Origin of the sequence: Loktanella salsilacus, assembly GCF_900114485.1 — a bacterium.
In the GTDB taxonomy this organism is placed as follows: Bacteria; Pseudomonadota; Alphaproteobacteria; order Rhodobacterales; family Rhodobacteraceae; genus Loktanella; species Loktanella salsilacus.
Genome location: NZ_FOTF01000005.1, coordinates 168,377 through 220,171, shown reverse-complemented (window position 1 = coordinate 220,171; position 51,795 = coordinate 168,377). Strand labels below are relative to the sequence as shown.

Sequence of the window (51,795 nt, the reverse complement as noted above, 5' to 3'; positions counted from 1 at the left end):
GGCCAAGCAAGGGCTTTGCCACAAAAACAGATGCTCAGGCTTGGGTAAAATCCTTCGCCAATTGGTATAACGGCGAGCATCTGCACAGCGCCATCCGCTTCGTCACTCCGGGCGCACGCCACGCTGGCCATGACCGCGCAACGCTGGCAAACCGCGCCATGCTCTATGCAAATGCGCGTGCGCAAAACCCAGAACGCTGGTCAGGCAAAACCCGCAACTGGCAACCCGCCGGACCCGTCTGGCTCAACCCAGAAACCGAAATCAGCGCCCCTGAAATCAGAGACGCCGCATGAAATCGGCGGACAACATGTTTGACAAACACCGCCTGCTCGCTCTCGTTCAATGGTCGAAAGCGGCCTGTCATGAGCCCGGGAGCATATACCGAGCTATTCTTTCTTGATGAGGCGACGGCTTTCGCAGCGGGGCACCGCCCTTGCGCGACCTGTCGACGTGATCGTTATCTCGAATTTATCCGCATATGGAAGGCTGTGCATGGAGGCCCAAAAGAGGGTCGCACGGTTCCACAGACCGTTGATTGGATGTTGCACAAGTCGCGGATCGCCCGCCGCGAAAAGGTAACATACCAAGCGGATTGTATGTCGCTACCCGACGGGACAATCATTGCTGACGGAAAGGAAGCACGCCTAATCTGGAAAGGCCAAGGGCTGTTGTGGTCTTTCGACGGTTACAAGCAAAGCAGCCATCTAAAGTCGGGGTTGGTCGACGTTTTGACGCCCAAGCCGTTGGTCGCATTGATGCTCCAAGGATATCGTCCGGACATACATGGCAGCCACGGCGCCATGAGTTAGTGCAGCACTCCCCGCGTCAATTTTGTGAACAATTCCGGAATCCGTCAACTCCTTCGTTGACACTGTTGGAATTTGTTTTGATGAGGACTGTGCCGGCTGTCGATTCTAACTCCTCGCAACGCAAGTTTAGCCATCGGATTCTGTGGTAGGCCGAAGTGGCGGTCGGCGATTTCAGGTTATGCTAGACGTTTGTATTGACCCGTTTTTTGCCCAGCGCCCGCCTTAGAGGCCAGCACATGCATCGCGGTTAAGCCGTAGCCTGATCTTTGGGCCGAAAAAAATCATAAAACTAAATGCCAAGAATGACCTGTGGACGTCCTGAATTATAGGTCTGCTCCCAAGTGGTGAAGAAACTAGTCGCTAACAACGCAATTCGTTTCACCTGCGCCCCAAGGTTCGACGGCACCACCAGTGCCGTTTTTTGAAAGGAGAAGGTCGAGTAAGATTGTGGACCTCCACGATCCGCGCCCCTCGGGTGAGGGCGCGGCCGCGGCGACCACAAATGTAGATTAGAAAGGAAGAAAGGCGTCAACAACGCCATATCTCGGACCGGAAGCGCGGTCCGATCTTGACCGGGGCACTCAAGCTCCCGGATCTCAATGGAGACCCAAATGAAATACGCTACCAAAGATATGCGGACCGCGCTTCAGGCCGCAAACACCCGCCGCGAATTCGCAACCTGGTTATTGGCCGACGCCGATCAATTGGTCTCGGCAACCCAGCTGCTCGGCGGCGATCCCTGGGAACGCCGTGCCGCGAGGGTGGCCAATGCGATCGCCAATGCCGCTGAGCCCGAAGAGGTTGAGACCGACCTGCGCGCGCTTCACCGCCTGCTGACCCTCGAGTTCACGAATGATCTGAACAGTCCGGAGGCGGCTCTTTTCTTCGATGTCGATCCGGATGATCCCCGCGCTGATGATGCGCGAATTTGCGCAGAGGCGCTGGAACGGGGCCTCGCGGCGCTGAAGATGGTCCGCGCTTTTGCAATTCGGGAGGTAGCATGATGGAGATGGTTGTAGACCTCGTCGCCGACGCCCTTCGTCAAGCCCGCCTGGTTCGCAAGTGTCTGGATGCAAAGCTCATTTCGCTTCTCGAGCCGCGCCATCGCACCTTTGCGACCGATATCAGCCGCCGCCTTGCGCAGCAGGATATCCTCAATGAGGCGTTTCTGCGCGACCTCGAGGCATTTCTTGCTGTGTTAGATAAGGTGATCGAGGGCGGAACGACGCTGGTCTGGCGTGGCCACGAACACGATCCGGATTCCGGATACACCATGCCGGTCCGAAGCGACGACGCGAATGCTATCCTGTTCATGCAGGGTGAGATCGTCGACCTTGTTTCGGCAATCGAAGGAGGCCTCGACGGTGCCAAGGCCTATGTCATCGCGAACAGTTTCTTTGACGTCTGATCTATGCGGCGCATCCCTGGATGCGCCGTCTTGAGGGAGCGGTGCTCCCCGTTGTCGGGCTGGATCACCCGCAGCGCGCACGCTGGCTCCCATTCTTCTGCTGCTAACGCCGGCGTGCGATTGACGACTGACCGACGACACTTGTTACGTGAAATGATCGAGTGTTCGACCTTCTGCTGAATCTGAACAGGTCCTTGAACGAGATTGCATGGCTATAAGAATGCTGGATTGGTGCAAGCTTTGACGTTTGCCGCTGAACTTCAAGCGAGCGAGTAGAACGACCTTTAGGGTCATCGGTGTCAGGGGCTAAAATGGCAGGCCTATGAGTAACCGGAACAACGAAAACGCGCCAAACGGAGAGATAACTTCGGCAAACAAGGTTTCTTCTACGGCGGCTTCAAGAGCGGCGTTTTCTATCCCGGTATTAATGACGAGATCGGCCCCGATTAGGGAGGCAACCTCAGAAGTAACTGCAAATGCAGTCTCAGGGTCTTCCTGCATCGCAGCCGTCACATAGCTCACTGAATCTGATGCTTTCAACTGGATCTCTGTCACCCCATCGACGCCACCGAATACCATGACATCGGTGCCGGGATGATTGGTGGTCTCAAATAAGCTTGCACTGAAACCGCTTAATTCCAGAGCTTCGACATATTCCTGTTCGAAGAGGATACCCTTTATGTGGTTGGAATGCCCCAGCACGCTCGCCGTATCGATGGTCCCGAAATACGCCGTAATTTCTTCCTCGGAAACGAGTTTGAGATCATTGTATCCACGCCTGACGGCGTCGAAAACGTCCTCACGAACGATTTGCATTACCCACCACCGGCCTGTCGCAGAAACAACGTAGTTTCCGTAGCATTGCCCAGGGCGTTAAGTGAAAGACGTTCAGGAGTGCGTCCTTTCGCGTTCTCGCGATGAGGATCTGCTCCGTGCTCCAACAGAAGTTGCACTGTTTCGACGTGGTTTTCTTCGCACGCGAGCATCAAAGCCGTGTGTGATGAATCCCCTAACTGATCTACCGATGCACCAGCCTCGAGGAGAACTTGGCAAAGGTCGGTGCGACCATACCGCGCGGCGAGATGGATAGCTGCCCATTTTAGACCTTTGACATTCGCGGATGCGCCATGTTCGACAAGACGAATGGCACCCGGGTATTGTGCATTCGCAATGGCACTTACCAAAGCTGGATTGCCTGCGATGTCCCGAATATTGACGTCCGCTCCAGCCTTTAAGAGCAGGTCGAGCATCTCGAGGTCGCCACGCGCGAGGACCAAAATGAGCAGCGGCTGTCCTTCCGCTGTTCCGATGTTTACGCTGACACCATCAAAAATCAGCGACTTCACTATGTCTATGGAGCCGTGTTCGTAGGCTGAAAGTAGTGCCGCCTCGCGGTATTTTTCACCGAACTTCGCGCCGTGGTCGCTCAGAAACTTTACGATGGGCTTATGATTCTTGAAGAAGGCTCCGGTAATTGCATTCCAACCGTCATCACTGCAAACATGAATATCGGCCCCCCTTTTGATCAAAAATTCTACCACCTTCTGCCGACCCTTGATTGCGGCCCATATAAGCGGTGTCCAACCATTCTGATCTCGAATAGAGATTTCAGCGCCCTTGCTCAGCATGAGCTCTGCCAAGTCGAAATACTCGTTTTCCAGCGCCAGAACGATCGGGCATTTGCTCATTCCGGCCGCCGCGTTTGGATTGGCACCAGCGACAAGAAGTTGCGATGCTATCTCAACAAAGCCAAGTTCTATCGAGACCCGGAGTGGCAGACCGTCCCCTGCATCGGCATCGAAGTCGGTTTGTTCCAAGATCCGCAAAGCGTCGGTCTTGAGACCTTTCTTTAAGGCATCAACGAATTGATCGGAGTCAGCGGCTGGTTGCCCCGGTTCAACTCTATCCGTCATGCGCACATTCCTTTCTGTAGCAATGCATCGCCAAGTTTGCACCACATGCAATTTTCTTCACTCTGAAGGTAGTGAAAGGGCCACTTTTTTCTTCATAGCGACTTTGGAAGCGGTCGGCCCGCTGTCGTCATAGGTCATAGGTCATAGGTCATCGATTAGCTGTATGCCTGCAATAGAAAAACAAGCTTTTGTTCGGGTCGCTCGCATTAAGCGGTGTTCTTCGTGCGGTGAGAAAACAGTTCAGTAACATTGGCCGACTGCACGTCACCGAACGGAGGACGGATGATCGAAATGTCGATTGAAATCGAATTCACGTTTTCCAGCTGGATCGAATTCGAAAATCCGCCGGGGTTGTAATTCGTGATGCCGACGTCGTGCTCGACATGGCCCATCAGAGCACGTCGTTCCGTATCATTGCATCGCATTTCGATCAGCAAGGAGTTAAATGTCGTGCGAAAGCTATGGAAGTCACGCTGCGGGTCATAGATTTTGTTGTCCTTCCGATACTTCGTGAACCTCTTCGAGAAATTCTCGGTGTATGTCTTTTTTGACTCGCTCCTCTTAAGCCACGGAAACAGCCGTGGCTCTCCGGCGCGCTCCAGTGTGGCAACGAGATGCATGAAGCCGAGTTTGATCAGATTGTCGTGAATGGGAACGGTCCGGTGGGAGGCCTCGCTTTTTAGACTCTGCCCGGGGCCCTGGCGCAGCACGATGCACGGGATGTCATCAATCACCTGAATATCGCTCAGGTAAAGTTGAAGAATTTCTTCGCTCCGCAGCCCCATGTGAAGCGCAATCAGAGGTGCCCAGAAAAGCGGGTCGCCTTTGTCTTCCAGTTCGTCCTGAAAGATAAGTGAACGGAACAGCCCATTGAGTTTGCCGCACCACGTTAGTCGTTCGTTATGTTCCTCGAGAATAAGACGACGGGTGAGTTCACGGCTACTCCAGATATGATTTTCCATGATGCTCGATGACAGATGCCCACGCTTTTTGATGAATTCGCAGATTCTTTGGAAGTCCTGCATGTGACGGTAGATCGTATTCACCCGCAGGCGCGGGATACGGATCTTCAGAAGTTCATACTCGATCCTACCCGGGCTGGCGCAGTCTTTTTCCAACTGCGCGTGCTTGACCCGCGCATTGTGCTTCTCGGTGGCGTCAGCCTCGTCAGCGGCTTCTTTGGGTGTCTTCTTGCTTGTCTTGGCTTGGTATGAACGTGGAACCCGCGTAATAAGTTCAAACGCAGACATGAGTTCTCGGTCGGAAATCTGATCAAACTGTTTGTCCGCACACATTCGCGATAGTAGTCTAGCTGTCGAAAGGACGTTCGGTGCCGAATTTTTCGCCCAGCTTTCTCCCGACTTTGCATTGAACTGCTCGAAAGGGTTGAAGTCTATGTAACCAAGACTGCGCTGTTCGATATACTCATTGGCCCCCTCCATGATCCTCGGACATGTTGTTTTGATTTGGTCTTTTTCTGATGGGCACTCTGACGTTGTGCCGATCGGTTGGGGCGTGTTTGCCATTTCGACCGCTTTCGGCGGGACCGAAGTGTTTGTCGAGGTTTCCGCAAATGTCTCCGCAACGTATGGAGCACTGATTGTTTCGGTGAAAACCGTCGCCGGAGAGGAAGCCGTATCTGTCGTAGTGAGGACATGCTTCGCGACGGGCTTGATGAACACGTCGACAGTTTCGTCGATCAGCGAGCGCGCGGCTTTCAGGGCTGGGCAGGGGCCATCGAAATCGCCCTGATCCCGCCGGAAATTTTCCTGTTCGGCGTCAAGCATTACGCGCAGTGCACGGAATGCGAGCCGCTGCCAATCTGCATCTGCCTCGTCGAGCGCAATGCCAAGATGCTTGGCAACTTGCCGGAGCGGGTTGCGGGCAATGTCACGGTCACGTGTTGCAATTGCCTGTCTCAGCGTTTCGACAGCGGCATTCGCGCAGGCGAACTCATAGGCTGCGACATCCGCAGAACGCATAGGCGCCCGTTCACGCAATGCATCTGCTGCTTCGATGAGGAAGCGGCAAAGGCCCACGAGAAGCCGGTCGATGATGTCGGGCGCAATCGCCATCGTTCTCTCCGTCACTCCGGCGAAGGCGATGTCGCTCAGAAGCGTTAGCTTCTGAGCGAGGGCCTTCGCTTCGGGAAGGACGTGGGATCGCAAGGGAAAGATGAGTGAGAGTTTCGTTGATGGGGTCCAGATTTTCATAACCCGCGTGGGGCAGCGCCGACGCCAGTGATAACCCGATAACCGGTATTCAAGATGCGATTGTGCCGTGCTGCGCCTGCGCATGTCTCCGACTCCTGTGCCAGCATTTGTGCCAAGCGGGGTGACAGGAATCGTGCCATGTCTGGTGGTCTGCGATTCAAATCGCAAATTGCCAATAAACTCAATGCTTTAAGAGTGATTGGCTCCGACGGTAGGGATCGAACCTACGACCAATTGATTAACAGTCAACTGCTCTACCGCTGAGCTACGTCGGAAAACCTGAGGCGTCTATAACGGCCAGTTTTGGGCGCGTCCAGACCCAAATGTGACGATTCTTGCACAAAGTTCAGCAGACCAATTAACAGGCGATTTCTAGGCTTGAGTGGATAGAATGTTAGCGCTCTCAGGTTGTTTTTGTACGAATGATGCGCGGTTTTGGTAAAATGAATTGACCACCGTTCGCCTGTGTTATTAAGTTTGGCGTTAGGCAAAACCGATAAGTTGCGACTTTGCCCAACAGGAGGATAAAAATATGAAACGCAGACAATTTCTGACGTCCGCTGCCGTTGGCACCGCTGCCACCACGCTGGCGACACCGATGCTGGCGCAAAGCCGGATCGAAATGAACATCGTATCCACGTGGCCACGCGATTTCCCAGGTCTGGGAACGAGTGCGCAGCGTTTGGCCGCCCGTATCGAAGAACTGACAGAGGGCCGCATTGCGGTTCAGTACTTCGCAGCAGGCGAGCGCGTCGGCGCATTCGACAGCTTTGATGAGGTCGCTTCCGGCAACTCTCAGGCTTACATCGGCGCTGACTACTACTGGAAGGGCAAGCACGCTGGCTGGTCCCCGTTCACCGCGATTCCCATGGGTCTGACCTATACGGAAATCGACGCATGGATGAAGTTCGGCGGCGGCCAAGAGCTGTATGAGAAGCTGGGCGACGAATTTGGCGTCATCGGCTTCCCGGCTGGTAACACCGGCGTGCAGATGGGCGGTTGGTTCAACAAAGAAATCGAATCCGTTGACGACATCCGCGGCCTGAAGATGCGTATCCCCGGCCTTGGCGGCGACGTCATGGCGAAACTGGGCGCGTCCCCTGTGTCCGTCCCTGGCGGTCAGATCTACGAAAACCTGGTCTCCGGCGCGATCGACGCGACCGAATGGGTTGGTCCGTGGAACGACTACTTCCTGAAGCTTTATGAAGCCGCCAAGTACTACTACTGGCCCGGTTTCCACGAGCCAGGTTCGCAGCTGTGCATGGGCATGAACAAGACCTGGTGGTCGACCGTTCCTGCCATTGATCAGACCATGATCAAAATTGCCTGCGCCGAAGAGAACGCCCTGTCAATGGCAGAAAACAATGCCAACAACGGTACGTACCTGAATAAGCTGATCGACGAATACGGTGTCGAACTGCGTGAATTCAACGATGACGTCTACGAAGCCTTCGGGTCTGCGTCGGCTGAAGTCATCGAAGAGGCACGTGATCACAGCCCGCTGGCCGCCGAAATCTTCGACAGCCACCTGAAGGCACGCGCTGACATTGGTGCTTGGACTGCTCTGTCCGACGCCGCCTATGTCAACAAGCGGAACCGCGTGCTCGACATCTAATTGCCAACGCGGCATATCCGGGCCGAATGGTTCGGCGCGAACGGGGCGGGCAATGCTCGCCCCGTTCAGCGTTAATAAAAAACTAATAGCATCCGGGGGGAACGGGATGGAAACGCAAGTGGCGTCGCGCGCATTGTTGGCGCGCGGATTTGGCTGGACGGTGCTCGCCGTATTAGCTGCCTACATGATCAATGTCGTCCTGCAATTCTGGTTCGACTTTCCCGGCGTGACGGCAACCGTCTCTGGGCAGATATCGGCCCTTGGGCTGGTGCAGGTCGCGATCCTGTTGCTCGCCGCCGCACTGGCGATTGGCTATGTGATCTCGTCGCCTGGCACCGCATTGCGCGCCGATGCAGCACGGATCAGCAACTTTAACCGCTTTTTGGTGCGCTCTGCCTTCTTTGTCGTCCTGCTCGTTGGCATGGGCGACGCGATCCTGTCCTTCTTGCGGGTGCAGAACATGCTGGACGGCATCGTCGGTAGCGATATGTCGTCCAATCTGGGCCGCGCGGATTACCGCGGCATGTATTTCCACGTCCCGCTGATGCTGATTGGCATCGTGCTTGGGTCTGTGACGCGGGGCCTTGGCTTTATCTGGCTGTCGCTGCTTGTGGTCGGCGCTGAACTGTTGATCGTGCTGTCCCGCTTCGTCTTTTCGTACGAGCAAGCCTTCATGGCCGACCTTGTCCGTTTTTGGTACGGCGCGCTGTTCCTCTTCGCCTCGGCTTACACCTTGCTCGAAGAAGGCCATGTGCGTGTTGACCTTCTCTATGCCTCTATGCGCCGCGAAACCAAAGGGCGCGTGAACGCCGTTGGGTCCATCGTGCTGGGCATGGCGCTGTGCTGGACGATCCTGATCTTGGGGTTCGGCACATCTTCGTCCATCATCGTTGGCCCCATCTTGGTTTTTGAAACCACGCAATCCGGCTTTGGCATGTACGTCAAATACATGATGGCAGGCTTTCTGGCGATTTTCGCCATTACGATGATGATACAATTCGTGGCCCAGTTTCTGGAAGCCATCGCCGACAAGCGCGGCGAACCGGGCGCGCGTGAAACGCACGCCGACATGATCTGAACGGGGACACGACATGGAACTCTTTTTTCTACTAATGCTGCTTGTCGTCATGGCGACGGCGCTCGGCTCCGGTTACCCCGTGGCCTTTGCCCTTCCGGGCTCTGCAATCATAACCGTCGGCGTCGCCGCCGCGGCTGGCTACTTGTTCGAGGGCACGACCTCTGCCTATTTCGCCAATGGCGGCCCGTCTCAGTGGCTGTCTGCGGGCGTCACCAACCTGCGCGGGGTCTATTGGGAACCCGAGCGTGACACCCTGATCGCCATTCCGCTGTTCATCTTTATGGGCATCATGCTTCAGCGGTCCAAGATCGCAGAGGACCTGCTGGTCAACATGGCCCAGCTGTTTGGCCCGATCCCCGGTGGCCTTGGCATTTCGGTCATCGTCGTGGGCGCGCTGCTGGCTGCGACAACCGGTATCGTCGGCGCAACCGTGGTTGCGATGGGCATGATTTCCCTGCCAGCCATGATGCGCAACGGCTACTCTAACTCACTGTCATCCGGCGTTATTGCCGCGTCCGGCACCTTGGGGCAGATCATTCCGCCATCTATCGTGCTGATCATTCTGGCCGACCAACTTGCCTCTGCCGTCGATCAGGCGGGCACGTCGCGTCAGGAACTCTACAAGGTTGCCACAGGCGAGATTTCGATGCCGTCGGAATTCGCCATCGTCTCTACCTCTGCTGGTGACATGTTCCTTGGTGCGTTGGTGCCGGGTCTGCTGCTGGTGGGTATTTATATCCTCTACGTTCTGGCTATCGCGATCTTCCGCCCGAAAATGGCACCTGCTGTGCCTTACGAAGGCAAGTATGACGCGTCTTTCCTTGGCAACGTGCTGCTGGCCATGGTGCCGCCGCTGGCCCTGATCCTGCTGGTTCTGGGTTCCATCATCTCGGGCGTTGCGACTGTGAACCAGGCTGGTGCCATCGGTGCCGCTGGTGCGCTGATCATGGCGGGCTATCGCCTGCATCCCGAAGGGCGCGGCGGCCGCTTTATCCCCGCGATCATCGCGGCGGCAGGCCTTATCTTGGTGGCTTGGACGGTGTCCAACTATAACACCAACGTCCTGAACATGCAGTCCGCGTCCGACAAGTTCGGCGTCACACTGGCCGCCATCGGCGTCGGGATGATCGTCCTGTCCATTGTCTGGTCCGGCGTGCGCGCCTTCTATAACGACGACGCGCTGACGGGCGTCATGGTGGAAACCGCCAAGACGACGTCCTTGGTGTTCATCATCCTGCTGGGTGCCGCCATGCTGACCGCCGCCTTCCGCGCCTTTGGCGGTGAAGAGCTGGTCAAGCACTTCCTTGAAGGGTTGCCGGGCGGTTTCTGGACCAAGTTCATGATCGTTATGGCCGTGATCTTTGTGCTGGGCTTCTTTCTGGACTTCATCGAAATCGCTGTGGTCGTGGTGCCAATCGTCGCCCCGATCCTGCTGGCCGACCCAGAGGCGAACGTTTCCGCCGTCTGGCTGGGCGTGATGATCGGTCTGAACCTGCAGACCTCGTTCCTCACACCGCCCTTCGGCTTTGCGCTGTTCTATCTGCGCGGCGTCGCACCGGCAGCGGTCAAGACGATCCAGATCTATAAGGGTGTCATCGCCTTTATCGGCCTGCAAATCGCAGCCCTTGTGATCGTGGCCTTCAACCCGCCGCTGGTGAACTATCTGCCTGCGCGCACATCGCTGACGGCCGAAACTGCACCGCCGCCCGTGAACCCCGCGCTGCAATACTGCATCGAGGAATACGTGACCAACGCCTTTGATACGCGGGGCAATCAGATTGCCACGGCGATCACAGCTGCTGGCGCGCTGGACGTGTCCTATCTGCCCAAAGACCTGCAAGACGACTGGGTCGATGGTCTAGAAAAGGCGCAATCTGTTCCGGGTCTCGTGCTCGACATCGAAACCACCCGCGATCTGCAGACTGCAGGGGCTGTCGACTACCGGCCAGAGCATAAGATCGTGCGTGCTTTGCAGCGTGACATGTTGATCCGCACCAAAGAGATCGACGATCTACGTGTGCGGGCGTCGCGTGGGTTTGGCGACAGCGAAGGGCAGACCGCCCGTGCTGACAGACTGCAGGCCGAAGTAGACGCCCTGCAGGCGCAGATTCCCGCCACTTGGGAAGACACGCAAACCACCTACGCTGCGATCAACAAGCAGAACGAGACCGCGCGCAATATCTATCGCCGCACGGTCGATCAGGCCTATGCGCCTGTAGTCGAACTGAAGGCCGTGATTGCCAGCGCTGATGCGCTTGCGCCACTGGCTGACCCGATCGCTGCGCTGGCGGCGGATGCACCCACGATGGACCGCGACACTGCGGATGCCCGCTTCAAAGAGGTCGAATCCATGTTCGGCGGAATTGATGGCGGACGCGAAATCCGCGGCCTGCTTGCCGATGCCCGCAAGGAAATCGACGACCGGTCCCCTGATCCAGAGCGTGCGATGGAATACATCGTCGAGGCGCATGAACTGTTCGCATCCGAAGTCGAATGGCGCACCCGCGCCAAGACGGAACTGCTGCCGGGGATCGAGGCGTATGACGCCGCGATCAATGACACGATCGGCCTGCGCCAGCAGCCGCGTCTGCCCCGCGCACAGGCTTTGGAAGTCGCCGAGTGTTCGTCGCATCACCGCGACATCTCGCTGAACTTCTAAAGCGATCAACAACTTGCAAAAGGCCGGGACCCGTTCCCGGCCTTTTCGCATTTTAATCGCGCTTGCCCTGTGCGCTGGTGCACCTATCGCCAGTTGTGTGTGCAGACTATGTTCTGCGCGAACACAGATTAAGGGTGCCATATGACTGCCATCGTGTCCGTCACGAACCTGCGCAAATCCTACGACACCGGATTCGAGGCGCTGAAGGGGATCAACCTCGAGATTGAAGAAGGCGAAATCCTCGCCCTGCTGGGCCCCAACGGTGCCGGCAAAACAACGCTGATTTCCACGATCTGCGGCATCACGGTGCCGACCTCTGGCATCATCACCGTCGGCGGGTTTGACACCGTTCATGAATACCGCGCCGCGCGCAGCCTGATCGGTCTGGTCCCGCAAGAGATTAACCTAGAGCCGTTCGAGACGGTGCAGAACACCGTCCGTTTTTCCCGCGGTCTGTTCGGCAAGCCCCGCGATGACGCCCGCGTCGCCGAAATCCTGAAATCCCTGTCGCTGGACGATAAGGCGACCGCCAAGATCAAAGAACTGTCTGGCGGAATGAAGCGCCGCGTGCTGATCGCCAAGGCGCTGGCGCACGAGCCGCGCGTGCTGTTCCTTGACGAACCCACCGCTGGTGTCGACGTAGAGCTGCGCAAAGACATGTGGAACGTTGTCGCCGACCTGAAACGCCAAGGCGTCACGATCATCCTGACAACGCATTACATCGAAGAGGCCGAGGCCATCGCCGACCGTGTCGGCGTCATCAGCAAAGGTCAAATCCTGCTGATCCAAGACAAGGCTGAAATGATGGCCCAGATGGGCAAAAAGCAGCTGCGCGTCGATCTGGCCCAGCCCGCCACGACGATCCCCGCCGCGCTGGCGCATTATGATCTGACGCTCGAAAAAGACGGCAACGTCCTTGTCTATACCTATGACACCCGCAAGGACCGCACCGGCATCCGCACGCTTCTGAACGACATGGCGAACGCGGGCCTGACCATGACCGACCTGCAAACCCAGCAAAGCAGCCTCGAAGACATCTTTGTCGGCTTGGTAAAGGACAACGCATGAACCTGACCGCGATAAAATCAATCTACCGCTTTGAAATGGCGCGGTTCTTTCGCACCATCACCCAGTCGCTGATCAGCCCCGTGCTGTCGACATCGCTGTATTTCGTGGTCTTCGGCACCGCCATCGGCAGCCGGATCGAGACAGTCGAGGACGTCAGCTATGGCGCATTCATTGTCCCCGGCCTGATCATGCTGTCAGTGATGACGCAGGCCACCAGCAACGCCAGCTTTGGTATCTACTTTCCGAAATTCATCGGTACGATCTACGAACTTCTCTCCGCCCCGGTGAACTTTATCGAAATCACAGTCGGATATGTGGGTGCGGCTGCAACCAAGGCGCTGTTCATCGGCACCATCATCTTTATCACCGCCTTTTTCTTCGTTGATATCCAAGTGGCCCATCCATTCTGGATGCTCGCCTTTCTGATCATGACCTGCATCAGCTTCTCGCTACTGGGCTTTATCATCGGCATCTGGGCCGGAAACTTCGAACAACTGCAGTTGATCCCGCTGCTGATCATCACACCGCTCGTCTTCCTTGGCGGCTCTTTCTACTCTGTCACGATGCTGCCACCGATCTGGCAGACGATCACCATGTTCAACCCGGTCGTCTATCTGATCTCTGGCTTCCGCTGGGCGTTCTTTGACACCGCAGACGTCCCCGTCGGCTTGTCGCTGCTGGCGATTAGCCTGTTCATGGCGGCCTGTCTGACGGCAATCTGGTGGATCTTCCGCACAGGCTGGCGCATTCGGCAATAACCTAGCCCGCAACTGCGGTGCCAACCCTTGCCCCACGGGGGCAGGGGGCCTAGATCGGGAGGATGAAAATCAAACTCCCGTTTCTGAACCGCGACCCGGTCGTCAATGTCGTGCGCCTGCAAGGCGCGATCAGCACCTCTGGCCGCGGGCTCGACGATGCCTCGCTGGCCCCTGTGCTGCAAAAGGCCTTTACCAAAGGCAAGCCAAAGGCCGTCGCCCTGCAGATTAACTGTCCCGGCGGCAGCCCCGTTCAATCGTCCCTGATCGCCGCGCGCATCCGCCGTCTGTCACAGGAAAACAACGTCCCCGTTATTGCTTTCGTCGAAGACGTCGCGGCCTCTGGCGGTTACTGGCTCGCCTGCGCCGCAGATGAAATCTACGCCGACGTTGGCTCGCTGGTCGGGTCGATCGGCGTCATTTCCGCAGGCTTCGGCTTTCACGAACTGATTGACCGCTACGGGGTTGAACGCCGCGTCCATACCGCTGGCACCAGCAAATCCATGCTCGACCCCTTCCGTCCGCAAAAGGCCGAAGACGTGCACAAGCTTGAAGGCTGGCTGACGGACCTGCACGAGATATTCATCACCTACGTCAAATCACGCAGGGAAGCGCAATTGGACGACGACCTCGCCATCTTCTCTGGTGAAGTCTGGATCGGCCAAAAGGCGCAGGCCAAGGGCCTGATCGATGACATCGGCCACCTGGTCCCCGTGATGAAGGCGGTTCATGGCGATAAGGTTAAATTCCGCCGCTTTGGCCCGAAAAAGTCCCTGCTGTCCCGCTTTGGCGCGCGCCTGATGGGCGACGCCATCGGCACGATAGAGGATCGCAGCGCCTTTGCCCGGTTCGGCCTGTAAATGCTGATCAAGGTCGCGGCCCTGTTTTTGGTGTTCTTCTTTGTCCTTGGGCTGTTCGGTAAATGGCGGTTCCCGGGGCAAAAACAGATGGCCGCGGCCAAATGCGCCAAATGCGGGCGCTATAATATTGGTAAAGGCCCCTGCGCCTGTGAAAAGGGAAAGCCCTGAATGGAATGGTTTCTTGCGGCCGCTGGCCTGATTATCCTGATCTTTGCAGGCGATTCATTGGTCAAAGGCGCGGTCAACCTCGCGCTGCGCCTTGGCGTGCCTGCGCTGATCGTGTCGCTGACCATCGTCGCCTTCGGCACCTCTGCGCCGGAATTGCTGATCTCGGTCCAGTCCATTCTGGACGGCGTGCCGGGCCTTGCACTGGGCAACGTGGTGGGATCGAACACAGCCAACGTGCTGCTGGTGCTGGGCGTGCCTGCGCTTTTGGCCGTGATGCATACGTCAGAGACAAATGTCCGCAGCAGCTATTTGCAAATGCTTGCCGCGACGGTGCTGTTCATCGCGCTTTGCTTTACTGGCACCCTGAACTGGATCAGCGGCTTGATCTTGCTGGCGGGCCTGACCGCGATGCTGACCCACGCCATCCTGACCGTGCGCCGCAGCGCCGCAGCGCCAGAGGTCGAAGGCGCCGATCCATCAATGGGCTGGCCCCAGATCATCCTTTACCTTGTCCTTGGCCTGATCGGCTTGCCCATCGGATCGCATTTACTCATTTCCGGGGCCACGATCATCGCGCAAAACTTCGGTCTGTCTGACAGTGTCATCGGTCTGACATTGGTCGCGGTCGGCACATCGCTGCCTGAACTGGCGACCACCGTGATGGCCGCCCTGCGCCGCCAAGCGGATGTGGCCTTGGGCAATGTCATCGGTTCTAACATGTTCAACTTGCTTGGTATCATGGGCGTCGCCACGCTGGTCGGCCCTGTCCCTGTGGACGCGCAATTCCTGACCTTTGACCTTTGGGTCATGTTGGGCGCAGCGCTGCTGATGATCCCGCTGGTATTCTTTCGCGCCGATATCACGCGCATCTGGGGCATCGGCCTGACGGGTGCCTATGCTGTCTACGTCTGGTCGCTGCTATGACCGCGCTGGTCACCGGGGCAGGGGCGCGGCTGGGCCGAGCTATGGCGCTGTATCTGGCGGATCGCGGCCACGATGTTGCCGTGCACTACGCCAGTTCTGCGGATGGCGCAGAGGAGGTCGCGGGCGCGATTCGCGCCAAAGGCCGCCGCGCTGTCACGCTGCAGGCCGATCTGCTGAATGAAGAGGCGACTCAATCCTTGGTTGACCGCGCTGTGCAGGCCTTGGGGCCGCTGACCGTGCTGGTCAACAACGCGTCGATCTTTGAATACGACAACATCGCATCGGCCACGCGCAGCAGCTGGGACCGTCATATGGACTCCAACCTGCGCGCGCCTTTTGTGCTGACCCAGCACTTCGCCCAGCAAGTGCCCGATCCCGCAATTGATGCACAAGGCGAGCCGGTGGCGCAGGGGCTGATCATCAACATGCTGGACCAGCGCGTGCAGAAACTGACACCGGAATTTGCGACCTATACCCTTGCCAAGATGGGGCTCTGGGCGCTGACCCGCACTGCCGCCCAAGGCCTTGCCCCGCGCGTGCGCGTCAACGGGATTGGTCCAGGTCCGACCCTACAAGGTGCGCGGCAATCGACCGAGCATTTCAAGGGCCAACGCGCCGCGACGGTGTTGGAACGCGGCGCTGATCCGGGCGATATTTGCGCCGCGCTTGGCTATCTTTTGGATGCCAAGGCGGTCACCGGCCAGATGATCGCTGTGGATGGCGGTCAGCATTTGGCATGGCAGACGCCGGATGTTCTTGGGGTTGAATAATGAGCGCGACGTTAAGTTATGCACCTTGACAAGCGATCTGGCGTAGCAGGGCCAAATTTATACCTCTGATGAGATGTTTACATAATCTTCATAAATAAGATGCGTAAAATCAAAGGGTTATATGTATTGCTTAAATATCGGGCATTTCGATGAACCCCCCGAAGTATAAGGAAAATTTAGGACCCACGCCATTTTGCCCCCGTAGTTATCCACAGATTCCGTGGATGCCTTTCGTCTTGTCCCAGCCGCGTTAACATTGCAGCCACTCCAGAATCACGGACCCTTCATGACTGACGCCCCAGACGCGACCCCAGACGCCGCCCCGCTGACCGGATACGCCTATATCGCGGGCTTCGTGAAGACGCTCGACAGCTCTCCGGGTGTGTACCGGATGCTGGATGGCGAAAGCCGGGTTTTGTATGTCGGCAAGGCGCGTAACCTTAAAGCGCGGGTCAGTAACTACAGCCGTCCGGGCCCACATTCTGGCCGCATCGCCCGCATGATCCGCGAGACGCAGATGATGATGGTCCTGACCACAAGGACAGAGACAGAGGCGCTGCTGCTAGAGCAGAACCTGATCAAGCAGCTTAAGCCGCGCTACAACGTGCTGCTGCGCGACGATAAGTCCTTTCCGAATATCCTTGTGACGACTGGCCATGACTGGCCACAGATCAAAAAGCACCGCGGGGCCAAGACGGAAAAGGGTGAATACTACGGCCCCTTCGCCGGTGTGGGCGCGGTGAACCGGACGTTGAACCAGTTGCAGCGTGTGTTCTTGCTGCGCAACTGCACGGATCAGGATTTCGAGACACGGACTCGCCCCTGCCTGCAATACCAGATCAAGCGGTGCTCTGGCCCGTGCTGCGGTCTGGTGACAAGCGATGACTACAAAGCCTCTGTCCGCGATGCGCAGGCGTTTTTGTCAGGCCGCACCAAGGGCATTCAGCAAACCCTAGCCGCTGAAATGGCCGCCGCGTCAGAGGCGATGGAATTCGAGCGCGCCGCTGCGATGCGCGACCGGATCAAGGCGCTGACGCAGGTGCAGACGGCGCAGGGCATCAACCCCAAGCATGTCGAAGAGGCGGATATCATCGGTCTGCATATCGACGGCGGGCAGGCCTGCGTGCAGGTGTTCTTTATCCGCGCCAACCAGAACTGGGGCAACCACGACTACTATCCCCGCATCAGCGGCGAAGAGGACGCGTCCGAGGTGATGGAGGCTTTCGTCGGTCAGTTCTATTCCGACCGCGAGCCGCCGAAGATGGTGATCCTGTCCCACGGCCTTGATAGCGACGATCTGATGTCAGAGGCGCTGGCTGAAAAACTGGGGCGCAAGGTCGAGATCATCGTGCCCCAGCGCGGCGAAAAGGCCGAACTGGTGCAGGGCGCGCTGCGCAATGCGCGCGAGAGCCTTGCGCGCAAGATGAGCGAGACCGCGACACAAAGTCGTTTGTTAAAGGGTGTCGCCGAGGCGTTTGACCTGACCAAAGCGCCTCAGCGGGTCGAGGTGTATGACAACAGCCACATTCAAGGTGCCTTTGCCGTTGGCGCGATGGTCGTCGTCGGTCCGGACGGGTTCGAGAAGAACCAATATCGCAAGTTCAATATCCGCGGCGAGGATCTGACGCCGGGCGATGACTTTGGTATGATGAAAGAGGTGCTGACACGCCGTTTCCAACGCCTGCTAAAAGAAGACCCCGACCGCAAGGCGGGCACCTGGCCCGACCTGTTGCTGATCGACGGCGGCGCTGGGCAGGTGAGCGCGGTGCGCGAGATTATGGAAAAGCTGGGCGTGGGTGATGTGCCCATGGTCGGCGTGGCCAAGGGCATTGACCGGGATGCGGGCAAGGAAGAATTCCACCGCACGGGCAAAAGCGTCATGGCGCTGCGGCACAATGATCCGGTGCTGTATTTCATTCAGCGCATGCGCGATGAAGTGCACCGCTTTGCCATCGGCACCCACCGGGCGAAACGCGCCAAGGCGATCGGGGCGACGCCGCTGGATGATGTGCCGGGTGTCGGGGCGACGCGCAAACGGGCGCTGCTGGCGCATTTCGGCTCTGCCAAGGCTGTGGCGCGGGCCAATTTGGCGGACCTGACGGCCGTATCAGGGATAAGCCAGAGTATGGCGCAGACCATTTACGACTATTTTCACGAGAATGGCTGAGGCTGGGCTAATTTCCGATTTTTCGGCGAATAATCGGGTTAGGGCGCTGCCCCAAGCCCCGAGGTATTTTTGACCAGAAGAAGGCTAGGGGCCACGCATCGTCTGGTTTATCTGAATGGCACTAGCTAAGGTGACGCCATGACATTGAATGTGCCCAATATCCTGACGATCTTGCGGTTGCTGGCGGCTCCGGCTGTGGCGATCATGTTTTTGTTCTTTGCACGGCCTTGGGCGGACTGGTTTGCGCTGGTTTTATTCGTGGTTGCTGCCTTGACCGACTTTGTCGATGGGTATCTGGCGCGGGCGTGGAAGCAGGAAAGCAAGTTTGGCGCAATGCTGGACCCGATCGCCGATAAGGCGATGGTGGTGATTGCGCTGCTGGTGATCACGGGCTTTTCCGGCATGAATGCGTGGATTTTGCTGCCTGCGACATTCATTATCTTTCGCGAAGTCTTTGTCTCTGGTCTGCGCGAGTTTTTGGGGGCTAAGGCGGGGCTGCTGAAGGTCACGCAGTTGGCGAAGTGGAAGACGACGGCGCAGATGGTGGCCATCGCGTTTTTGTTCGCAGCTGGCGCGTTCGAGCATTATTTTGTCATGCAGTCTTTTGGCATGGATGCGGATACGGTCGACGCGATCTTTGCCGGTCAAATTTCAGACGAAATGGGGCTGGTCTGGAAAAGCTGGGGTGCCCATCTGACGTGGTACACGGGCGTTGTCGGTCTGTGGTTGGCAGCCGTTTTGACGCTGGCGACGGGCTGGGACTATTTCCGTAAAGCGCTGCCGTATCTAAGGGATAGCTAATGGATGTGATGTATTTTGCATGGGTGCGAGAGCGCATCGGTCTGCCCCGCGAGCGGGTCGAGACGCAGGCGGCGACGGTGAACGAGCTTGTGGCAGAACTTATGGCGCGCGAAGAGCGGTATGCGGCCGCCTTTGCTGATACCTCTGCCCTGCGGGTGGCGTTGGATCAGGTGCTGTCGGATTTCGATGCGCCCTTGGCCGGCGTGCGCGAAGTGGCATTTTTCCCGCCAATGACGGGCGGCTGATGCAGGTCCGGGTCCAAGAGGGCGTCTTTGACGCAGGCGTCGAGCTGAACGCCTTTTCGGCGCGGGCAGAGGGCGCTGGCGCTGTTGTCAGCTTTACTGGAATCGTGCGCGATGTGGCGGGCGGTTTGCAGCATATGATGATCGAACATTACCCCGGCATGACCGAAAAAGCGATTTCTGCAATCGTGGCCGAGGCGCGGGAGCGCTGGAGCTTGGCGGATGCTTTGGTGATTCACCGCTTTGGTCAGTTGGCACCCGGCGCGCCTATTATGATGGTCGCGGCAGCCTCTGCCCACCGGGCGGATGCCTTTGCGGCGGCGGATTTTCTGATGGATTATCTGAAATCCCGCGCGCCGTTCTGGAAGAAAGAAGTCACCGCAGAAGGCGCCGATTGGGTCGCCGCCAAGGATGATGACGAGGCGGCGCTGACCCGCTGGGACTGACCTTATCCGCGGGTAAAACGGGCGTTGCGTTAAGGTTTTGTTAAGGGCGCGTGGCGGTGGCAGGTCATGATATGGTCATTGACCAGCCCGCAGGCCTGCATAAAGGCGTAGACGATTGTTGGCCCGCAGAACTTGAACCCCGCCTTTTTGAGGTCTTTTGAGATTTGCGTCGACAGCGGCGTAAAGCCGGGCACGTCGGCCATTGTGGCGCGGTGCGTTTGCAGCGGGGCACCGTCGACGTAATCCCATAAAAAGCGGTCAAAGCCTTGCTCGGCCTCGATCTTTTGCCAGGCTTGCGCATTGGTGATCGTGGCTGCGATCTTGCCGCGATGGCGGATGATGCCGGGGTTCGCCAGCAGGCGGGTGATGTCATCCTCGCCCCATGTGGCCACGATATTGGGGTCGAAATTGGCAAAGGCCGCGCGGAAATTGTCGCGCTTTTTCAAGATGGTGATCCAGGACAGGCCGGCCTGAAAGCCGTCAAGCACCAGCTTTTCCCACAGCGCACGGCTGTTGTATTCGGGCACGCCCCATTCGGTGTCATGGTAGGCTTGATAGATCGGGTCATCCCCGGCCCAGGCGCAACGTGTCAGGGTCATGGGGCCACTTTCCTGCTAGGTCTTAACGTGGTGTTGGGGGCGTGCGTCCAATGTGGCAAGGCCCGTGCATGGAACCCGTCAGATGCTTAAACCCCGCCGCGATGCTATCCCCGATCCAGAGGAACAATTCGAAGATCCGCTGCAATTTGCTTTTGCTAGTCGGGACGCGGATACGCCTGCGCTGGTGACACATGCGCTGGACCGGGGGCGGGCGCGGCTGGCGTTTCAGCCGGTTGTTGTGGCGAATGATATGGGAAAGGTCGCCTTTTACGAGGGGCTGATCCGTCTGCTGGATGACGCCGGACGGGTGATTCCGGCGGCGAATTTCATGCCGCAGGTGGCGGATACGGAAATCGGGCGCCGCATTGATGTGCTGACGCTGGAACTGGCGCTGCGGATGTTGCGGCAGCATCCGGGGATGCGGCTGTCGGTGAACGTGTCGGCCCGGTCGCTGGGCGATTGGCGCTGGCGACAAACGCTAGAAGCAGGATTGTCAGAACGCGGGGCGCTGGGGAATCGGCTGATTTTTGAGATTAGCGAAACCTCTGCCATGATGCTGCACGAGGTGGTGATGCGGTTCATGGAGGATATGCAGCCGCGCGGCGTGGCCTTTGCACTGGACGGCTTCGGCGGTGGGATGACGGCGTTTCGGCATCTTAAGGATTTCTTTTTCGACATGGTGAAGGTGGACAAGACCTTTGTGAAAGGGATCGCTGACGATCCCGACAATCAGGTGCTGGTCGAGGCGTTGGTCACCGTTGCGCATCAGTTCGAAATGTTTGCCATCGTCGAAGGGGTCGAAAACGCGCGGGATGCGGCGTGGCTGCAGGGGATCAATGCGGATTGTCTGCAAGGTTATCATATCGGTGCACCGAAGTTCGACATTGCCTGATACTTGTCGTTGCCCTTGAAAATTTAGCGGCCTACATTTGGGTCAATCGCGCAGGGGGGTGCGCTTGATTGTGCCCGTTTTGCGCATTGTAACCGCTAGAAAGGGTTAACATGACCAACGTCGTGATCGCGTCCGCCGGGCGCACAGCTGTCGGCAGCTTCCTTGGATCGTTTGCCGCAACGCCTGCCCATGATTTGGGTGCCGCCATGCTGGAAGGTATCGTCGCACGCGCGGGCATCGATAAGTCAGAGGTGAGCGAGACCATTTTGGGTCAGGTGCTGACCGCGGCGCAGGGCCAAAACCCCGCGCGTCAGGCGCATATCAACGCCGGCTTGCCGATCGAATCCTCGGCTTGGTCGCTGAATCAGGTCTGCGGCTCTGGCCTGCGCGCTGTGGCGATTGCGGCGCAGCATATCCAGCTCGGCGATGCGTCTATCATCGCGGCTGGCGGACAGGAAAATATGTCCATGTCGCCCCATGCCGCGAACCTGCGTCAGGGTCATAAGATGGGCGATGTGTCGTACATCGACACGATGATCAAGGACGGCCTTTGGGATGCCTTCAACGGCTATCACATGGGGCAAACTGCTGAAAACGTGGCTGAAAAGTATCAGATTAGCCGTGATCAACAGGATGAATTCGCCGTCGGATCCCAGAACAAGGCCGAGGCCGCGCAGAAGGCTGGCAAGTTCAAGGACGAGATCATTCCCTTCACCATCAAAACCCGCAAGGGCGAGACGGTGATGGATGCGGACGAATACATCCGCCATGGCGCGACGATGGAAGCGATGCAGAAACTGCGCCCGGCCTTTGCCAAGGATGGCTCTGTCACGGCGGCCAATGCCTCTGGTTTGAACGACGGCGCGGCAGGTTGTTTGCTGATGACGGCGGATGAGGCTGAAAAGCGCGGGATCGAGCCTTTGGCGCGGATCGTGTCATATGCAACCGCCGGTCTGGACCCCAAGATCATGGGCGTCGGCCCGATTTTCGCATCGCGCAAAGCGCTGGAAAAGGCTGGCTGGAAGGCCGCCGACCTAGAGCTGGTCGAGGCGAACGAGGCATTCGCGGCGCAGGCTTGCGCTGTGAACAAAGAAATGGGCTGGGACCCAGCAATCGTCAACGTGAATGGCGGCGCGATTGCGATCGGTCACCCCATCGGTGCCTCGGGCGCGCGGGTGCTGAACACGCTGCTGTTCGAAATGCAGCGCCGCGGCGTGAAAAAGGGTCTGGCGACCCTGTGCATCGGCGGCGGCATGGGCGTTGCCATGTGTGTTGAGCGTCCCTGACCTTGACCAACGCGGCACCCCTATTTTGGGTGCCGCGAAATAAAATTGCGTAAATTATAGGTTAGCCTTTTGACAAATGGCGCAGAGCTGCGCAAAATTAAAACTCCAACCTGAGGAAGAGGATAAACCATGGCGAGAGTTGCACTTGTGACGGGCGGAACGCGGGGGATTGGCGGGGCCATTAGCCACGCACTGAAGGCCGCTGGATATACCGTCGCCGCGACCTACGCCGGGAACGACGAAAAGGCGAAAGCCTTCACCGACGAGACCGGTATCAAGACCTATAAATGGGACGTTGGCAATTACGAGGCCTGCAAGGCGGGTATCGCACAGATCGAAGCCGATATTGGCCCGGTTGAAGTCTTGGTCAACAATGCGGGAATCACCCGCGACGCGCCCTTTCACAAGATGACGCCAGACCAGTGGAACGAGGTCATCGGCACCAATCTGACGGGCGTTTTCAACATGACGCATCCGGTCTGGCCGGGCATGCGCGAACGTAAGTTTGGGCGGATCATCACGATCTCATCGATCAATGGTCAGAAGGGTCAGTTTGCGCAGGCAAATTACGCGGCTGCCAAGGCGGGCGATATCGGCCTGACCAAATCGCTGGCCCAAGAGGGCGCGCGCGCCGGGATCACGGTCAACGCGATCTGCCCCGGCTATATCAACACCGATATGATGGCGACGATCCCTGAAAAGGTGATGGATTCCATCGTCGGCGCGATTCCCGTGGGCCGTTTGGGCGAGCCAGAGGAGATCGCCCGCGCGGTGGTATTCTTGGCATCCGACGATGCAGCCTTCATTACGGGCGCAACAATTACGGCCAACGGCGGTCAATACATGACGTAATCCTGCGGGATTTCAGCTAAGCGAAAGGCCGGGACATGTTCCCGGCCTTTCTGCTTTTGGGGACCCTATGACGCGAAACATGGCGACTTTGATCGGCTTTTTGGCGGTGCTGCTGTGGTCCCTGTTGGCCGTGCTGACCGTGGCCACGGTGCCAGTACCGCCGTTCCAGCTGACGGCGCTGACCTTTGCCGTGGGGGCGGGCGTTGGGCTGATCTGGGGGGCGGTGACGGGCAGCCTGGGCCAGTTGCGGCAGGTACCGCTGCGGGTTTACGCCGCCGGAACCCTTGGTTTGTTTGGCTATCATGCGCTTTATTTTTCAGCGCTGCGTTTGGCACCGCCCGCCGAGGCGGGGTTGATTGCCTATTTGTGGCCCCTGCTGATTGTGCTGATGTCGGGATTGTTGCCGGGCGAGGTGCTGCGCCGGGGTCATATCTTGGGCGCGGTGTTGGGATTTGCGGGGGCGGCGCTGATCATTTTGGGCGGACGCGGCGCGGGGCAGCCCGGCGCGATGGCGGGATATGGGCTGGCGCTGCTGTGTGCGGTGTTTTGGTCCAGCTATTCGGTTTTGTCGCGCCGGATGAAGACGGTGCCGACGGTCAGTGTGACGGTGTTTTGCGCAGCGACGGCAGTGTTGTCCGCGCTGGTGCACGTGGGCACAGAAATCACGGTTTGGCCAAGCTTTGCAGGCTGGTGCGCCGTTGTGGCCTTGGGCCTTGGTCCCGTTGGGGCTGCGTTTTTCGTTTGGGATATCGGGGTCAAACGCGGTGACATTCAGCTGCTTGGTACGGCGTCTTATGCGGCACCGGTGCTGTCGACGTTTGTGTTGATCGCGGCTGGGCAGGCTGTTGCTAGTCCGTCGCTGATCTGGGCGACTGTTCTGATCGTCGGGGGTGCCGCACTGGCCGCTCGGGCCAGCGCGGAAAAAGGTGTCAGTGGGACAGGCGGCCGATCTCTTCTTTGAGCATCAGCTTTTGCTTTTTCAGGCGCGCAATTTCCATGTCGTCGGTGGCAGGGCTACGCTGCAGGCTTTCTACCGAATCGGACAGGGTTTGGTGTTTCTTCTTCAATTCCTCAACGTGCGAACTCAAGCTCATGGTCGGCTCCTTTTGCTGTCATTGAACAGTTACATTGCAGCATATGGATCAGGCTGTGTCACCTGTTTTGACTGCAATCAGGTCGTATCCCCACCTTCTTGCGCAACTATTGCCAAGTTATTAACCGCCGAGCGGCAATTTTTCGCCGTGACGTAGAACTGCACGGATGGCGGGGGTGTAATCGTCGCCATCGTGATTATGTATCGCGCCAACGTGTAAGATAAGCGGCTGGGACAGCTGGAACGCGGCGCGTCCCCCCAGTTTTGCTTGCACCATGACCAGATTCGGCGCGCGGCCCGGGCGTGCGGTCAGTGGTTGAACGATCACACTGCCAAGGCGACCATAAAGCATAGCCAAAATTTCATGTAAGCGGGCGGTTTGCTGAATGATCGTCAGCGTGCCGCGCGGTGCGGTGCGGCGGATGCCCGTTTCGAGCCAATCGGCAAGCGGCGTTGCGCCGCCACGGCCCGTGTCGCGGCCGGGATCGCTGGACGTCGCGCCGCGGTGACGCTCGAAATAGGGTGGGTTCATGATGACGTGGTCGTATTGGGTTTGGCGGATATCTAGGGGCAGATCCCGCAGGTCGGCGGTGTGGATTTGGGCCGTGATGCCAGCCTCTGCCGCGTTGCGGCGGGCGAGGGCGGCGTAGCTGTCCTGCAGTTCGATCCCTGTGCACATTAGGCCTGGTACGCGGGTCGCGGCGCAAAGCATGGCGGTACCAGCGCCGCAACCAAGATCAAGCAGGCTTTGCCCCGATACGGCAGGCACGGCGGCGGCAAGCAGGACCGGATCAAGGCCCGCGCGGTAGCCACTGCGCGGCTGCCACAGATGCAACTGCCCGCCCAAAAAGGCGTCGCGTGTTAGATCATCGGTCAAGGGTGATTTCGATTTCCGCATCTTTCATCACGGCGCGGGCCATGAACAGGTCGCGGTCGGCGACCATGACCCGGCGCGGCAATATGCCAATGCTGCCGTCAAGGATGCTCATGTTTACGTCAAACTGAAAGCAGTCTATATCCTCTGCGTCCAGAAGGGCGGTGGCGAGGGCGATGACCGTCGGGTCGTTGGTGCGCAGCAGTTCTTTCATGGAACCTTATCTAGGGCGCAGATGCGGCCCTGTCCATTCAGTGCTGGAACGACCATGAGCCTTGATCACGCCGCCACCAAACCCCACGAACGTCTGGCCGCGGCCCTCGCCGATGATATGGCCGCCGTGAATGACATGATTGCGGCGCGGATGGCGTCGGAACATGCGCCGCGAATCCCCGAAGTCACAGCGCATCTGGTTGGCGCTGGCGGTAAGCGTTTGCGCCCGATGTTGACCTTAGCGGCGGCGCGGATGTGCGGCTATGACGGCCCGTTCCATGTGCATCTGGCGGCGACGGTGGAATTTATTCACACCGCGACCTTGCTGCATGACGACGTGGTCGACGAAAGCGACAAGCGGCGCGGGCGGCCCACGGCAAACCTCTTGTGGGATAATACCTCTAGCGTGTTGGTCGGCGATTACCTGTTTGCCCGCAGCTTTCAGCTGATGGTGGAAACAGGATCGCTGCGCGTGCTGGATATCCTTGCCAATGCCTCTGCCACGATTGCAGAGGGCGAGGTGCTGCAACTGACGGCGGCGCGCAATATCAAGACGACGGAAGATACCTATCTGAAGGTCGTGCGCGGCAAGACGGCGGCGCTGTTTTCGGCCGCCACGCAGGTTGGCGGCGTGATCGCCGCTGCGCCAGAGGATCAGATTGCCGCGCTTTATGCCTACGGTGATGCGCTGGGGATTGCGTTTCAGATCGTGGACGACCTGCTGGATTGGCAGGGCGGTGCTGGCATTGGCAAAAACATCGGCGACGACTTTCGCGAAGGCAAGCTGACGATGCCCGTGATCCGCGCCATCGCGGCGGGGGATACCACCGATACGGTGTTCTGGACCCGCACGCTGGAAAAACGCGTGCAGGAAACGGGCGATCTGGAACATGCGCTGGCGCTGTTGCAGCAGCATGGCACGCTGGACAGCACCCGCGATGACGCGCTGATGTGGGCAGAGCGGGCGAAGGATGCGCTGAACGCCCTGCCGGATCACGAGATTAAGGGCATGCTGACCGATTTGGCCGACTACGTCGTCGCGCGGCTGGTCTAGGCTACTTAGCCCCGCAGCACCGCTGCGGGGGCGACCCACCATCCCATTTCAGCGACCTGAACCGCGCGGGCGGCAAGGCGGGCGGCGGCCATGTCGGCGACCAGCGCCCAGCACGTCGCACCTGAACCGGACAGACCCACAGCTTTGATATTCGGCAGCTTGCGCAGGCGGGCCAGCACGGTGTCAATTTCGGGCGCGATCTGGCGCGCGGGGGCCAGTAGATCATTGCGCTGCTGCGACAGCCACTTGGCAAAACCGTCCAAATCCATACCGTCTGGCAGGGTCGTCATGGTGGGATTGCGGCGCGAGGCCAGCGCCTTGAAGACCGCCGGCGTTGGGGCTTCGACCTTGGGGTTCACCAGTACCAGTGCGCAATCGGGCAAGGCGGGCGCTGGTGCGACGTCGTCGCCGATGCCCTGCATGTGCAGCGGGCCGGGGCCGGACAGGCAGACGGGCACATCGGCGCCAAGGGCCGCTGCTGCCGGGTGATCGGCGGGCAGGGGGGCGACGTCCCAGAATGTCGCGAGCATCCCAAGGGCGGTTGCCGCATCAGATGATCCGCCGCCAATGCCTGCGGAATGGGGCAACGATTTGTCCAGCTTGATCGCCGCGCCATGGGTGACGCCGCGCAGATCGGCCAAGGCGCGGGCGGCCCGCATCACCAAATTGCGGTCATCGTTCGGCACGCCCCTGGCAAAGGGGCCGCCGACGGTCAGGCGCAGGTCAGGGCTGGGCGTCACGGTTAGCTGATCGCCAACGTCCGCAAAGACCACCAACGAATCGAGCAGGTGATAGCCATCATCCCGCTGCCCGGTGATATGCAGCGTCAGGTTCACCTTGGCCGGTGCGGTTGCCGTCAGGCGGCTCATGGCCGGGCGTCGGTCAGCGCGGGGCGGGTGGCGTCCAAGCCTTCGTCTTGGCGCACGGCGTCTAGGCCGCGCTCCAGCTTGGCACGGATGCGGGCGGCAAGGTCTTCTTCGGGCTCAAAGGATTGCGCGCGCAGCCACTGAAAGCGGGCCTCTCTTTCGCGGCCGACAGCCCAATAGGCGTCGCCAAGGTGGTCGTTCACGATGGGGTCGGTCGCCTCTAGCACAGCTGCGCGTTCCAGCGGATCGATGGCGTCGTCATAGCGGCCCAGTTGGAAATACACCCAGCCAAGCGAATCGACGATAGCGCCGCTGTCCGGCTGATCGGCGACAGCGCGTTCGATCATATCCAGCGCCTCGTCCAGCTTTTCGCCGCGTTCGACCAGCGAATATCCCAGATAGTTCAGCACCTGCGGCTGGTCAGGATTGATGGCAAGGGCGGCGCGGAAGTCGGATTCGGCCTGGTCCCAATCACCGATGTCATGGGCAACAATCGCACGGGTGTAATAGACGACCCAGCGGTTCGTGTCGCTTTCAGGGTACAGGTCCAGCGCCGCGCCATAGGCTTTGATCGCGCCGTCGTTGTCACCGTTGTCGCGCAGCACATCGCCAAGGCGGGCCTGCACAAAGGCCAGATCGGGGCGGGCGCGGGCCAAGGATTGGGCGACCTCTGCTGCGACATCGGTTTGATCGGACTGGCGCAGGGTGTCGATGCGTCCGATTTCGGCGTTCACAAAGCTGGGATCGTCCTGCGGCACGGTGGCAAAGGCGGCGGCGGCCAGATCATAACGGCCCATGTTTTGCAGCAATCCCGCCGTCAACATCGCCGCATCGGCGTTGCCGGGGGCCAGATATTGCGCCACGCGGGCGTATTGCAGGGTGTAATCCTCTCGCGCTTCAGTCGACAGCAGGGCTGCGATCATAAACGCGACCTCTGCCACGCCCTGACGCGGGCTGGTGACCAGATCGAATGGCACGGGTTCGGTGCTGCCCAGCTTGGCCTGCAAGGCGACGATCGCAGGGTCGAGGGTGTCGCCGAAGGCCGTCGTTAGCAGGGCGCTGGCGTCATCGTTGCGGCCCAGTTGCGACAAGACCTGCGCATGGGCGATGGCGGCGCGGGGGCCGAAGTTGGCAGAGCCTTGGCCGCTGCCCGACAAGATCGCCTCTGCCCCTTCGAAGTCACCGACAGACGCCAAGGCTAGCGCCTTGTGGAACAACCCGTAGCCGGCCATGCCTTCGGTCGCGATCACGGCGTCAAAGCCTTCCAACGCGCGGGTCATGTCGCCTTGGCCCTGCATCGCCCAGCCTTTGACCAGACCGTCAAACAGGGGGCTGACAGTGCGACCATCGGCGAAATCCGTGATCACCGTGTCCCAATCGCCCTGCACAATCGCGTCGCAGATCAAGATCATATTGCTGACTTGGCTGTCGATCCCGGCAAGGCGCATTTGCTCTGCAACAGGCACGGCGCTGGCAAAATCACCCAAGGCCACAAAGGCGATGGCGGTGTTTTCAAGCAGGTAGGGGTTTTGCGGATCGCCAACCAGCGCCTGACCAAAGTAGTCGGCGGCGGCGGCGAAATCACCCGCTGCAGCAGCATTGCGTGCGGCCAGATAAGCGCCGGACTGACGGTCTTGCACTGTAGGCTCTTGCGCTGATTGCGCGATGCCCATGCCAGCGCAAAGAAGGCCAGCAAGAAGGGTGCCAGTCGAAATAAGTCGTTTCACGGATGTGCGCCTGTCTGTTTATTCAGACGCCAGCCTAGGCTTCTGCCCAAACATGCGCAATCACGTGGGGGTCACAGGGGCTTGAACGGGCGGACCTTTGCCCGTCCGGTCGTGCGGCTACAAGTTGGAATACTTCATTAGAAGTAGAATTATGGCGCCTGCCGAAACCAGTGCAATCAATCCAGCCTGAAAAATGCGGGACCGTAACGTGATGCGGATCGTATGTTCTGGATAAGGATAATGCCATTTATGCTGTTCTGCTGCGTGAACCAGCATGTCGACGCTTACAGGCACAAAGGGAATTTCCTTCCCCTCAGCGTCGACGGGAAACACGCGGCGATGACCGGGAGGCTCGTCACCGATATAATGGAAAACATGATTAAATGTCGAAATGTCGACGTCGAACGCCTCTGAAAATGCGACGATTAGTTCATCGCCGTCATCCCCCTCGTAACCATTTCCGCGAAAGATATCGGCGCTGTTGATCCGATCAGGTTTTTTGCCTGTATGCAGGACCAACAGCTCGATAATATTAGCGCGCAAATCCATGCTTACATGTTGGGATAGTTCGGGCCGTCGCCGCCCTGCGGGACGGTCCAGTTGATGTTCTGGCTGGGGTCCTTGATGTCGCAGGTTTTGCAGTGGACGCAGTTCTGAAAGTTGATCTGGAACTTCGTGTCCTCGCCCGTGCCGACGAATTCGTAGACACCCGCCGGGCAATACCGGGCAGAGGGGCCGGCGTATTCGGGCAGGTTCACGCCCACCGGGATCGAAGGGTCCAGCAGCTTCAGGTGCGCCGGCTGGCTTTCTTCGTGGTTGGTAAAGGAAAACGCGACGTTGGTCAGGCGGTCGAACGACAGTTTGCCATCCGGCTTAGGATAGGTGATCGGCGTGTGCTTGTCTGCTTTTTCGGTCGCTTCGGCGTCGGATTTACCGTGGCCAAGCGTGCCCAGCAGGCTGAAGCCCATCGTATTCGTCCACATGTCAAAGCCGCCAATCGCAAGCGACGGGAACAGGCCATACTTGGACCACAACGGTTTGACGTTGCGGACTTTTTTCAGGTCTTTGCCGACGGGGCCGGATTTCAGCTCTTTGTCGTAATCGGTCAGCGTGTCGCCGGACCGGCCTGCCTTGATCGCGTCATGGGCGGCCTCTGCCGCGTGGATGCCGGACAGCATGGCGTTGTGGTTACCCTTAATGCGGGGCACGTTCACAAGGCCAGCAGAGCAGCCAAGCAGCGCGCCGCCGGGGAATGCGGTCTGCGGGATCGACTGGAAACCGCCTTCGGAAATCGCGCGCGCGCCGTAGGCAACGCGTTTGCCGCCTTCTAGCAGTTCAGCGATCATTGGGTGATGCTTGAAGCGCTGAAATTCCATGTAGGGGAACAGGTAGGGGTTTTTGTAGTTCAGGTGGACGACAAAGCCGACATAGACCTGATTGTTATCAAGGTGATAGATGAACGATCCGCCGCCAGCGTTCTTGCCCAGTGGCCAGCCCATCGTGTGGGTGACGGTGCCGGGCTTGTGCTTGGCGGGATCGATTTCCCAGATTTCTTTCATGCCAAGGCCGTATTTCTGCGGCTCGGAATCCTTCGCAAGGTCGTATTTCGCGATGACCTGCTTGGACAGCGACCCGCGCACGCCTTCGGACAAGAAGACGTATTTGCCCAGCAGTTCCATCCCCGGCTCGTAGCCCGGACCTTCGCTGCCGTCGGCGTTGCGGCCAAATTCACCGGCAACGACACCGGCCACGCGGCCGTCTTCGCCCCAGACCAGTTCGGAACACGACATGCCGGGGAAGATTTCGACGCCAAGCGCCTCTGCCTGTTCGGCCATCCAGCGGCAGACGTTGCCCATTGATACGATATAGTTGCCGTGGTTGTTCATCAGCGGCGGCATGGGGAAGTTCGGCACGCGGATTTTGCCTGCTTCGCCCAGCAGATAGAAGTTGTCTTCTTTCACGGGCACGGTGATCGGCGCGCCGCGTTCTTTCCAATCGGGCATCAGGTGATCAAGGCCGCAGGTGTCCAGCACGGCGCCGGACAGGATATGCGCGCCGACTTCTGACCCTTTTTCCAGCACGACAACATTCAAATCGGCATCAAGTTGCTTGAGCCGGATCGCGGCCGACAAGCCTGCCGGGCCTGCGCCCACGATGACGACGTCGTATTCCATTGTTTCGCGCTGCGTATCGGCCATGGTCGTAACCCCCTCTGACGGTCGTGAAATTATGTTGCTGACCGGGTTACAGGACACCGGCTTGCCCGGCAATCACGACACCACGTTAAATTGGCACAGTCTAGAAGCAACTGCCCGCGCAGGACATACGGTCGCGTCTTGCGCTTGACTTTGCACTGCCCCAATACGGTATGAACGTCCGATTGATGCAACCTGCCGCCAAAGGGGCCCCACGCACATGGAAAAGATCCCGCTGACCGCAGCTGGCTATAAAAAGCTGGATGAAGAGCTGAAGCACCTGAAGTCGGTGGAGCGCCCATCGATTATTCGCGCGATTTCCGAAGCGCGCGAGCATGGCGACTTGTCCGAAAACGCCGAATACCATTCCGCCAAGGAAAAGCAGTCCTTTATCGAAGGCCGCGTGAAAGAGCTGGAAGGCGTTATTTCGCTGGCTGACGTGATCAACCCGGCCAAGATGTCGGGCACTGTGAAATTTGGTGCGACCGTGCATCTGGTGGATGAAGACACCGATGAAAAGAAGGTCTTTCAGATCGTTGGCGAATACGAGGCCGACATCGAACAGGGCCGTCTGAACATGAAATCCCCGCTGGCCCGTGCCTTGATCGGCAAGGACGAAGGTGACAGCGTCGAAGTGCGCACACCCGGCGGCGATAAAGCCTACGAGATTACAAAGATCGAATTTAAATAAGTGGCGAGCGGACCCATGGCCCAAGGCCAGCGCAATACTGTATTCGTGAATGATACTGGCCTGACCACGGTCGAGCTGCTGGCCATTGGCCTGAGCGCGGTCTGGGTCGTGGCTGTGGGTTTGTTTGCGTTTTTCATGCCGGCCGCGCCTGTAGGGGCGGGGCCGTTGCAGATTCTTGTGCTGATTATGGCGGTTTTCCTGCCCGTCGCGATGTTTTGGGTGGCCGCAACCGCCGCCCGCACGACCCGCGTGATGAAGGACGAATCGGCCCGACTGCAGGCTGCGGTGGACGCGCTGCGCGCGGCCTATGTCGCGGACCGCAAAAGCAGCGCCGCCGCCCCCACGGTCGAGGCGAAGCTGAACGAGATCGCGCAGACGGCGCGTAAGACAGAATCGACGCTGGCGACCTTCACGACCTCTCGGGATGCGTCAAAGCCGAAGGTCACGATCACCTCGGTGCGCCAGGTGGGGTCCGATAACCAAGCGACGTTGGCGCTGGGCACGCAGGCCGAAGACACCGCGCCGCCATTGCCGCGCATTGATTTCATCCGGGCGCTGAACTTTCCGGACAACGACAAGGACGTGCCGGGCTTTGACGCGCTGCGCCGCGCGCTTAAGGATCGGACGGCCCGCCAATTGGTGCAGGCTGCGCAGGATGTGCTGACGCTGCTGTCCCAAGACGGCATTTACATGGACGATCTGACGCCGGACCGAGCCCGGCCCGAGGTGTGGCGCCGCTTTGCCATGGGCGAGCGGGGCCGGTCGATGGCCGCGCTGGGCGGGATCCGCGACCGCAGTTCGCTGGCGTTGTCGGCAGGACGGATGCGCGAAGATACGATTTTCCGCGACGCAGCCCACCATTTCCTGCGGCTGTTCGACAAAGGCTTGGTTAATTTCGAGCCCGAGGCGAGTGACGAGGAAATCGCGCAGCTTGCCGATACCCGGTCAGCCCGCGCATTTATGGTGCTGGGCCGGGTGACGGGGGCGTTTGACTGACGTGCTGGCCATCTTCCTGCAAACCCTGCCGTTTTTCGCGATCATCGGCCTTGGCTATGGCGCGGGGCGCACGGGGTTCTTCTCGGAGGAAGCCACTGCCTATCTGACCAAGTTCATCTTTTACTTTGCCCTTTCAGCGCTGCTGTTCCGGTTTTCCGCGAACCTGACGCTGTCAGAGGTGTTCGATCTGTCCTTCGTGCTGGCATACCTGTGCGGCACCGGCGCGATCTACATCCTTGCCACTGTCGTCGCGATGATCCGAAAGCTGTCCATCGCAGAAGCTGCGGTCGAGGCGCAGGTCGCGGTGATCGGCAATGTTGGCTTTCTGGGCATTCCCATGCTGACGCTGCTGCTGGGGGCCGATGCGATCGGGCCGAACATGATGGTGCTGTCGGTCGATTTGATCGTTTTTGGCAGCCTGATTGTGATCCTGATCACCGGCAGCCGCGATGGGCGGCTGCATATTGGCGTGCTAAAAACCGTGGCGATGGGGTTGATCAAGAACCCGATGATCGTGTCCATCGTTTTGGGCCTGTCCGTGTCCGCCTTGGCCCTGCCGATCCCTAAGCCATTGAATGAATTCGTGTCGATCCTTGGCGGGGCGGCGACCCCCGGTGCGCTGTTTGCCATTGGGGCATCGCTAGCCACCAAATCGGCAGAGCGGATGTCGGTCGCGCTTTGGCTGTCCACCTGCAAACTGGCGCTGCACCCGGCGTCCGTGGCGTTCTTTGCGCTGGTGGTTTTCGACGTCGACACCTACGCCGCTGGTGTGATGATCGCGGCGGCGTCGCTGCCCGTTGCTGGCAACGTCTATATGCTGGCGCAGCATTACCGCGTTGCGCCGACGCGGGTATCGGCGGCGATTTTGGTGTCGACGGCGCTAAGCATTCTGACGGTATCGGGCGTCATCGCACTGGTCACGCATCTGCCGTAAGGCCTGCGGCGCGGGCTTCACAGCCGGGCGGGACTGCGGTAGCCCTTAAGCGACCAGTTGAGAGGCGATTGCCATGGAAACCAAATCCACAAACCGCTGCTTTGGCGGCACCCAAGGCGTTTACACCCACACCAGCGCGGCCACGGGCACCGACATGACGTTTGCCCTGTTCCTGCCAGAGGAAGCCGCCACTGGCCCAGTGCCGCTGCTGTGGTTTTTATCCGGCCTGACCTGCACGCATGAAAACGCCATGACCAAGGCTGGTGCCCAGAAATGGTGCGCGGCGCAGGGGATTGCGGTCGTGTTTCCCGATACATCCCCGCGCGGGGAAGGTGTCGCGAACGACGACGCTTATGACATGGGGCAGGGCGCCGGGTTCTATATCGACGCGACCGAAGACCCATGGAAACCGCATTTCCAGATGGAATCCTATATCACCCGCGATCTGACCGACCTGCTGGCGGCAGAGTTTCCGCTGGATATGGACCGCCAAGCCATCACGGGCCATTCCATGGGCGGCCATGGCGCACTGACGCTCGCGATGAAGCATCCGGGGCGCTATCGTTCCGCCTCGGCTTTCTCGCCGATCTGCCACCCGGCGGCGTCGGATTGGGGGCGCAAACAGTTCACGGGGTATCTGGGCGCGGATGCGGATTGGACGGGCCATGATGCGACCCTGCTGATGCAAGCCAAAGGTTTTGATGGACCCCTTCTGGTGGATCAGGGCACGGACGATCAGTTTTATGAATTGTTGAACACCTCTGACTTTGCCGCTGCTTGTGCGCAGCGCCGTCAGGATGCGACGATCCGCTTACAAAAGGGTTACGATCACAGCTATTTCTTCATCGCGTCCTTTATCGAAGAGCATGTCGATTTTCATGCGCAGGCGCTTTACGCATGATCGTCTGCACGAAGGGGCGCACATGATTTACGTCGACGCGGATGCTTGCCCGGTAAAGGCGGAAATTGAACGCGTCGGCACCCGCCACAAGGTGCAGATGTTTGTCGTTTCAAACGGCGGCATTCGCCCGTCGCCCAATCCGCTCGTGCAGACCATCGTGGTGCCGGACGGGCCTGACGTGGCCGATATGTGGATCGCCGACCGCGCCACAAAGGGCGATGTCGTCATCACCGGTGACATCCCGTTGGCCGCCCGCTGCGTTGAAAATGGCGCGCAGGTGCTGAAACATAATGGCGAGCCGCTGACGACAGCGAATATCGGCAACGTGCTGGCCACGCGCGATCTGATGGCCGATATGCGCGCGGCCGATCCGTTCCGGCAAGGCGGCGGCAAGCCGTTTTCCAAGGCCGACCGATCCCGCTTTCTTGACGCCCTCGAACGCGCGCTGCGCGCAGCCAAAGGATAACCCATGCCCGTCACCGCCACCGTCAAAGCCGTCGTGTTCGATATCGGCAATGTCCTGATCGAATGGCAGCCAGAGCGTTTCTATGACGCCCAAGTCGGCGAGGCGCGTCGCCGCGACATGTTCGCAGCCCTAGACTTGCACGGCATGAACGACGGCGTGGACCGGGGCGAGACGTTCATCGACGCGGTCACAGATTTTGCCGCTGCAAACGCCAAATATCACGCCGAAATCATGATGTGGCACGACAACTGGGCCGATATGGCCAGCCCGTCGATCCCCCATTCTGTGCGCCTGCTGCATGCCCTGCGCGCGGATGGCGTGCCGTGTTTTGCGCTGTCAAACTTTGGCATCCAGACCTTCGAGATTGCCGAGGAGCGCTATCCGTTCCTGAAAGATTTCGACCGCCGCTATATCTCTGGCCATATGGGCGTCATCAAGCCGGACGCAGAAATTTACCAGATGCTAGAGGATGACTGCGGCACCGAACCAAAGGGCCTGCTGTTCACAGACGACCGCATCGACAATATCCGCGCCGCTGATGCGCGCGGTTGGCAGACACATCTGTTCGACGGCCCGGCGGCCTTTGCCGCGCGGCTGGTGGCAGAGGGTCTGCTGACGCAGGAGCAGGCACAATGACCCGCATGATCCCCTTTGAAGCGCAGCAGCATCTGGATTGGCTGGCGCTGACGGACGCACTGGCCGCCGGACATGATCTGCCGCCTGCTAAGGTCGAGGATGTGTTCCTGTATCAGGGTGACAACACGCTGCTGAACCGGTCCGCATGGATCGCGGGGTTGGGGGTGCTGGTCAAAGCGGCGACAATTTTCCCCGGCAACCCGGCAAAGGGCAAGCCGATGGTCGGCGGCGCGGTCAACCTGATGTCGGATGATGATGGCAGCCTGCAGGCGATCCTTGATTTCGCGCTGGTGACGAAGTGGAAGACAGCGGGCGATAGTCTGCTGGCGGCGCGGCGGCTGGCGCGGCCTGATAGCCGCAACATCCTGATTGTCGGGGCAGGGACCGTGGGTCACAGCCTGCTGGCCGCTTATGGTGCAGCCTTTCCGGATGCAAAGTTTACCGTCTGGAACCGCTCGCCTGCTGGCGCAGAGACGTTCGCGGCGCAAAATCCCGGTGTGCAGGTCGCTAGCGATCTGGAGACGGCGGTGCGCGCCGCCGACATCGTTACCAGCGCCACCATGTCGACGGTGCCGATCATCATGGGCGAGTGGCTGCAACCGGGCCAACATATCGACCTGATTGGTGCCTACCGTCCTGACATGCGAGAAGCGGATGATGCCGCGATCCTAAAATCGCGGGTCTTTGTCGACAACCGCCACACCACGATGGAACACATTGGGGAATTGAAGGCACCGCTGGCCAGCGGCGTCATCACCCCCGCCCATGTGATCGCGGATTACTACGAATTGTCGTCATTCCAGCGCCGCACAGATGACGAAATTACCCTATTCAAGAATGGCGGCGGCGCGCATCTGGACCTGATGACGGCCGATTACATTTTAAGGGCTGTTGCTGATGCTTGATTTCATCCTTCCCAACACGCAATCCGGGCGGGCTGCATCATGATCGCCGCCTTTATTCTGGGGCTTCTGGCTGTCTTTGCCTTTCTGCCGATCTATTACGAATCCAAGCGCCAACCGGCCAGCGACGCCGCCCGCAAAGCAGCCCCGGGCCAGATGGCGACCCTGACGCAGGGCGAGACCTATATTCGCTGGTATGGCCCAGTGCGCGGCCCGGTGATTGTGGCTGTGCACGGGCTGACCACGCCTTCGCAGGTCTATGATGCCTTGGCAGAAGAGTTGGGCGCGCTGGGTTACCGCGTGCTGGCCTATGATCTGTATGGGCGCGGGCTGTCGGACGCTGTGCGCGGGCCGCAGGATACGGCGTTTTTCCTGCGCCAGCTGGATGATGTGCTGACGGATCAGAACATCGGCGATGACGTGACCCTGATGGGCTATTCCATGGGCGGCGCGATCGTGTCCGCCTTTGCCGCGGCGCAGCCGCACCGGGTGGGGCGGCTGGTGTTGCTGGCCAGTGCTGGGCTGAAGATCAATGAATCGTCCTTTTGGCAGATCGCCCGCCGCGTGCCTGTCCTCGGCGATTGGCTGGTCGGTACCTTTGGCGCAAACCGGGTGCTGGCAGACATCGCGCCGGGCAATCCGCTAGAGGCGATGCAGCGTGCACAACTGAACCAGCGCGGCTATTTGGCGGCCGTGCTGTCCAGCCGGCGGCATTTCTTGATGGAAAGCCAAGAGGATGCGCTGCGCACCATCGGACGAGAGGATATTCCCGTCACCGCGATTTGGGGCGGTCAGGATCAGGCGATCCCGCTACAGGCGCTGGGGCTTATGGCGCAGTGGAACCGCAATACGGTGCAGGATGTGGTGCCGGGCGCGGGACATGCCTTGCCCCGCAGCCATGCGGCAGAGATCGTGAATATCCTGCGCCAAAAGGACTAGGCGGGCACAAGGTCTATCCGGCGTTCGCGGATCGGCAGGTGGACGATGGCGCTAAAGGCGCCCACGCCCACGCCGATCCACCACACGGCGGTATAGCTGCCAAAGGCGTCATACAGCCGCCCGCCCAGCCAGACGCCCATGAAGCTGCCCACTTGGTGCGAGAAAAAGACGATGCCATACAGCGTGCCCATGTAACGCAGCCCGTACAGATGCGCGACAAGGCCAGAGGTCAGCGGCACTGTGGCAAGCCACAGGCTGCCCATCGCGAGGCTAAAGATGATGACCGTCGCAGGTGTCATCGGCATCAGGATAAACGCCGCCGCGACGACCGTGCGCGCGGTATAGATGCCCGCCAGCAGATATTTGCGCGGGAACCGCTTACCTGCCCAGCCTGCCATCAAGGTGCCGCCGATATTCGCCAGACCGATCAGCGAAATCGCAACGGCACCCAAGGTGCTTGTCGTGGTAATCCCAAGCCCGGCAAGGATGCCGCCCGCCATGATCGGCCCGCAAATCTCGGTGATGAAGGCGGGAAAATGGGCGGTGATAAAGCCAAGCTGATAGCCGCAGGAAAAGAACCCGACAAAGATCATCGTAAAGGACGGATCGCGCAGGGCACGGGTCAAAATCGTGCCCATGCTTTCCTCAAGCTCTGCCTTGGATGCGGGCGCAGGGCTGCGCATCATCGGCAGCACGGCCAGCGACGACAAGATTAGCGCGGCAAAGACGACAAAGACCGACTGCCACGACATCAGCGTTAGCAAAAATTCCGCCAGCGGCGCGCCAAAGACTTGCCCCGCCGATCCCGCCGCTGTTGCGACGGCAAGCGCCATGGACCGATTGTCGTCACTTGCCGCGCGGCCCACGACGGCCAGAATAACGCCAAAGCCTGTGCCCGCGATACCAAAACCAACCAGAATTTCCGTCATTTGCGCCGCGAGCGGTGTCGTCGCCCCGGCTGACAGCACAAGGCCGATGGCATAGAACAACGCGCCAAGGATGATCGCCTTGCGGTCGCCCATGCGTTCGGCAATCGCGCCAAAGAACGGCTGGCCGAAACCCCAAGCAAGGTTCTGGATCGCGATCGCAAGGCTGAACTCAGCTCTTGGCCAGCCAAATTCAGTCGCGATCGGGATCTGAAAGACACCAAAGGAGGCCCGGATCGCAAAGCCTGTCATGATGATGACGCAGCCTGCAATCAGGACCGGATTAATCAAGGGCGTGCGCTGTTCCATGGGCCACGTTGAAGTCGCGCCGCGCGAATTGTCAATCGCACGCGCAAGCCCTAAGTCATGCCCCATGAATATGCCCCAAAATATGCGCCAGAATATGACAGTGACCGAGGCCTACGCGGCCGCCGTAACCGAAGGTCGCCTGACCCGCGATCCCGCGCAGCAGGGCGTGCTGCCCGAACTTGACCGCATCCGCGCCGCGCTGGCCGCGCCGGTCAAGACGGGCCTGTTCCGCAAAGCGCCGCCGCCGGTGCCGGGGCTTTATATGTGGGGCGGCGTGGGGCGCGGCAAATCAATGCTGATGGATCTGGCCTATGCGCAGATCGACGTGCCTAAGCGGCGCCAGCATTTCCACGCCTTCATGCAGTGGGTCCACTCCGAAATCGCCGAGGCGCGCAAGACAGGCGTGAATGACGCGATTAAACCCGTCGCCGCCAAGTTGATCGCCGACATCCGCCTGCTGGCCTTTGACGAGATGCAGATCACCGACATCACCGACGCGATGATCGTGGGCCGCCTGTTCGAGGCGCTGTTCGCCGCCGGCGTCACGGTGATCACGACGTCAAACCGGCCCCCAGATGATCTGTATAAGGATGGTCTGAACCGGCAGCTGTTCCTGCCTTTCATTGCCCTACTTAAGGACCGGATGGTGGTGCATGAACTGGCCGCCGATACAGATTATCGCCAAGGGCGGCTGGCCGGGACAGAGACCTATTTCACCCCCGCCGATGCCGAAGCGCGCGCGCGGATCAAGACGATCTGGGACGATATTAGCCATGGGATCAGTGAACCGTTGACCCTGCGGATCAAGGGCCGCGATGTGGTGCTGCCGCAGTTCCATAACGGCGTGGCGCGGGCCAGCTTCTTTGACCTGTGCGGCAGGCCGCTGGGGGCGGCTGATTACCTTGCGCTGGCCGACGCGGTGCGGGTGTTGATCCTAGAGGACATTCCGTCACTTGGCCGCGACAATTTCAACGAGGCAAAGCGCTTTGTGACGCTGGTTGATGCCCTTTACGAGGCGAAGACCCGGCTTATTTGTTCTGCCGCGGCCGCGCCAGAATTTCTGTACCGCGAAGGCGAAGGGTCGTTCGAGTTCGAGCGCACCGCAAGCCGCTTGCGCGAGATGCAAGCCGAGGGTTGGGGCGTGGATGAAACGGCCTGAGGTAAATTCTACGTGATTACGGACACTTAACCAGATCAATGTCGGGATGTAAAAAAGGCAGGTCAAATGACCTGCCTTTTTTCCCTGCCCCTGCTCGCCGAAGGATGCGGTGGTTGATCCACCCGTTCTCTTCTTTGGTTGATTAGACCTTAATGTGTGAGGTGATTCGGGGTCAATCCCCTGATTCGCGAATCGGTGATTTGCTGGTAAGAATCGCTGTGCTGCAGTCCGGCGTGACGGGCGAAAACGTCGCCATCAGGGGCGTCGCAGGGTCGATGCTGCTGGCCTGAATATAGGTGCCGTTGACGCAGATATCCTGCGCGTAATTGCCAGAGTTAAACCCAAACCCGGGGGACCCGCAGTCGATCACATCGCCATTCGCATTCCAGCCCTGTGAATGCGGCCCTTGAAAGCTGCCGCCCGTCAGAAACGCCATTTGCTGCGGATCAAATCGCATGTGCCAAGTCGTGCCCGCAGCGGCCTGCGACATGTCCCAGGCCCCAAGGAATTTGCCCTCATAATAGCCAGAGATTTTGAACCGGGTTACATCGTCTTGGGTGACGATAGGTGCGTGCATCTGGTCGTCAGGCAACTGCATCCGGCCCGTCATGGTATAGCCGCCCGCGCCGATCCAGCAGAAATTTAGGTTTGCCGCAGTCGCGCTGACGGGGGCAAAGGCTGCAATAAGGACGGCAAAAAGCGGGGTCGTGCAGGCGGCGTTGCGGGGCATATCGGGGTCCGATGAGGTGATGCGTAGTTCTAGCAAAATACGCGGTGCCTGTGAATCCTAAACCCTAACAGATCGTTAATGCGCCACGAGGCAAAGGGCGGTGTTCAGGGGCGCGGCTGTCGGGCTAAACCGGCCCGCCGCTGCCATTGAGCCGCAGCACATGCCCCGCCAGATAAAGCGAGCCGCAGATCAGCACCCGCACCGGGCCGCGGGCGGATAGGGCGCGCAAGGCGGTCTGCACGTCGGGGGCCGTGGTGGCTGCAATGCCGGCCTCTGCCGCAATACGCGCGGTCTCATCCGCCGGGATCGTTGCGGTCTCGCCGGGGATCGACACGGCGGTCAGGGTGATCGCCTGCTGCGCAAGCGGCGTCAGATAGCCGGTGATGTCCTTGGTATTCAGCATACCGCAGATCAGATGGGTCGGCTTGGGCGGCAGCCCATTCAGCGTCTGCGCTAGCATGCGTCCGGCGGCAGGGTTGTGGCCACCGTCCAGCCACAGCTCTGCCGGGGCGGCCAGATCGACAAGGGTGCCTTCCGTCAGGCGCTGCATGCGGGCGGGCCAGCTGACGCGGGTCACGGCGGCTTCGCACGCATCCTCTGCCTGATTGCCGGTCAGGTGGCGCAGGGCGGCGATGGCCATGCCAGCGTTGCCGATCTGATGCGGGCCGGGCAGGACGGGCAGGGGCAGGTCCAGCAGCCCGCGCTCGTCTTGATAAATCAGGCGACCACGTTCTTCGCTGACCTGCCAGTGCTGACCGTGCGCCAGCAGGGGCGCACCCAGACGCGCGGCGCGGTCTTCGATGACCTCTAGCGCAGCGTCATGCTGCGGGCCGACGACGCAAGTCACGCCGCGTTTGATGATGCCCGCTTTTTCCGCAGCAATCAGCGGCAGGGTGTCACCCAGAAAGCTTTGGTGATCCAGATCGACGGGGGTGATGACGGTCAGCGCGGGGTTGGCCACGACGTTTGTCGCATCCAGCCGCCCGCCCAGCCCGACTTCGAGCAAGGTGTAATCCGCGGCCGTGTCGGCAAAGGCCAGCAGGGCGGCGACGGTCGTAATTTCGAAATAGGTAATCGGCACGTCGCCATTGGTCTGCTCTACCCGGTCCAGCAGTGCGGTCAGATCGGCTTCATCAATCAGCTTGCCTGCCAGCCGGATACGTTCGTGAAACCGCGCTAGGTGGGGCGAGGTATAGGCGTGCACGCTTTTGCCGCGCGCCTCTAGCCCGGCGCGGATCATGGCCTGCGTGCTGCCCTTGCCGTTGGTGCCCGCGATATGCACCACGGGCGGCAGACGATCCTGCGGATTACCAAGCTGTTCAAGCAGTTGCCACACGCGGTCCAGTGTCAAATCGATCACCTTTGGATGCAGCGACATCATCCGGGTCAGGATGATGTCAGAGGTTTGCGTCACGGCTTTACCGGCGCCTTTTCTGCGCCCTCAAGCGCATGACTGTCGATATGCGGCGGGGGCAGATCGCCAGCAACGGCGGGGGGAAGCTGCATCAACATGCGGATGATGGTCGTCAGTTCATCCTTTAGGTTGGTACGCTTTGTCACGCGGTCCAGCATGCCGTGGTCCAGCAGATATTCGGCGCGCTGGAACCCTTCGGGCAGCTTTTCACCGATGGTCTGTTCGATCACGCGGGCCCCGGCAAAGCCGATCAGCGCGTTGGGTTCAGCAATCTGCACATCCCCAAGCATGGCGTAAGACGCGGTGACGCCGCCCGTTGTGGGGTGAGTCAGCACGACGATGTAAGGCAGCCCCGCTTCTTTGAGCATTTGCACGGCGATCGTGGTGCGCGGCATCTGCATCAGGCCCAGAATGCCTTCTTGCATGCGCGCGCCGCCAGCGGCGGAAAACAGCACCAGCGGGCGGCCCAGCTTCACGGCCTCTTCTGCGGCGGCGACGATGGCGTTGCCGACATACATCGACATCGATCCGCCCATAAAGCTGAAGTCTTGCACAGCGGCCACGATGGGCGTGCGGGTAATTTCGCCTGTGGCGACCAGCATCGCATCACGTTCGCCGGTCTTTTTTCGGGCGTCTTTCAGGCGGTCGGTGTATTTTTTCTGGTCGCGGAATTGCAGCGGGTCGGTGACTGGTTCCGGCACCTTTACTTCGGTGTAAATGCCGCCGTCGAACAGGGCGGTCAGCCGGTCGCGGGCGGTGATCGGCATGTGGTGGCCGCAGTTGGTGCAGACGTTCAGGTTGTCCGCCAGTTCGCGGTGGAACAGCATGGTGCCGCACTCTGGACATTTCGTCCAAAGGTTGTCCGGGACTTCGCGCCGCGAAAACAACGAGTTAATCGTTGGGCGGACGTAGTTCGTGATCCAGTTCATATGCGACACCTTTTTACCTTACGGCACTGATTTAGGCCGGGCCGCGCGCGAATGCAATCAGGCCCTGACCGCGACCCGCGCCGCCAGCCACATCACCAGCACGCCTAATGCCGCATAGGCCAGATCGACCAGCGTCATTGGCGACAAAAGTGCGGCGATGCCTGCGGTGTTTTCGATATAGGCCCCTTCGGGCAGCACAAAAAGCGTCAGACCGGCGCCGGGCTGTCCGGCAAAGCCAAGGATCAGGGCCGCAAACAGGTTATTGCCCAGATGCAGGCCAATCGCCGCGCCAAGGTTGCCGGTGCGGGCGGTCAGATCGGCGCAGGCCGCGCCCAGCATGGCGGCCCAGACGGCCCAAAGCGCGCCTTCGGCCAGCCCTGCGCCATTCAGCAGGTGGCTAAACCCGAAATAGACCGACGGGATCACCAGCCAGACCCGCCGGCGCAGATCGACGGCGGCCAGTTGCTGGGTCAGGTAGCCGCGGAAATAGACCTCTTCCGTGGTGACTTGCAGCGCGATGGCAAGGAACGCGGGGGCCAGCCAGCCCAGCCAGTGGCCGAGCGGCGCGCGCGTCAGAAACTCTGCATCCCCGGCCAGATCAAAGGGTTGCTGGATCAAAAGCACAAGGCTGACCGCCAATAGAACGCGCCGCAGATCGCGCCAGAATGCGGGGCGCGGGCCAATCAGACTGCCCAGACCGCGTTTGTGCAGCAAGCGCACCAGAGTAAGGATGATGATCAGATCAAGGCCGAAGCCCGCGTAATTCAGCACCTCGAGCAGGGCGTCGGGCCAGCGGTCATCGATGAACGGAGAGACAAGCAGCGGGGTGATGGCAAAGCCTGCCTCGAACCCCATCCAGACCAGAAACACGCGCCAGACATCCGTGCGCGCGCGGGCAGGGCGGATAAAGGCCAGCAGCGGCAGATAGGCGTCGGGCAGGGACTTCATGCGCGGGCCATCAGGATGCGGCGCAGGACCAGCCAGACGCCAACCTGCGTGATCAGATCAGTGATAATCGGCAGCGGCGGCATATCGGTGATCGCATAGGGCGTCGCGTTCAGGGCAAAGGCATCCATCTGCCCCATATTGCCCAGCACGATCATCAAAAAGGCGTTGTTCGCAAAATGCCAACCCCAAGCCGCGCCGATGTTGCCGCTGATCCGCGTCAGGTCGGCCCAAGCAAGGCCGGTCAAGCCGATCATCACGATCACTAGCAGATTGAGCGATCCATTGGTCGCGCTGTCCCAATGCAGCACGGCAAACAGTACAGGCGGCAGCGCGAACCAGATCAGCGGGCTGCGAAACCGCGCGGCAAGCTGTTGCATGATGTAGCCGCGAAACACGACCTCTTCGGTGCCGGTCTGGACCAGGACCAGCAGCGCGGCCCATGGCAGCCACGACAGCACGTGGGTCAGCGAATGCACGGGCACCGCGTCATAGACAAAGGCCCACAGGCACAGGTTCAGCCCTTGGGCTGCGGCAAAAACGCCCAAGGCCAGCCCGAAATCGCGGATCACGCGGGGCAGGGGGCCGAAAAGGGTCAGCGGCGATCGCGCATGCAGCAGCCAAGCCGCCAGCGCCGCCCCGGCCAACGCGCCCGCAAAGGTGCCCATCATCAGCGACATCGACAGGGGCGTCGTGCCCTCCCACGCGACATCGCCGGGCATCGGCGGGGCATTGGAAAAGGCACCGATGACCACGGCGGCATAGACCGCGACAATCAGCGCAAGCCCCAGCAAAAGCCGCCACAGGGCCGGGCGGGCGCGGGCAGGGGCCGCAAAACCTGCAAGGGCATCAGTGTAAAATCGCATCGCGCGTCCTGATCGCTTGGTCCAGACCGACATGACGGCCAGATGTGTCCCGCGCAAGACTTTGCATTGCGACTTGTGTCGCGGGGGCGGCCAAATTAGACCGTTCGTAACACGAAAGGATCATTTTCCATGGCAACGAACCGTCCCGACAAATCCAAACTGCCCAGCCGTCACGTCACAGAGGGGCCAGAGCGCGCGCCGCACCGGTCCTATTACTATGCCATGGACCTGACCGCAGAAGATATCGCCCAGCCTTTCGTCGGCGTCGCGACCTGCTGGAACGAGGCCGCGCCTTGTAACATCGCGCTGAACTGGCAGGCCCAGTCGGTCAAGCGCGGCGTCAAAGAAGCGCACGGCACGCCCCGCGAATTCACCACCATCACCGTCACCGACGGCATCGCGATGGGCCACGAGGGCATGCGCTCTTCGCTGGCATCGCGCGAAGCTATCGCCGACTCGGTCGAGCTGACGATGCGCGGTCACAGCTATGACGCGCTGGTCGGTCTTGCGGGTTGCGACAAATCCCTGCCGGGCATGATGATGGCGATGATCCGCCTGAACGTGCCGTCGGTATTCATGTACGGGGGCTCTATCCTGCCGGGCAAAGTGCCCGAGGGTGCCAATGTCCCCGCCGACTTTGCAAGCCGCGACCTGACTGTGCAGGACATGTTCGAGGCCGTCGGCCGCTATCAGTCCGGCGAAATGACGGACGAGCAGCTGGCTATCCTAGAACGCGTCGCTTGCCCCTCTGCCGGTGCTTGCGGTGGCCAGTTCACCGCCAACACCATGGCCTGCGTGTCCGAAGCCATCGGCCTTGCGCTGCTGAACTCGTCCGGTATGCCCGCACCGTTCAAGGATCGCGCCCAGTACGGCGTGGCGTCTGGCCACGCGGTGATGGAGCTGATCGCCAAGAACATTCGCGCCCGTGACATCGTCACGCGCAAATCACTGGAAAACGCGGCGCGCGTCGTGGCGTGTACCGGTGGTTCCACCAACGCTGGCCTACACTTGCCTGCAATGGCCCATGAGGCTGGCATCGATTTCGACCTGTGGGACGTCTGCGATATCTTTAAGGACACGCCTTATTTCGTCGACATGAAGCCCGGCGGCCAAGCGGTTGCCAAGGACCTGTATGACGCTGGTGGCATCCCTGTCGTGATGAAGGAGCTGCGCAAAGCAGGCCTGATCCACGAAGACTGCATGACGTCCTCTGGCCGCACCATTGGTGAAGAGCTGGACATGATCCAAGGCGAGCCCGACGGCAAGGTCATCCACTTTATCGATAACCCGATCACCAAAACCGGCGGCGTCGTCGGTCTGCGCGGCAACGTGGCCCCTGATGGCGCTATCGTAAAGGTCGCTGGCATGACCGAAGAGCAGCAGGTCTTTACCGGCCCCGCCCGCGTGTTCGAGAACGAAGAAGAAGCATTCGCGGCCGTCAAAGCGCGCACCTACAAAGAGGGTGAAGTGCTGGTCATCCGCAACGAGGGCCCCGCTGGCGGCCCCGGCATGCGCGAAATGCTGGCCACGACGGCAGCCTTGTCCGGTCAGGGCATGGGCAAGAAAGTCGCGCTGATCACCGACGGCCGCTTCTCTGGGGCGACCCGCGGGTTCTGCGTTGGCCACGTTGGGCCAGAGGCCGCACGCGGCGGCCCGATTGCCTTGCTGCAAGATGGCGATCTGATCACGATCAACGCCTTGACCGGCGAGCTGTCGGTCAATGTCTCGGACGAGGATATGGACAAGCGCCGCGCCGCTTGGGCAGGCCCGCGTCCGACGATGTACGAATCCGGTGCCATCTGGAAGTTTGCCCAGCTGGTCGGCGGGGCCCGTCAGGGCGCTGTCACCCATCCCGGCGCGAAGGCGGAAAAGCACGTCTACATGGACATTTAAGTCTATGTGGCACCGTCTGTTCCTTGGCATCATCGCGGCGGCCGCCTTGGCCGCCTGCGAGCCGGTGCCCGATCTGTCCGGCCCGCCCACCACCACGGTGCGGCTGGCCGGCGCAGTCACCTTGACGGGGCCAGCGGGCTATTGCGTCGATCCTGTCGTCACCAAACCGCGTCAGGGCTTTGCCCTGCTGGCGGCCTGCGCGGCGATGACGGCGGATGAAACTGACGCCTATCCTGACATGATCGCGCTGATCACGGTACAGGTTGGCGCGGACGGCAGCGGCGCTGTTGCGGGGCAAGAGGACGCCTTTGGCGCCTTCATGGAAACGCCGCAGGGCGCGGCGCTGCTGTCAGCCTCTGCCATTGGTGGACCGATTGCGGTGCGGGTCACGCAGACTGCGCCCAACACCGTCGCGGTCTACACCGAAGACATCGCGGACCCCGGCATCAGCGGCACGCAGAAACAGGCGTGGCGGCTGTTTACGGACGTGCGCGGACGGCTTGTCACCATCACGGTGCGCGGGCTAACAGACGCGCCGCTGTCGCAATCCGCATCGCGTGCTTTGCTGGATGCGGTTGTCACGGCGTTGCACAGCGCCAACGATTTGCCATCCTCGGCCACGTGACCGCGGGTGGCTGTTCCCTTTCGCGGTGCAATTTGCCAAATAGAATAAAAGCAACTTTGACACAGGCTAGGCCAACCATATGGGGCGATTGACCGACGGTGTGATGAATGCAGTGCTGCACGCCCGCGTGCTGCGCCGCTGGTCGCGTGCCGCGCGCAAGGCCCCGACGGCCGAACTGCAAGCCCTGCGCGTCCAGCGCCAACAGGCGCGCGGTCTGTCGTCGCGTCTGGCCGAACTGATCTATGTCGCGGACAGCCGCCTTGCCCTGCCGCGCATCGGGTCCAACGCCTTTGCCCGCCCAGGCGGCACGCTGTGGTCTTGGCGCCCGCAGGTCTGGCGTGGACCGCTGCCGCGCAAGGGCATGACTGCCGTGGCCAGCCGCACCGAACTGGGCGACGAAGTCACGCTGTTCCATGACTGCAAGGTTAGCGAGCTGACCCTGCGCCAGCTGCGCAATACGCGTGAAGAGGACCTGGCCCCCTTTGGCATGCGGCTGGACGTGTTCGGCTTTGACGGCTCGTTCCTGTCGCTGGTGCTGGACTTGCCGCCAGAGGCGATCCTTGGGATGAATCGCAAGCAAGTTCTGCGCGTGGACACGATTGTGGAAGTCGAAAAGCCGATCGAGATTTTCGCCCGCCTGAACATCAAACACGGTCCCAACACCGAAGTCATGGTGCAGGAATTGCCCCGCACGCGCGGCGAGGCGGTCGTGGAATTCGACCTCGCCTATTGTGACCTGAACGAAAAGCGGATCGAAAAAGCGTGGCTGGACCTGATCTTTGAAGGGCCGGCGATGAACCAGATCACCCTGCGCGATGTGACGATGTGCCGTTATCCGCGCGCCGAAATCTAAGCCAAAGGGGCCGCAATGTCTGACCTGATCCTGACAAAAACCCGGCTGATTGGCGGCGTCTGGCACGGCATCCTAAAAGGGGCCACGTCAGAGCCAAAGCTGATCCTGACCCATAAGGGCGAAGTCGTCACCGGCTTGACGCTTGCCGCGCAAGACGATGGCACATGGGACGTAGAGGCCGCAGTACCGATGCAGCGGCTGGCGGACGGGGTGCAGACCTTTGTGATCTCTGACGTGGCCACAGATGCCGTGCTGGCCAGTTTCGCCTTTTTGGCCGGGGATGCGCTGTCCGAAGATATCCGCGCGGAAATGGATCTGCTGCGCGACGAGTTGGATATGCTTAAACGCGCGTTCCGCCGTCACTGTGTGGAAACCGCCGCCGAAGAGTGACGCCGCGTTGGGGGTGACGCCGCCGCCGCGCTTCGTCAGATTGCACCGCAGGGAGGCCACCAACATGACCAAATATCCGCACCTTTTGTCGCCACTCGACCTTGGCTTTACCACGCTGAAAAATCGCGTGTTGATGGGGTCGATGCACACCGGGCTAGAAGAAACCCGCGACTGGAACCGCGTCGCTGAATTCTACGCCACCCGCGCGCGCGGCGGCGTTGGCCTGATGGTCACTGGCGGCATGGCCCCCAGTAGCGAAGGCGGCGTGTTTCCGGGTGCCGCTGGCCTATTTAGCGACGACGATATCGCCAACCACCGCATTGTGACGGACCGGGTCCATGACGCGGGCGGCAAAATCGCGATGCAGATTCTGCACGCGGGCCGCTATGCTTATGGCCCCAAATGCGTTGCGCCCTCGGCGATTAAATCCCCCATCTCTCCCTTCGTGCCGATCGAGCTGGACGCGGATGGGATTGAGAAGCAGATCAGCGATATGGTTACCGCTGGCGTGCGGGCGCGGGCTGCGGGCTATGACGGCGTCGAAGTCATGGGCTCTGAAGGGTATTTCCTGAACCAGTTCCTTGTGACGCACACCAACAAGCGCACCGACGAATGGGGCGGGTCGTATGAGAACCGCATGCGCCTGCCGGTCGAGGTGGTGCGCCGCGTACGCGAGGCTGTCGGCCCCGATTTCATCATCATCTATCGTCTGTCGATGATCGACCTGATCCCCAACGGCTCGACCTTCGACGAAGTCGTGCAACTGGCCAAAGCGGTCGAGGCAGCGGGCGCGACCATCATCAATACGGGCATCGGCTGGCACGAAGCCCGCGTGCCGACGATTGCGACATCGGTGCCGCGCCGCGCCTTTGCATGGGTCACCAAAAAGCTGATGGGGCAGGTGAACATCCCGATCATCACGTCCAACCGTATCAACACGCCGCAGGTCGCCGAAGACGTGTTGGCCGATGGCTGCGCAAATATGGTCAGCATGGCGCGTCCGTTCCTGGCCGATCCCGATTTCGTGGCCAAGGCCGCTGCCGGCAAGGCAGAGACGATTGCCCCCTGCATCGCCTGCAATCAAGCCTGCCTTGACCACACCTTTGGCGGCAAGATGACCTCTTGCCTTGTGAACCCGCGCGCATGCCATGAAACCGAACTGACGCTGCCGCCCGTGGACGCGGCGCAAACCGTCGCCGTTGTCGGCGCTGGGCCAGCGGGCCTGTCAGCGGCGCTTGCGGCCTCTGGCCGCGGCCATGAAGTCACCTTGTTCGATGCCGCTGACGATATCGGCGGGCAGCTGAACATGGCGCGGCAGGTGCCGGGGAAAGAGGAATTCCACGGCCTTGTCGACTGGTATCGCACCAGCGTCGCCAATTCGAATATCACCTTGCGCCTTGGCACCCGTGTCGCGGCGGCTGATCTGGCGGGCTTTGATCATGTCATCGTTGCGACTGGCGTGCTGCCCCGCGATCCCGGTATCCCCGGCCAAGACGGGCCGAACGTGGTGAACTATGTTGACGTTTTGCGCGGCAAGGTGCCTGTGGGCGAACGGGTCGCGATCATCGGGGCAGGGGGCATCGGTTTCGACGTTGCCGAATACCTTGTGACTGGCGACAGCCCGACGCTTGATCTGCCCGCATGGATGGAAGAATGGGGCGTCACTGATCCCGGCACGCAGCGCGGCGGTTTGGCCCCCAAAGGGCCAGAGCCGGACGCGCCCGTGCGGCAGGTCACGCTGCTGCAGCGCAAGGCGACCAAGGTCGGCAAGGGGCTGGGCAAGACGACGGGCTGGATCCACCGCGCCGCGCTGCAAATGAAAGACGTCACCATGATCGGCGGCGTCAATTATGAGCGTATCGACGCAGATGGCCTGCATGTCAGTTATGGCGAGGCGCGGGAAAACCCGACGCTGATCGCCGCTGACACCATCGTGCTTTGCGCAGGTCAGGTGTCTGAACGCAGCCTTGCCGATGATCTGGCCGCCATCGGTATCACCGCCCATGTCATCGGCGGCGCTGATGTCGCGTCAGAGCTGGATGCGAAACGCGCCATCGACCAAGGCACCCGTCTGGCGGCGACACTTTAACCCTTTTTTGACGCCTTCGCGTTGATAAGGCGACACAAATTGAAACAACCGGTACGCGCAAGACCCGCACCGGTTGTTTCGCCCCCCGCATCAGTGCGCTGCAAAACCCCCTTATTGTCAGGCCATCGCCCCAGTCCTGCCGTGATTGACAGCCAAACACGCATCAAGAGTTTTTGAAGCGTTAGGACATTGGCATGGATCGCCTTACCGAAATGGAAGCCTTTGCCACCGTCGTGGATCAAGGCGGTTTTACTGACGCAGCCAAGAAGATGGGGATTTCAAAGTCCGCTGTCTCCAAACACGTCTCCTCGCTCGAGGCGCGGTTGGGTGCCCGTCTGTTGAACCGCACGACCCGCCGGGTCAGTCCGACGGAAATCGGCCTTGCCTACTATGACCGCGCCCGCCGCGTGCTGAACGACGCAGGAGAGGCGGACGCCCTTGTCACATCCATGCAATCGGCGCCGTCCGGCCTGCTGCGCATTTCTGTCGCGACGGATTTTGGCGTGAACCATCTGTCGCCGGTGCTGGGGGATTTCCTGTCGGAATTTCCAGATATCACCGTCAACATGGTGCTGAATAACCGCTTTGTTGAGCTAATCTCCGAAGGTTTCGACATGGCAATCCGGATTGGAGAGCTTGAGGACAGCACACTGCG

51 protein-coding genes, 1 tRNA gene and 1 pseudogene (1 of these 53 running past the window's edge) are annotated in these 51,795 nt (G+C 60.1%); 35 read left to right on the top strand and 18 right to left on the bottom strand.

Annotated elements, in window-relative coordinates; genetic code table 11:
• The 3 genes and pseudogenes from BM131_RS20220 to BM131_RS06305 form a co-directional block, all read left to right on the top strand.
• Positions 1 to 293: pseudogene (locus tag BM131_RS20220) on the top strand (IS3 family transposase); the annotation flags it as partial.
• A 1,127-nt stretch (positions 294 to 1,420) separates the two neighbouring features.
• Positions 1,421 to 1,813 carry a hypothetical protein gene (locus BM131_RS06310; RefSeq protein WP_090187151.1) on the top strand — a complete coding sequence of 131 codons (393 nt, stop codon included), beginning with the start codon at positions 1,421 to 1,423 and terminating at the stop codon, positions 1,811 to 1,813.
• Positions 1,810 to 2,217: a hypothetical protein gene (locus BM131_RS06305; RefSeq protein WP_245754152.1), complete on the top strand. Its 408-nt coding sequence runs from the start codon at positions 1,810 to 1,812 to the stop codon at positions 2,215 to 2,217. The genes BM131_RS06310 and BM131_RS06305 overlap by 4 nt, the downstream gene beginning before the upstream one ends.
• 306 nt (positions 2,218 to 2,523) lie before the next feature.
• Here the strand turns inward: BM131_RS06305 and BM131_RS06300 are convergent, their stop codons facing one another.
• The 4 genes from BM131_RS06300 to BM131_RS06285 form a co-directional block, all read right to left on the bottom strand.
• Positions 2,524 to 3,033: a hypothetical protein gene (locus BM131_RS06300; RefSeq protein WP_090187145.1), complete on the bottom strand. Its 510-nt coding sequence runs from the start codon at positions 3,031 to 3,033 to the stop codon at positions 2,524 to 2,526.
• Positions 3,033 to 4,130, bottom strand: coding sequence for an ankyrin repeat domain-containing protein (locus BM131_RS06295; protein ID WP_090187142.1), 1,098 nt, complete (start codon positions 4,128 to 4,130; stop codon positions 3,033 to 3,035). Before BM131_RS06295 ends, BM131_RS06300 begins: the two co-directional genes overlap by 1 nt.
• Positions 4,131 to 4,336: 206 nt before the next feature.
• A complete protein-coding gene (locus BM131_RS06290) occupies positions 4,337 to 6,343 on the bottom strand; it encodes a site-specific integrase (RefSeq protein ID WP_175499204.1) in 2,007 nt (668 codons plus the stop codon).
• A 200-nt stretch (positions 6,344 to 6,543) separates the two neighbouring features.
• Positions 6,544 to 6,618, bottom strand: a tRNA-Asn gene (locus tag BM131_RS06285).
• A gap of 257 nt (positions 6,619 to 6,875) precedes the next feature.
• Between BM131_RS06285 and BM131_RS06280 the strand changes: the two genes are divergently transcribed.
• The 12 genes from BM131_RS06280 to BM131_RS06225 all read left to right on the top strand — a co-directional run bounded on the left by BM131_RS06280 (position 6,876) and on the right by BM131_RS06225 (position 19,896).
• The gene (locus BM131_RS06280; protein ID WP_090187137.1) at positions 6,876 to 7,958 is read left to right on the top strand and encodes a TRAP transporter substrate-binding protein; all 1,083 of its coding nucleotides are present in this window, start codon (positions 6,876 to 6,878) and stop codon (positions 7,956 to 7,958) included.
• A 106-nt stretch (positions 7,959 to 8,064) separates the two neighbouring features.
• Positions 8,065 to 9,036: a TRAP transporter small permease subunit gene (locus BM131_RS06275; RefSeq protein WP_217646845.1), complete on the top strand. Its 972-nt coding sequence runs from the start codon at positions 8,065 to 8,067 to the stop codon at positions 9,034 to 9,036.
• 13 nt (positions 9,037 to 9,049) lie between these two features.
• Positions 9,050 to 11,695 (top strand): TRAP transporter large permease, encoded by a 2,646-nt coding sequence (locus BM131_RS06270; protein WP_090187132.1) that lies wholly within the window; start codon positions 9,050 to 9,052, stop codon positions 11,693 to 11,695.
• Between the two features lie 141 nt (positions 11,696 to 11,836).
• Positions 11,837 to 12,763: an ABC transporter ATP-binding protein gene (locus BM131_RS06265; protein ID WP_090187129.1), complete on the top strand. Its 927-nt coding sequence runs from the start codon at positions 11,837 to 11,839 to the stop codon at positions 12,761 to 12,763.
• Complete coding sequence (locus BM131_RS06260) at positions 12,760 to 13,521, top strand: ABC transporter permease (RefSeq protein ID WP_090187126.1); 762 nt, start codon at positions 12,760 to 12,762, stop codon at positions 13,519 to 13,521. Before BM131_RS06265 ends, BM131_RS06260 begins: the two co-directional genes overlap by 4 nt.
• 62 nt (positions 13,522 to 13,583) lie before the next feature.
• Positions 13,584 to 14,378 carry a S49 family peptidase gene (locus BM131_RS06255; protein WP_090187124.1) on the top strand — a complete coding sequence of 265 codons (795 nt, stop codon included), beginning with the start codon at positions 13,584 to 13,586 and terminating at the stop codon, positions 14,376 to 14,378.
• A 168-nt stretch (positions 14,379 to 14,546) separates the two neighbouring features.
• Positions 14,547 to 15,470, top strand: a complete 924-nt coding sequence (locus BM131_RS06250) for a calcium/sodium antiporter (protein WP_090187122.1) — start codon at positions 14,547 to 14,549, stop codon at positions 15,468 to 15,470.
• The gene (locus BM131_RS06245) at positions 15,467 to 16,240 is read left to right on the top strand and encodes an SDR family oxidoreductase (RefSeq protein WP_090187119.1); all 774 of its coding nucleotides are present in this window, start codon (positions 15,467 to 15,469) and stop codon (positions 16,238 to 16,240) included. The genes BM131_RS06250 and BM131_RS06245 overlap by 4 nt, the downstream gene beginning before the upstream one ends.
• A gap of 286 nt (positions 16,241 to 16,526) precedes the next feature.
• The gene (gene uvrC, locus BM131_RS06240) at positions 16,527 to 18,407 is read left to right on the top strand and encodes an excinuclease ABC subunit UvrC (RefSeq protein WP_090187117.1); all 1,881 of its coding nucleotides are present in this window, start codon (positions 16,527 to 16,529) and stop codon (positions 18,405 to 18,407) included.
• Positions 18,408 to 18,545: 138 nt separating this feature from the next.
• On the top strand, positions 18,546 to 19,208 hold the full coding sequence (pgsA, locus tag BM131_RS06235) for a CDP-diacylglycerol--glycerol-3-phosphate 3-phosphatidyltransferase (RefSeq protein WP_090187114.1): 663 nt from the start codon (positions 18,546 to 18,548) through the stop codon (positions 19,206 to 19,208).
• A complete protein-coding gene (gene moaD, locus BM131_RS06230; RefSeq protein WP_090187111.1) occupies positions 19,208 to 19,453 on the top strand; it encodes a molybdopterin converting factor subunit 1 in 246 nt (81 codons plus the stop codon). The genes pgsA and moaD overlap by 1 nt, the downstream gene beginning before the upstream one ends.
• Positions 19,453 to 19,896, top strand: a complete 444-nt coding sequence (locus BM131_RS06225; protein ID WP_090187108.1) for a molybdenum cofactor biosynthesis protein MoaE — start codon at positions 19,453 to 19,455, stop codon at positions 19,894 to 19,896. The genes moaD and BM131_RS06225 overlap by 1 nt, the downstream gene beginning before the upstream one ends.
• Positions 19,897 to 19,925: 29 nt before the next feature.
• Here BM131_RS06225 and BM131_RS06220 read toward each other — a convergent pair whose 3' ends face one another.
• Entirely contained in the window at positions 19,926 to 20,489 is a 564-nt protein-coding gene (locus BM131_RS06220; protein ID WP_090187229.1) for a DNA-3-methyladenine glycosylase I, read from the bottom strand.
• An 88-nt stretch (positions 20,490 to 20,577) separates the two neighbouring features.
• Between BM131_RS06220 and BM131_RS06215 the strand changes: the two genes are divergently transcribed.
• The 4 genes from BM131_RS06215 to yddG all read left to right on the top strand — a co-directional run bounded on the left by BM131_RS06215 (position 20,578) and on the right by yddG (position 24,486).
• Positions 20,578 to 21,387 (top strand): EAL domain-containing protein, encoded by an 810-nt coding sequence (locus BM131_RS06215; protein ID WP_090187106.1) that lies wholly within the window; start codon positions 20,578 to 20,580, stop codon positions 21,385 to 21,387.
• 110 nt (positions 21,388 to 21,497) lie between these two features.
• Positions 21,498 to 22,673: an acetyl-CoA C-acetyltransferase gene (locus BM131_RS06210; RefSeq protein ID WP_090187103.1), complete on the top strand. Its 1,176-nt coding sequence runs from the start codon at positions 21,498 to 21,500 to the stop codon at positions 22,671 to 22,673.
• Positions 22,674 to 22,802: 129 nt separating this feature from the next.
• On the top strand, positions 22,803 to 23,525 hold the full coding sequence (gene phbB, locus BM131_RS06205) for an acetoacetyl-CoA reductase (RefSeq protein ID WP_090187101.1): 723 nt from the start codon (positions 22,803 to 22,805) through the stop codon (positions 23,523 to 23,525).
• Between the two features lie 67 nt (positions 23,526 to 23,592).
• Positions 23,593 to 24,486 (top strand): aromatic amino acid exporter YddG, encoded by an 894-nt coding sequence (gene yddG / locus BM131_RS06200; protein WP_090187098.1) that lies wholly within the window; start codon positions 23,593 to 23,595, stop codon positions 24,484 to 24,486.
• Here yddG and BM131_RS06195 read toward each other — a convergent pair.
• The 3 genes from BM131_RS06195 to BM131_RS06185 form a co-directional block, all read right to left on the bottom strand.
• Positions 24,455 to 24,619 (bottom strand): YdcH family protein, encoded by a 165-nt coding sequence (locus BM131_RS06195; RefSeq protein ID WP_090187095.1) that lies wholly within the window; start codon positions 24,617 to 24,619, stop codon positions 24,455 to 24,457. The two genes, yddG and BM131_RS06195, sit on opposite strands and share 32 nt — an antisense overlap.
• A 120-nt stretch (positions 24,620 to 24,739) precedes the next feature.
• Entirely contained in the window at positions 24,740 to 25,495 is a 756-nt protein-coding gene (locus BM131_RS06190; protein WP_245754151.1) for a tRNA1(Val) (adenine(37)-N6)-methyltransferase, read from the bottom strand.
• Positions 25,485 to 25,706 carry a putative signal transducing protein gene (locus BM131_RS06185; RefSeq protein ID WP_090187090.1) on the bottom strand — a complete coding sequence of 74 codons (222 nt, stop codon included), beginning with the start codon at positions 25,704 to 25,706 and terminating at the stop codon, positions 25,485 to 25,487. The genes BM131_RS06190 and BM131_RS06185 overlap by 11 nt, the downstream gene beginning before the upstream one ends.
• A 54-nt stretch (positions 25,707 to 25,760) precedes the next feature.
• Between BM131_RS06185 and BM131_RS06180 the strand changes: the two genes are divergently transcribed.
• Positions 25,761 to 26,759: a polyprenyl synthetase family protein gene (locus BM131_RS06180; RefSeq protein ID WP_090187087.1), complete on the top strand. Its 999-nt coding sequence runs from the start codon at positions 25,761 to 25,763 to the stop codon at positions 26,757 to 26,759.
• A gap of 5 nt (positions 26,760 to 26,764) precedes the next feature.
• Here the strand turns inward: BM131_RS06180 and BM131_RS06175 are convergent, their stop codons facing one another.
• The 4 genes from BM131_RS06175 to BM131_RS06160 form a co-directional block, all read right to left on the bottom strand.
• On the bottom strand, positions 26,765 to 27,628 hold the full coding sequence (locus BM131_RS06175; protein ID WP_090187085.1) for a 4-(cytidine 5'-diphospho)-2-C-methyl-D-erythritol kinase: 864 nt from the start codon (positions 27,626 to 27,628) through the stop codon (positions 26,765 to 26,767).
• Positions 27,625 to 29,352 (bottom strand): tetratricopeptide repeat protein, encoded by a 1,728-nt coding sequence (locus tag BM131_RS06170; RefSeq protein ID WP_245754150.1) that lies wholly within the window; start codon positions 29,350 to 29,352, stop codon positions 27,625 to 27,627. The genes BM131_RS06175 and BM131_RS06170 overlap by 4 nt, the downstream gene beginning before the upstream one ends.
• Positions 29,353 to 29,469: 117 nt before the next feature.
• Positions 29,470 to 29,901, bottom strand: a complete 432-nt coding sequence (locus tag BM131_RS06165; RefSeq protein WP_090187082.1) for a DUF1493 family protein — start codon at positions 29,899 to 29,901, stop codon at positions 29,470 to 29,472.
• 2 nt (positions 29,902 to 29,903) lie between these two features.
• Entirely contained in the window at positions 29,904 to 31,550 is a 1,647-nt protein-coding gene (locus BM131_RS06160; RefSeq protein ID WP_090187079.1) for an electron transfer flavoprotein-ubiquinone oxidoreductase, read from the bottom strand.
• 217 nt (positions 31,551 to 31,767) lie between these two features.
• Here BM131_RS06160 and greA point away from each other — a divergent pair, with 217 nt between their 5' ends.
• The 8 genes from greA (at position 31,768) to BM131_RS06120 (ending at position 38,012) form a co-directional block, all read left to right on the top strand.
• Positions 31,768 to 32,238, top strand: a complete 471-nt coding sequence (greA, locus tag BM131_RS06155) for a transcription elongation factor GreA (RefSeq protein WP_090187076.1) — start codon at positions 31,768 to 31,770, stop codon at positions 32,236 to 32,238.
• The gene (locus BM131_RS06150) at positions 32,239 to 33,234 is read left to right on the top strand and encodes a hypothetical protein (protein ID WP_372805440.1); all 996 of its coding nucleotides are present in this window, start codon (positions 32,239 to 32,241) and stop codon (positions 33,232 to 33,234) included.
• 1 nt (position 33,235) lies between these two features.
• The gene (locus tag BM131_RS06145; RefSeq protein ID WP_090187222.1) at positions 33,236 to 34,168 is read left to right on the top strand and encodes an AEC family transporter; all 933 of its coding nucleotides are present in this window, start codon (positions 33,236 to 33,238) and stop codon (positions 34,166 to 34,168) included.
• 73 nt (positions 34,169 to 34,241) lie between these two features.
• Positions 34,242 to 35,069 carry an S-formylglutathione hydrolase gene (gene fghA / locus BM131_RS06140; protein ID WP_090187072.1) on the top strand — a complete coding sequence of 276 codons (828 nt, stop codon included), beginning with the start codon at positions 34,242 to 34,244 and terminating at the stop codon, positions 35,067 to 35,069.
• 22 nt (positions 35,070 to 35,091) lie between these two features.
• Positions 35,092 to 35,535 (top strand): YaiI/YqxD family protein, encoded by a 444-nt coding sequence (locus tag BM131_RS06135; RefSeq protein WP_090187069.1) that lies wholly within the window; start codon positions 35,092 to 35,094, stop codon positions 35,533 to 35,535.
• Between the two features lie 3 nt (positions 35,536 to 35,538).
• On the top strand, positions 35,539 to 36,171 hold the full coding sequence (locus tag BM131_RS06130) for an HAD family hydrolase (RefSeq protein WP_090187067.1): 633 nt from the start codon (positions 35,539 to 35,541) through the stop codon (positions 36,169 to 36,171).
• Entirely contained in the window at positions 36,168 to 37,076 is a 909-nt protein-coding gene (locus tag BM131_RS06125) for an ornithine cyclodeaminase family protein (RefSeq protein ID WP_090187064.1), read from the top strand. The genes BM131_RS06130 and BM131_RS06125 overlap by 4 nt, the downstream gene beginning before the upstream one ends.
• A 39-nt stretch (positions 37,077 to 37,115) precedes the next feature.
• Entirely contained in the window at positions 37,116 to 38,012 is an 897-nt protein-coding gene (locus BM131_RS06120) for an alpha/beta fold hydrolase (RefSeq protein WP_090187062.1), read from the top strand.
• Here the strand turns inward: BM131_RS06120 and BM131_RS06115 are convergent.
• A complete protein-coding gene (locus BM131_RS06115) occupies positions 38,009 to 39,247 on the bottom strand; it encodes an MFS transporter (protein WP_090187058.1) in 1,239 nt (412 codons plus the stop codon). The genes BM131_RS06120 and BM131_RS06115 overlap by 4 nt on opposite strands.
• A 94-nt stretch (positions 39,248 to 39,341) precedes the next feature.
• On the opposite strand from BM131_RS06115, the gene zapE reads away from it, so the two are divergent.
• The gene (gene zapE / locus BM131_RS06110; RefSeq protein ID WP_090187218.1) at positions 39,342 to 40,406 is read left to right on the top strand and encodes a cell division protein ZapE; all 1,065 of its coding nucleotides are present in this window, start codon (positions 39,342 to 39,344) and stop codon (positions 40,404 to 40,406) included.
• Positions 40,407 to 40,578: 172 nt separating this feature from the next.
• Here zapE and BM131_RS06105 read toward each other — a convergent pair whose 3' ends face one another.
• The 5 genes from BM131_RS06105 to BM131_RS06085 all read right to left on the bottom strand — a co-directional run bounded on the left by BM131_RS06105 (position 40,579) and on the right by BM131_RS06085 (position 45,290).
• On the bottom strand, positions 40,579 to 41,136 hold the full coding sequence (locus tag BM131_RS06105; RefSeq protein ID WP_090187056.1) for a hypothetical protein: 558 nt from the start codon (positions 41,134 to 41,136) through the stop codon (positions 40,579 to 40,581).
• A 124-nt stretch (positions 41,137 to 41,260) separates the two neighbouring features.
• The gene (locus BM131_RS06100; RefSeq protein ID WP_090187215.1) at positions 41,261 to 42,517 is read right to left on the bottom strand and encodes a bifunctional folylpolyglutamate synthase/dihydrofolate synthase; all 1,257 of its coding nucleotides are present in this window, start codon (positions 42,515 to 42,517) and stop codon (positions 41,261 to 41,263) included.
• Between the two features lie 29 nt (positions 42,518 to 42,546).
• Positions 42,547 to 43,479, bottom strand: a complete 933-nt coding sequence (accD, locus tag BM131_RS06095) for an acetyl-CoA carboxylase, carboxyltransferase subunit beta (protein WP_090187053.1) — start codon at positions 43,477 to 43,479, stop codon at positions 42,547 to 42,549.
• Positions 43,480 to 43,536: 57 nt separating this feature from the next.
• Positions 43,537 to 44,427, bottom strand: coding sequence for a CPBP family intramembrane glutamic endopeptidase (locus BM131_RS06090; RefSeq protein ID WP_090187050.1), 891 nt, complete (start codon positions 44,425 to 44,427; stop codon positions 43,537 to 43,539).
• Positions 44,424 to 45,290 (bottom strand): CPBP family intramembrane glutamic endopeptidase, encoded by an 867-nt coding sequence (locus tag BM131_RS06085; protein WP_175499200.1) that lies wholly within the window; start codon positions 45,288 to 45,290, stop codon positions 44,424 to 44,426. Before BM131_RS06085 ends, BM131_RS06090 begins: the two co-directional genes overlap by 4 nt.
• Positions 45,291 to 45,419: 129 nt before the next feature.
• Here BM131_RS06085 and ilvD point away from each other — a divergent pair, with 129 nt between their 5' ends.
• The 6 genes from ilvD to BM131_RS06055 all read left to right on the top strand — a co-directional run.
• Positions 45,420 to 47,183, top strand: a complete 1,764-nt coding sequence (gene ilvD, locus BM131_RS06080; protein WP_090187042.1) for a dihydroxy-acid dehydratase — start codon at positions 45,420 to 45,422, stop codon at positions 47,181 to 47,183.
• A gap of 4 nt (positions 47,184 to 47,187) precedes the next feature.
• A complete protein-coding gene (locus BM131_RS06075; protein WP_090187040.1) occupies positions 47,188 to 47,808 on the top strand; it encodes a hypothetical protein in 621 nt (206 codons plus the stop codon).
• Between the two features lie 79 nt (positions 47,809 to 47,887).
• Positions 47,888 to 48,661, top strand: a complete 774-nt coding sequence (locus tag BM131_RS06070; RefSeq protein WP_090187038.1) for a DUF6478 family protein — start codon at positions 47,888 to 47,890, stop codon at positions 48,659 to 48,661.
• 15 nt (positions 48,662 to 48,676) lie between these two features.
• The gene (locus BM131_RS06065) at positions 48,677 to 49,051 is read left to right on the top strand and encodes a hypothetical protein (protein ID WP_090187035.1); all 375 of its coding nucleotides are present in this window, start codon (positions 48,677 to 48,679) and stop codon (positions 49,049 to 49,051) included.
• Between the two features lie 64 nt (positions 49,052 to 49,115).
• Positions 49,116 to 51,140 carry an NADPH-dependent 2,4-dienoyl-CoA reductase gene (locus tag BM131_RS06060; protein WP_090187032.1) on the top strand — a complete coding sequence of 675 codons (2,025 nt, stop codon included), beginning with the start codon at positions 49,116 to 49,118 and terminating at the stop codon, positions 51,138 to 51,140.
• Between the two features lie 194 nt (positions 51,141 to 51,334).
• On the top strand, positions 51,335 to 51,795 hold the 5' portion of the coding sequence (locus BM131_RS06055) for a LysR family transcriptional regulator (RefSeq protein WP_090187029.1). 445 nt of this gene lie beyond the right edge of the window; the window shows 461 of its 906 coding nt (coding positions 1–461); the start codon lies at positions 51,335 to 51,337; its stop codon lies off the right edge, out of view.

Bases quoted from the DNA above. Each gene is read 5' to 3' on its own strand.
- BM131_RS06310 (WP_090187151.1), top strand. From the start codon at position 1,421: ATGAAATACGCTACCAAAGATATGCGGACCGCGCTTCAGGCCGCAAAC.
- BM131_RS06305 (WP_245754152.1), top strand. From the start codon at position 1,810: ATGATGGAGATGGTTGTAGACCTCGTCGCCGACGCCCTTCGTCAAGCC.
- BM131_RS06300 (WP_090187145.1), bottom strand. From the start codon at position 3,033: ATGCAAATCGTTCGTGAGGACGTTTTCGACGCCGTCAGGCGTGGATAC.
- BM131_RS06295 (WP_090187142.1), bottom strand. From the start codon at position 4,130: ATGACGGATAGAGTTGAACCGGGGCAACCAGCCGCTGACTCCGATCAA.
- BM131_RS06290 (WP_175499204.1), bottom strand. From the start codon at position 6,343: ATGAAAATCTGGACCCCATCAACGAAACTCTCACTCATCTTTCCCTTG.
- BM131_RS06280 (WP_090187137.1), top strand. From the start codon at position 6,876: ATGAAACGCAGACAATTTCTGACGTCCGCTGCCGTTGGCACCGCTGCC.
- BM131_RS06275 (WP_217646845.1), top strand. From the start codon at position 8,065: ATGGAAACGCAAGTGGCGTCGCGCGCATTGTTGGCGCGCGGATTTGGC.
- BM131_RS06270 (WP_090187132.1), top strand. From the start codon at position 9,050: ATGGAACTCTTTTTTCTACTAATGCTGCTTGTCGTCATGGCGACGGCG.
- BM131_RS06265 (WP_090187129.1), top strand. From the start codon at position 11,837: ATGACTGCCATCGTGTCCGTCACGAACCTGCGCAAATCCTACGACACC.
- BM131_RS06260 (WP_090187126.1), top strand. From the start codon at position 12,760: ATGAACCTGACCGCGATAAAATCAATCTACCGCTTTGAAATGGCGCGG.
- BM131_RS06255 (WP_090187124.1), top strand. From the start codon at position 13,584: ATGAAAATCAAACTCCCGTTTCTGAACCGCGACCCGGTCGTCAATGTC.
- BM131_RS06250 (WP_090187122.1), top strand. From the start codon at position 14,547: ATGGAATGGTTTCTTGCGGCCGCTGGCCTGATTATCCTGATCTTTGCA.
- BM131_RS06245 (WP_090187119.1), top strand. From the start codon at position 15,467: ATGACCGCGCTGGTCACCGGGGCAGGGGCGCGGCTGGGCCGAGCTATG.
- uvrC (WP_090187117.1), top strand. From the start codon at position 16,527: ATGACTGACGCCCCAGACGCGACCCCAGACGCCGCCCCGCTGACCGGA.
- pgsA (WP_090187114.1), top strand. From the start codon at position 18,546: ATGACATTGAATGTGCCCAATATCCTGACGATCTTGCGGTTGCTGGCG.
- moaD (WP_090187111.1), top strand. From the start codon at position 19,208: ATGGATGTGATGTATTTTGCATGGGTGCGAGAGCGCATCGGTCTGCCC.
- BM131_RS06225 (WP_090187108.1), top strand. From the start codon at position 19,453: ATGCAGGTCCGGGTCCAAGAGGGCGTCTTTGACGCAGGCGTCGAGCTG.
- BM131_RS06215 (WP_090187106.1), top strand. From the start codon at position 20,578: ATGCTTAAACCCCGCCGCGATGCTATCCCCGATCCAGAGGAACAATTC.
- BM131_RS06210 (WP_090187103.1), top strand. From the start codon at position 21,498: ATGACCAACGTCGTGATCGCGTCCGCCGGGCGCACAGCTGTCGGCAGC.
- phbB (WP_090187101.1), top strand. From the start codon at position 22,803: ATGGCGAGAGTTGCACTTGTGACGGGCGGAACGCGGGGGATTGGCGGG.
- yddG (WP_090187098.1), top strand. From the start codon at position 23,593: ATGACGCGAAACATGGCGACTTTGATCGGCTTTTTGGCGGTGCTGCTG.
- BM131_RS06195 (WP_090187095.1), bottom strand. From the start codon at position 24,619: ATGAGCTTGAGTTCGCACGTTGAGGAATTGAAGAAGAAACACCAAACC.
- BM131_RS06185 (WP_090187090.1), bottom strand. From the start codon at position 25,706: ATGAAAGAACTGCTGCGCACCAACGACCCGACGGTCATCGCCCTCGCC.
- BM131_RS06180 (WP_090187087.1), top strand. From the start codon at position 25,761: ATGAGCCTTGATCACGCCGCCACCAAACCCCACGAACGTCTGGCCGCG.
- BM131_RS06175 (WP_090187085.1), bottom strand. From the start codon at position 27,628: ATGAGCCGCCTGACGGCAACCGCACCGGCCAAGGTGAACCTGACGCTG.
- BM131_RS06165 (WP_090187082.1), bottom strand. From the start codon at position 29,901: ATGGATTTGCGCGCTAATATTATCGAGCTGTTGGTCCTGCATACAGGC.
- BM131_RS06160 (WP_090187079.1), bottom strand. From the start codon at position 31,550: ATGGCCGATACGCAGCGCGAAACAATGGAATACGACGTCGTCATCGTG.
- greA (WP_090187076.1), top strand. From the start codon at position 31,768: ATGGAAAAGATCCCGCTGACCGCAGCTGGCTATAAAAAGCTGGATGAA.
- fghA (WP_090187072.1), top strand. From the start codon at position 34,242: ATGGAAACCAAATCCACAAACCGCTGCTTTGGCGGCACCCAAGGCGTT.
- BM131_RS06135 (WP_090187069.1), top strand. From the start codon at position 35,092: ATGATTTACGTCGACGCGGATGCTTGCCCGGTAAAGGCGGAAATTGAA.
- BM131_RS06130 (WP_090187067.1), top strand. From the start codon at position 35,539: ATGCCCGTCACCGCCACCGTCAAAGCCGTCGTGTTCGATATCGGCAAT.
- BM131_RS06125 (WP_090187064.1), top strand. From the start codon at position 36,168: ATGACCCGCATGATCCCCTTTGAAGCGCAGCAGCATCTGGATTGGCTG.
- BM131_RS06120 (WP_090187062.1), top strand. From the start codon at position 37,116: ATGATCGCCGCCTTTATTCTGGGGCTTCTGGCTGTCTTTGCCTTTCTG.
- BM131_RS06115 (WP_090187058.1), bottom strand. From the start codon at position 39,247: ATGGAACAGCGCACGCCCTTGATTAATCCGGTCCTGATTGCAGGCTGC.
- zapE (WP_090187218.1), top strand. From the start codon at position 39,342: ATGACAGTGACCGAGGCCTACGCGGCCGCCGTAACCGAAGGTCGCCTG.
- BM131_RS06105 (WP_090187056.1), bottom strand. From the start codon at position 41,136: ATGCCCCGCAACGCCGCCTGCACGACCCCGCTTTTTGCCGTCCTTATT.
- BM131_RS06100 (WP_090187215.1), bottom strand. From the start codon at position 42,517: ATGATGTCGCTGCATCCAAAGGTGATCGATTTGACACTGGACCGCGTG.
- accD (WP_090187053.1), bottom strand. From the start codon at position 43,479: ATGAACTGGATCACGAACTACGTCCGCCCAACGATTAACTCGTTGTTT.
- BM131_RS06090 (WP_090187050.1), bottom strand. From the start codon at position 44,427: ATGAAGTCCCTGCCCGACGCCTATCTGCCGCTGCTGGCCTTTATCCGC.
- BM131_RS06085 (WP_175499200.1), bottom strand. From the start codon at position 45,290: ATGCGATTTTACACTGATGCCCTTGCAGGTTTTGCGGCCCCTGCCCGC.
- ilvD (WP_090187042.1), top strand. From the start codon at position 45,420: ATGGCAACGAACCGTCCCGACAAATCCAAACTGCCCAGCCGTCACGTC.
- BM131_RS06075 (WP_090187040.1), top strand. From the start codon at position 47,188: ATGTGGCACCGTCTGTTCCTTGGCATCATCGCGGCGGCCGCCTTGGCC.
- BM131_RS06070 (WP_090187038.1), top strand. From the start codon at position 47,888: ATGGGGCGATTGACCGACGGTGTGATGAATGCAGTGCTGCACGCCCGC.
- BM131_RS06065 (WP_090187035.1), top strand. From the start codon at position 48,677: ATGTCTGACCTGATCCTGACAAAAACCCGGCTGATTGGCGGCGTCTGG.
- BM131_RS06060 (WP_090187032.1), top strand. From the start codon at position 49,116: ATGACCAAATATCCGCACCTTTTGTCGCCACTCGACCTTGGCTTTACC.